This is a genomic window from Pseudomonas sp. Xaverov 259 (genome assembly GCF_019352915.1).
GTDB lineage: Bacteria > Pseudomonadota > Gammaproteobacteria > Pseudomonadales > Pseudomonadaceae > Aquipseudomonas.
Genome location: NZ_JAAAFV010000002.1, coordinates 1 through 57671, shown reverse-complemented (window position 1 = coordinate 57671; position 57671 = coordinate 1). Strand labels below are relative to the sequence as shown.

Annotated in this window: 31 protein-coding genes (1 of these 31 running past the window's edge); 23 read left to right on the top strand and 8 right to left on the bottom strand. The window is 62.8% G+C overall.

Annotated features, from left to right (window positions below):
• A protein-coding gene (locus tag K0H48_RS00370) for an ABC transporter permease (RefSeq protein WP_219265632.1) crosses the window boundary here: on the bottom strand, positions 1 to 3026 show its 5' portion. It extends 37 nt beyond the left edge of the window; 3026 of the gene's 3063 nt are visible here — the first part of the coding sequence; it begins with the start codon at positions 3024 to 3026; its stop codon lies beyond the left edge, outside the window.
• A complete protein-coding gene (locus tag K0H48_RS00365) occupies positions 3023 to 3907 on the bottom strand; it encodes an ABC transporter ATP-binding protein (RefSeq protein ID WP_219265630.1) in 885 nt (294 codons plus the stop codon). The genes K0H48_RS00370 and K0H48_RS00365 overlap by 4 nt, the downstream gene beginning before the upstream one ends.
• A gap of 298 nt (positions 3908 to 4205) precedes the next feature.
• Here K0H48_RS00365 and K0H48_RS00360 point away from each other — a divergent pair, with 298 nt between their 5' ends.
• The 13 genes from K0H48_RS00360 to K0H48_RS00300 are packed head-to-tail and all read left to right on the top strand — an operon-like array spanning position 4206 to position 30151.
• Positions 4206 to 10625, top strand: a complete 6420-nt coding sequence (locus tag K0H48_RS00360) for a non-ribosomal peptide synthetase (RefSeq protein ID WP_219265628.1) — start codon at positions 4206 to 4208, stop codon at positions 10623 to 10625.
• Between the two features lie 38 nt (positions 10626 to 10663).
• Positions 10664 to 16120, top strand: coding sequence for a non-ribosomal peptide synthetase (locus tag K0H48_RS00355; protein WP_219265622.1), 5457 nt, complete (start codon positions 10664 to 10666; stop codon positions 16118 to 16120).
• Complete coding sequence (locus K0H48_RS00350; protein WP_219265620.1) at positions 16117 to 17856, top strand: ABC transporter ATP-binding protein; 1740 nt, start codon at positions 16117 to 16119, stop codon at positions 17854 to 17856. Before K0H48_RS00355 ends, K0H48_RS00350 begins: the two co-directional genes overlap by 4 nt.
• Positions 17853 to 19598, top strand: a complete 1746-nt coding sequence (locus K0H48_RS00345) for an ABC transporter ATP-binding protein (RefSeq protein ID WP_219265615.1) — start codon at positions 17853 to 17855, stop codon at positions 19596 to 19598. The genes K0H48_RS00350 and K0H48_RS00345 overlap by 4 nt, the downstream gene beginning before the upstream one ends.
• Positions 19592 to 20695, top strand: a complete 1104-nt coding sequence (locus tag K0H48_RS00340) for a saccharopine dehydrogenase NADP-binding domain-containing protein (RefSeq protein ID WP_219265614.1) — start codon at positions 19592 to 19594, stop codon at positions 20693 to 20695. The genes K0H48_RS00345 and K0H48_RS00340 overlap by 7 nt, the downstream gene beginning before the upstream one ends.
• Positions 20692 to 21726 carry a class I SAM-dependent methyltransferase gene (locus tag K0H48_RS00335; protein ID WP_219265613.1) on the top strand — a complete coding sequence of 345 codons (1035 nt, stop codon included), beginning with the start codon at positions 20692 to 20694 and terminating at the stop codon, positions 21724 to 21726. Before K0H48_RS00340 ends, K0H48_RS00335 begins: the two co-directional genes overlap by 4 nt.
• On the top strand, positions 21723 to 23408 hold the full coding sequence (locus K0H48_RS00330) for a class I SAM-dependent methyltransferase (RefSeq protein ID WP_219265611.1): 1686 nt from the start codon (positions 21723 to 21725) through the stop codon (positions 23406 to 23408). Before K0H48_RS00335 ends, K0H48_RS00330 begins: the two co-directional genes overlap by 4 nt.
• Positions 23405 to 24583 (top strand): cytochrome P450, encoded by a 1179-nt coding sequence (locus tag K0H48_RS00325; RefSeq protein ID WP_219265606.1) that lies wholly within the window; start codon positions 23405 to 23407, stop codon positions 24581 to 24583. The genes K0H48_RS00330 and K0H48_RS00325 overlap by 4 nt, the downstream gene beginning before the upstream one ends.
• Positions 24580 to 25725 carry a Gfo/Idh/MocA family oxidoreductase gene (locus tag K0H48_RS00320; RefSeq protein ID WP_219265604.1) on the top strand — a complete coding sequence of 382 codons (1146 nt, stop codon included), beginning with the start codon at positions 24580 to 24582 and terminating at the stop codon, positions 25723 to 25725. Before K0H48_RS00325 ends, K0H48_RS00320 begins: the two co-directional genes overlap by 4 nt.
• Entirely contained in the window at positions 25722 to 26441 is a 720-nt protein-coding gene (locus tag K0H48_RS00315) for a VOC family protein (protein WP_219265603.1), read from the top strand. Before K0H48_RS00320 ends, K0H48_RS00315 begins: the two co-directional genes overlap by 4 nt.
• Complete coding sequence (locus tag K0H48_RS00310) at positions 26434 to 28032, top strand: (2,3-dihydroxybenzoyl)adenylate synthase (RefSeq protein WP_219265602.1); 1599 nt, start codon at positions 26434 to 26436, stop codon at positions 28030 to 28032. Before K0H48_RS00315 ends, K0H48_RS00310 begins: the two co-directional genes overlap by 8 nt.
• Entirely contained in the window at positions 28029 to 28799 is a 771-nt protein-coding gene (locus K0H48_RS00305; protein WP_219265599.1) for a thioesterase II family protein, read from the top strand. The genes K0H48_RS00310 and K0H48_RS00305 overlap by 4 nt, the downstream gene beginning before the upstream one ends.
• Positions 28784 to 30151 (top strand): isochorismate synthase, encoded by a 1368-nt coding sequence (locus K0H48_RS00300; protein ID WP_257626792.1) that lies wholly within the window; start codon positions 28784 to 28786, stop codon positions 30149 to 30151. Before K0H48_RS00305 ends, K0H48_RS00300 begins: the two co-directional genes overlap by 16 nt.
• A 27-nt stretch (positions 30152 to 30178) precedes the next feature.
• On the opposite strand, the gene K0H48_RS00295 is transcribed toward K0H48_RS00300, so the two are convergent.
• Both K0H48_RS00295 and K0H48_RS00290 read right to left on the bottom strand, forming a co-directional pair.
• Complete coding sequence (locus K0H48_RS00295) at positions 30179 to 32233, bottom strand: prolyl oligopeptidase family protein (RefSeq protein ID WP_219265598.1); 2055 nt, start codon at positions 32231 to 32233, stop codon at positions 30179 to 30181.
• Between the two features lie 42 nt (positions 32234 to 32275).
• Positions 32276 to 33187: a LysR family transcriptional regulator gene (locus K0H48_RS00290; protein WP_219265596.1), complete on the bottom strand. Its 912-nt coding sequence runs from the start codon at positions 33185 to 33187 to the stop codon at positions 32276 to 32278.
• Between the two features lie 114 nt (positions 33188 to 33301).
• On the opposite strand from K0H48_RS00290, the gene K0H48_RS00285 reads away from it, so the two are divergent.
• The 4 genes from K0H48_RS00285 to K0H48_RS00270 all read left to right on the top strand — a co-directional run bounded on the left by K0H48_RS00285 (position 33302) and on the right by K0H48_RS00270 (position 40596).
• Positions 33302 to 34516, top strand: coding sequence for an MFS transporter (locus tag K0H48_RS00285; protein WP_219265594.1), 1215 nt, complete (start codon positions 33302 to 33304; stop codon positions 34514 to 34516).
• A 231-nt stretch (positions 34517 to 34747) separates the two neighbouring features.
• Complete coding sequence (gene mexE, locus K0H48_RS00280) at positions 34748 to 35989, top strand: multidrug efflux RND transporter periplasmic adaptor subunit MexE (protein ID WP_176992254.1); 1242 nt, start codon at positions 34748 to 34750, stop codon at positions 35987 to 35989.
• Between the two features lie 15 nt (positions 35990 to 36004).
• Entirely contained in the window at positions 36005 to 39184 is a 3180-nt protein-coding gene (locus K0H48_RS00275; protein ID WP_219265592.1) for an efflux RND transporter permease subunit, read from the top strand.
• The gene (locus K0H48_RS00270) at positions 39181 to 40596 is read left to right on the top strand and encodes an efflux transporter outer membrane subunit (protein WP_219265590.1); all 1416 of its coding nucleotides are present in this window, start codon (positions 39181 to 39183) and stop codon (positions 40594 to 40596) included. Before K0H48_RS00275 ends, K0H48_RS00270 begins: the two co-directional genes overlap by 4 nt.
• 198 nt (positions 40597 to 40794) lie before the next feature.
• Here the strand turns inward: K0H48_RS00270 and K0H48_RS00265 are convergent, their stop codons facing one another.
• Both K0H48_RS00265 and K0H48_RS00260 read right to left on the bottom strand, forming a co-directional pair.
• A complete protein-coding gene (locus tag K0H48_RS00265; protein WP_219265589.1) occupies positions 40795 to 44247 on the bottom strand; it encodes a hypothetical protein in 3453 nt (1150 codons plus the stop codon).
• Positions 44248 to 44378: 131 nt separating this feature from the next.
• Positions 44379 to 45398 carry an AraC family transcriptional regulator gene (locus tag K0H48_RS00260; RefSeq protein ID WP_219265587.1) on the bottom strand — a complete coding sequence of 340 codons (1020 nt, stop codon included), beginning with the start codon at positions 45396 to 45398 and terminating at the stop codon, positions 44379 to 44381.
• A 167-nt stretch (positions 45399 to 45565) separates the two neighbouring features.
• Between K0H48_RS00260 and efeU the strand changes: the two genes are divergently transcribed.
• From efeU to efeO (K0H48_RS00240), 4 genes are read left to right on the top strand one after another with little or no spacing between them, the layout of a single operon-like run.
• Positions 45566 to 46411, top strand: a complete 846-nt coding sequence (efeU, locus tag K0H48_RS00255) for an iron uptake transporter permease EfeU (protein WP_219265585.1) — start codon at positions 45566 to 45568, stop codon at positions 46409 to 46411.
• Positions 46412 to 46421: 10 nt separating this feature from the next.
• A complete protein-coding gene (gene efeO, locus K0H48_RS00250) occupies positions 46422 to 47624 on the top strand; it encodes an iron uptake system protein EfeO (RefSeq protein WP_219265583.1) in 1203 nt (400 codons plus the stop codon).
• A 14-nt stretch (positions 47625 to 47638) separates the two neighbouring features.
• A complete protein-coding gene (efeB, locus tag K0H48_RS00245; protein WP_219265577.1) occupies positions 47639 to 48955 on the top strand; it encodes an iron uptake transporter deferrochelatase/peroxidase subunit in 1317 nt (438 codons plus the stop codon).
• Positions 48956 to 48980: 25 nt separating this feature from the next.
• Positions 48981 to 49799, top strand: a complete 819-nt coding sequence (gene efeO, locus K0H48_RS00240; RefSeq protein WP_219265575.1) for an iron uptake system protein EfeO — start codon at positions 48981 to 48983, stop codon at positions 49797 to 49799.
• 71 nt (positions 49800 to 49870) lie between these two features.
• Here efeO (K0H48_RS00240) and K0H48_RS00235 read toward each other — a convergent pair whose 3' ends face one another.
• Both K0H48_RS00235 and pssA read right to left on the bottom strand, forming a co-directional pair.
• Entirely contained in the window at positions 49871 to 54805 is a 4935-nt protein-coding gene (locus tag K0H48_RS00235; RefSeq protein ID WP_219265573.1) for a hypothetical protein, read from the bottom strand.
• A 159-nt stretch (positions 54806 to 54964) separates the two neighbouring features.
• Positions 54965 to 56308, bottom strand: coding sequence for a CDP-diacylglycerol--serine O-phosphatidyltransferase (pssA, locus tag K0H48_RS00230; RefSeq protein ID WP_219265571.1), 1344 nt, complete (start codon positions 56306 to 56308; stop codon positions 54965 to 54967).
• Positions 56309 to 56433: 125 nt separating this feature from the next.
• On the opposite strand from pssA, the gene K0H48_RS00225 reads away from it, so the two are divergent.
• Both K0H48_RS00225 and K0H48_RS00220 read left to right on the top strand, forming a co-directional pair.
• Positions 56434 to 56997, top strand: coding sequence for a TetR/AcrR family transcriptional regulator (locus K0H48_RS00225; protein WP_219265569.1), 564 nt, complete (start codon positions 56434 to 56436; stop codon positions 56995 to 56997).
• Between the two features lie 54 nt (positions 56998 to 57051).
• Entirely contained in the window at positions 57052 to 57531 is a 480-nt protein-coding gene (locus K0H48_RS00220; RefSeq protein ID WP_219265567.1) for a nuclear transport factor 2 family protein, read from the top strand.
• The last annotated feature ends 140 nt before the right edge of the window (positions 57532 to 57671 follow it).

The window sequence follows — 57671 nt, the reverse complement described above, 5'->3', positions numbered from 1 at the left end:
ATCACCTGATCGCTGGGCTCGCCCAGCAATGGCTGGATTGCGGCGGGCCATCCCTGGCCGTTGCGGACAGCGGCGGTCATCGCCGTCAGTTGTGCAGGAGTTTGCGCAGCCACCCAATCCAGACTGGCCAGCGGTGCGTAGGCCGCAGCCCAGCCGTTTGCGCGGGCATCGGCCAGGGTGGCGATGGGTTCGCCGTCGTTACCCAAGGCGCGGGTCAGGTCCTCGGCCAGCAGTTTCACCAGGGTTGCGCGGGCTTCAGCGCCGTCGGTATCGCCCACACACAACAGCCCCACCGCAGTGGCCACGCCCTCGCTCAACCACAGGTAACCGGGGGCTTGGCGCAGGTTGCTGGCGTCGATAAGCTGCCGGCGTGCGAGCAGTTCGGCGATATGCGCACGCCGCGTCCAGCGCCCAACGCCCACCGGCGCCACATCCCAGTTCGGCGACTGGCTGAGCAATAAATGGCCGTGGCTCAAACGGCTCGCGCCCATACCCGTGGGCCACTGGCGCAGTTGCACAGCGCTCGGGGGATTACCCAGGCGCCGCGCCACACAGGCACTCATCAGGTCGAGGTCTTGGTGTATCTGCGCGGCAGTCTGTTGGCGGCTGGCATCAGCAGCCAACGGCCCGCCATAGGCAAAGTCCAGCGGCCCGGTGCTGCTGCCGGTGAAGGCTTGGCCATCCATCTCGACCTGCCAATGCCAATCTCCCGCCGGTGCCACGGCCTCTAAGGACACCGCCGAACCTGCCGGCAACTGCGGCGGCTCGGGCGTCAGGCCCGCTTCGGCACGTTGCACCGGCGCACGCAGCAAGCGCTCACTGTCCAGCCCCAGGCGCGGCACCACGCGGCGCGCTTCCAGCCACACACCCTGCGGGCCCAACCAGAATGCTTCGCCTTCGGACGGCCAGCCGTTGGCGCTGACACGCCAGTTCAATTGCACACTGCAACCGCGCGCCGCGCAGTCACCCAGCGGCACGCGCAGATGCTCTCCGGCCTGCTCGAAGGCTGCGGGGCGATCCATCACGCTGACCGCCGTCACTTGCAGGCCGGGCGGCAGTTCAGCGTCCAAATGGCTGGCGACCACTGCCTCCAGCGCCCACTGGCCTTGCACTTGCCGTGCTGCTGAATCGACATGAATCTGCAAGCGTCCACCCGCCACCTGCCAGGCGCTGGCCCCAGGCAACCAGCGTCGCTCCCAGTCAGCGCGCTCGGCACGCTCCTGGGCCACCGAGCGATAATCGCCCTGCTCCACCAGCTGCCGATGCAGCAATACGCCGCTGCCCAGCAAGCCGACGCCGCCCAAAGCCAACAGCGCACCGGGCAAACCGAACAAGCCTTGACGCGCCTCAACCAGACGCCGGCGCTGCGGGCCGCGCGGCAACGCCAACGCTGCCAGGCCGACCATCACCACACAGCCCGCCAGTTTCCACAGGGCCAAGGTGCCGATATACGGCAACCACGGCGCCCAGCCCGTGAGCAGTGACGCCGCCACGTGCGCAGGAATCGCCATGGCGTACGGCGGATAGGTGACCAGCCCCAACTCATGGTTGAGCACCAGAAAAAACGTCAGCAGCATCGACGCTGCATACGCCAGCCCCGAACGCCGCACGCAGGCGTGTACCAGCACCGTCAGCATCGCCAGTTCCAGCAGCGGCGGTGCGAACACCAGCGCCTGGTAGATCAACACAAAACCCGGCGCCAGGCTGTCAGGTGCGGCCATCGCACTGATCAGCAAGCTGGCGATACCCGGCACCAGCGCCAGCGCCAGTGTGGCCATCAGCACACAGGCGACCCGCCCCAGCAAGCGCAACCACGCCGGTGCCGCTGTGGCCTGCAACATCGCGCCCAAGCCTTCGACGTCATCGCGCCGACACACCAAGCCCACCAGGGCCGCGACGATAAACGCGATCACCAGAAACAACGCGCTCGAGAGCAACGGCAACGTCAGGTCGGCACGCGGCACCATCGGCCCGCGCGCATGCCACACGCCATGCACAAAACCACTGAGCACGCCCATCGCCAGCAGCAAGCCCAACGCCACCCAGCAAATACGCCGCGCAAACAATTGCCGCACCTGCCAGCGCGCCTCGCACCACAGCGCGAGCGGCCACTGGCTGGCGGTCAGCGGGCCAGGCAAGCGCAGGTTGCTCGCCAGCGCCATCGGCGGCTCCGCCAGCACTGCGCCGCTGCGCCGGCCCATTAAACCTTGACGATCCGTGCGTGCAAGGACCACCGCCAATACCAGCAAAGGCAGCCCGCACCACAACGCCCGGTTCAACCAGAACCCCGGGGTCAGCGCCAACAGCGCTTGGGATTTTTGCGCCGCACTCCAGGTTTCCACTTGGGCCTGGGCAAAGGTAAACAGCGACGGGTCCAGGCTGGCGGCCAGCAGTGGGTTGATGTGCCCGCTCTTGAGCACCACCACGGCGAACATCCACAGCAGCATCAACACCGTGGCCAGGCCAAACGGCGCGGCCAGGCCACGGCTGCGCAAGGCCAGCAGGTAATACAGCGCGCCGATGCCGGTACTCACCGGCAGCAACAAGGCCACCCAGGCAAACCCCAGCGCCGACCACATCGGCGCACCGATGCTGGCCGGCGGCACCCAGCCGAGCCAGCCCAACACCGGGCTGACCAGGAACCCGACGATCAACGAACTGGCGAGCACACCGCCCACCAGCGCCGCGCCAATAAAACGCCCCCACAACAGCGCCGGCAGTGACACCGGCAAGGCCAGCAGGACTTCTTCCAACTGCGCCTTGCGATCCCTCAGCGCGGGCTGGGCGAACACCCAGGCCCAGGCAAAAAACAGAAAAAACATGCAGCCGCACGACATCAGGTAAATCAGGCTCGGCGCATTGCGCGCGATATCGCTGGCGCCCATTTTCTGCACGTAATCGGCATTGGTCAGGGACATCAGCAAATAGCCGGTAAGCCCCAGGAACACCAACACCGGAATGCCGCTGCGCAACCCGGCGCGTGCCTCTACCCAGGCTTCACGCATCACTACCGCAAGGCTATTCATGGTGCGATGGCCTCACCGGCCTGGGCCAGCGCCAGGTAATAGATGTCTTCCAGGCGCGGCGCATGAGCGGTGAAGCGCGGGTCTGCGGGGCGCTCGCCATGCACGATCACGCGGCTGCCCTCGGGGCTTGCCGCCACATGCAAGGCGGCCGGCAACGGCTCGCCGCGGCCGAACGAGGCTTCCCATAACCGGCCCTGTTCGGCGCCGAGCAGATCGCCCGGGCGCCCTTCAACCAGAATCTGCCCGCCGGCCAGCACCGCCAGGCGGCTGCACAGGTTCTCGACGTCTTCGACGATATGGGTCGAGAGCAGCACAATCGACTCAGCGGCCACATCGGCCAGCACCCGATGAAAGCGGTTGCGTTCGGCCGGGTCGAGGCCCGCCGTGGGTTCATCGACAATCAACAGGCGTGGCGAGCCGACCAGCGCCATGGCAATGCCGAACCGGCGCAGCATGCCGCCCGAATAGGTCGCCAGCGCGCGGTGGGCCGCCTCCTGCAAGTTGACTTTTTGCAGCAACGCTTCGATTTCCTCGCGGCGCTGGCGGGTGTCGGTGCGGCCCTTGAGCCAGGCAAAACGGTCGAGTAAATCCCGCGCGCTCACCCCCGGATACGCGCCCAGTTGCTGTGGCAGGTAACCCAGGCGGCGCCGCAGGTGATCGCCATCGGCCAATACATCCACGCCATCCAAAGTAATGCTGCCCGCATCCGGTTGCTGCAAGGTCGCCAGGGTGCGCATCAGGCTGCTTTTGCCTGCGCCATTGGGGCCGAGCAAGCCATACATGCCCGGCCCCACGCTCAAGTCCACGCCACGCAAGGCTTCGACGCCGTTGTTGTAGCGCTTGCGCAGGCCGCGCACTTGTAAACCCGAATCGACTGACATCCGTTGCTCCATAAAGGACGTGCCCTGCAAGAGGGCGGCGAGCGACGGTAGTCAAGGCCGCAGACGCGGCTCTACCCGATTCAAGTCATTTTCCAACCGCATCCCGCGCCGCAAACAGCTTTTGGCCCCATCTCAGCATCGCCATCCTCCCATCACGGCAAACGGATACGGGGCTAAAACGATTCGATCCGGGTAGTCGCCAAAATGAGAATGACTAGCATCCTCTCCCATGCAATTGCCTGCCCCAGCGCCTGGGCCAACCCCGGCCCGGGCCCTAGCGATGAGAAGACGTTGAGCCATGGCCACTCCCAGCACCTCAACCGCAACACTGCTGCGCCAGTCCCTGTCCGAAGCACTCGGCCTGCCCGCCGAGCAGATTCCCCTGGACGCCAACCTGATCGAATGGGGGTTGGATTCCGTCACCCTGATTCGCCTCGCCGGCCAATGGCGCCGCCAAGGCCTGGCCGCGCGTTTTGCCGAGCTGGTGGCCGACCCGCGCCTGTCAGCCTGGCTGGTGCTGCTGGATGTGGCGCCACCCATGCCTGCCCCACTCAGCGCAAGCGTCGAAGACGCGCAACCCTTTGAGCTGGCGCCGATGCAACACGCCTATTGGGTCGGCCGCGCCCCCGGCCAACAGTTGGGTGGCGTGGCTGCGCACTTCTATAACGAGTTCGATGGCCGCGATGTTGACCCGATCCGGTTGGAAGCCGCCGTGCGCGCTTTGCTGGCGCGCCACCCGATGCTACGGGCGCAATTCCTGGAGGATGGCCGCCAGCAGATCCTCGCCCACAGCCCCTGGCCAGGGCTCAAGGTGCATGACCTACGCCAGGCCAGCGCCGAACAATCGCAGTTACGCCTGGAAGCCTTGCGGGCCGAACTGTCGCACCGTCAATTGGCGGTAGACCAGGGCCAGGTGCTGGATATCCAGCTGTCGCTGCTGCCCGACGGCACCCGCCTGCACCTGAACCTCGACATGCTCGCCGCCGATGCCTTGAGCCTGCGCACCTTGCTCGGTGACCTGGTGCAGCTGTATCGCCAGCAGCCCCTGCCGGCGCTGGGCTACAGCTTTGCCCGTTACCTGGCCCAAGCGCGCCTGGAACAGGCAGGTCCCGAGCAGCGTGCGCGTCATCAACAAGCGCGTGAATATTGGTTGCAGCGCCTCGACCAACTGCCCACGGCCCCACGCTTGCCGATCAAGGCTAACGGCGGCGAGCATCAGGTGCGGCGCCGTCACCACTGGTTGCCGCCGTCGCAGCGCCAAGCCTTTGACCGCCACGCCCGCGAGCATGCGCTTACGCCGGCCATGGCCCTGGCAGCGGTGTTTTGCGAAGCGCTGGGTGCCTGGAGCGAAACGCCCGAGCTGTTGCTCAACTTGCCACTGTTCAACCGCATGCCGTTGCATGCCGATGTGGAGCGCCTGGTCGGCGACTTCACCTCGTCGATCCTGCTGGCCTGGGACGGTCAGGTAACCGGCAGCTTTGCTACACGTGCCAAGGCCCTGCAACGGCGCTTCCATACGGATGCGGCGCACAGTGCGTTTTCCGGCCTTGAGGTGTTGCGCGAGCTGTCCCGGCAACGCGGTGAGCAAGTGCTGGCGCCAGTGGTGTACACCAGCGCCCTGGGCTTGGGTGAGTTGTTCGCCGAGGGCGTACAGGACAGTTTCGGCCAACCGGCGTGGATCATTTCCCAAGGCCCGCAAGTGTGGCTCGACGCACAGGTCACCGAGCTGGACGGCGGCATTCTGGTCAACCTGGATGCCCGCGAAGGTTTGTTTGCCGACGGCGTGCTGGATGGTTTGTTCGAGGCCTACACCGGCTTGCTCGAGCGCCTGTGTTTTGAGTCCGCCGCCTGGCAGCAGGCGACTCCGGCACTGATCCCGGCCCGCCAGCTTGCGCTGCGCAATGCCAGCCAAGGCACGCCTGCGCCGTTGCCGGTCAAACGCCTGCACGAAGCATTTTTTGCCCAGGCACGGCGCACGCCCGAACTGCCGGCGCTGCTGCACGGCGAGCAGGCTGTGATCACTTACGCCGAACTGGCCGAGCATGCCCTGCGCGTAGCGGCTTACCTGGAAGGCCAAGGCGTGCAACGCGGTGATGTGGTCGCGCTGCAATTGCCCAAAGGCCCGGAACAGGTGATCGCGGTACTGGGTATCCTCGCGTGCAGTGCCACTTATTTGCCGATTGGTGTCGACCAGCCTGAAGCGCGCTGTCAGAAAATCTACACGTCGTCCGGCGCACGCTTGCTGCTCAACTCATTGCCTACCTCTGATAGCGCACTGGCCGAACCCCGGCCTGGCAGCATCAACGACTTGGCTTACATCCTCTACACCTCCGGCTCCACCGGCGAACCCAAAGGCGTGGAGATCAGCCACCTGGCGGCCGCCAACACGCTGGAAGACCTGCAACGGCGCCTGCAGCTGAACCACCAGGACCGCATCCTCGCGCTGTCGGCGCTGGAGTTCGACCTGTCGGTGTTCGACCTGTTTGCCGCACTGTCCACGGGCGCCGCGGTGATCGTCATTGAACCGCACGCGCAACGTGACGCCGCGCGCTGGCGTGAGCTGGCCTTGCAGCACCGTGCCACGCTGCTCAATTGCGTGCCGGCGCTGCTCGACATGCTGCTCGGCAGCGCCCCGGCGAACGCCCATCTGCCCTTGCGCGCGGTGTTGCTGGGCGGTGACAAAGTCGCGCCGGACCTGGCACCCCGCCTGTGGGCCCAGGCGCCCGGCTGCCGCTTTATGGCGCTGGGTGGCGCCACCGAAACCGCGATCCACTCGACCCTGTTCGAGGTGCTGCCCGGCCAGTCGCTGGATTGGCATTGCCTGCCTTACGGCACACCGCTGGATAACGTGCAGCTGCGCATTGTCGATCAGCACGGCCATGACTGCCCGGACTGGGTTGCGGGTGAACTGTGGATCGGCGGCAACGGCGTAGCCCAAGGCTATCGCGCTGACCCTGTGCGCAGCGCCGAACGTTTTGTCGATTACCAAGGCCTGCGCTGGTACCGCACCGGCGACAGTGCGCGCTACCACCCTGACGCGAATGTCGAGTTCCTGGGGCGCAGCGACTTCCAGCTCAAGCTGCGAGGCTATCGCATTGAAGCCGGCGAAGTCGAAAACGCCTTGTTGGCCTGCCCAGGGGTTGAACAGGCGGTGGCGCTGCTGGCCGGTCAGCAATTGGCCGCCGTGGTGCGCCTGGCTGACGGCCCTGCGCAACCCTCGCCGGTTGAACTGCCGGGCCTGGCCGAAAGCCTGCCGGCCTACATGATCCCGGCGCTGATCCTCGGCTGCGCGCAGTTGCCCTTGACCGCCAACGGCAAGGTCGATCGCCACACACTCAAGGCTTGGCTGAGCACTCACGGCACGCCTGCACTGCGCGAACTGTCACCACCCTGCGGCGCCATCGAGCAGCACGTGGCGCACGCCTGGCAGCAAGTGCTCGGCTGTGGTGAGGTCAGCCGTGAACACAGCTTCTTTGCCCTCGGCGGCGACTCCCTGAGCGCCACGCGCCTGGTGCGCCTGCTGGCCGAACAAGGCATCAGCGGTGCGCGCATCGCCCAGGTATTCGCCAAGCCGGTGCTCGCGCACTTTTGCGCAGGCTTGCAGCAACAGGCCCAGGCCGAACCCCTCCAGGCCATCGTGCCGGACCCGGCCCAGCGTCACGCGCCCTTTCCCATGACCGAGGTGCAGCAGGCCTACTGGCTGGGCCGCGACCCGAGCCTGGTGCTGGGCGGTGTGAGCTGCCACTTCTATCGTGAATACGACGTCGAAGACCTCGACCTGCCACGCCTGCAACAGGCATTGACGCGCCTGATCGAGCGCCACGACATGCTGCGTGCGGTGTTCGACCAATCGGGCCAGACGCGCATCCTGCAACAGGTGCCGGCGTTTGCCATTGGCCAAGGCCACGCCAGCCTCGAAGACCTGCGCGAACACTGCGCCCATCGGGTGTTCGATCCCGGCCAGTGGCCGCTGTTCGACGTGCAGGTGATGACCCACGGCCGCCACTCGCGGCTGGCCATCAGCCTGGACAACCTGATTGTGGACGCGCTGAGTATCCTGCGTTTCTACGCCGAACTCGACGCGCTATACCGCTCACCGGAGCTGACACTGGCGCCCCTGACGCTGTCGTTTCGCGACTATCAGCTGCAAGCCGCGCCTGCACCCGAGGAGCTGCAGGCCGCTCAAGACTTCTGGCAGCAACGCCTGCCCCAGTTGCCGCCGCACCCGCAACTGCCTCTCGCCGCCGACCCCGCCAGCCTGGGCCGGCCACGCTTCGAGCGTCTGGCCGGAAAGATTGACGCCCAGGCCTGGCAGGCGATCCTGGCCAAGGCCCAACAACACGGGCTGACCGCCTCAGCGGTGCTGCTCTGTGCCTTCGCCGAAACCCTTGGGCGCTGGAGCGCGCGGCCCGACCTGAGCCTCAACCTGACCTTGTTCGACCGCCGCCCGTTGCACCCACAGATCGATCAGGTGATGGGCGACTTCACCTCACTGACCTTGCTCGGCTATGCACCACTGCCAGGTGAACGCTGGCTTGAGCGTGCGCGGCGCACCCAGCACAGCCTGGGCGAAGCGTTGGACCATCGCTGCATCGGCTCGGTCAGCCTGCTGCGCCAATTGGCACGCAGCACTGGCGCGCAACAGGTGAGCATGCCCGTGGTGTTCACCAGTGCGCTGGGGGTGCCCGATGGCACTGCCGCGCCGGCCGATGGGCCGTTCGCGCATCAGGTCTTCGGCCTCACGCAGACGCCGCAAGTCTGGCTCGACCACCAGGTTGTGGAAGCCGAAGGCGGTATCGCCCTGAACTGGGACCGGGTGGTCGGGTTGTTTCCTGAAGGCCTCATCGAAGCCATGTTCGAGGCCTACCTGCACAGCCTCAATTGGCTGGCCGAACACACTTGGGACAGCGCCCCACCCGACTTGCTGCCGGTGGCCCAGGCGCAACAGCGTGCCCGGCTCAACGCGCCAGGCCATAGCGTGGCGGGCGATCCGAGCCTGCATCAGGGCTTTTTCCAGCACGCACGCCAGGCCCCGCAACGCCCGGCGCTGTTGTGGGGCGAACACGCCACACTGAGCTATGGCGAACTGGCCGAGCGGGCGTTGCGCATTGCCCGCAGCCTGGTGGACGCGGGGGTCATGCCCGGCGACCTGGTGGCGGTGTCGCTGGCCAAGGGGCCGCAACAGATTGCCAGTGTGCTGGGGGTTCTGGCCGCAGGCGCGGCGTACCTGCCGGTGGGTGTCGACCAGCCGTTACAGCGTTGCCAGCGCATCCTGCAACAGGCCGGCGTGACGCTGATGCTGGCCGAGCACGACCCGCAACTGCCCGGCGTGCAACATCTCTCGCCGTCTAGCGCCCTGCAAGCCGCGCCACTGCCCGCGCCCCGTGCGGTTGACGCCGGAGCGCTCGCTTACGTGATCTACACCTCCGGTTCCACCGGCCAGCCCAAGGGCGTGGAAACGACCCACCGTGCGGCGATGAATACCGTGGCCGAGATCAACCGTTGCTACGCCGTTGACGCGACGGACCGCCTGCTGGCCTTGTCGGCGCTGGACTTCGACCTGTCGGTGTACGACCTGTTCGGCTTGCTCTCTGCCGGTGGCGCGCTGGTGCTGATCGAGGAAGACCAGCGCCGCGATGCGCGGGCCTGGCTCAAGGCGCTGCAACAGCATCGCGTAACCCTGTGGAACAGCGTGCCGGCGCTGCTCGACATGCTACTGGCCGCCAACGCCCATGACCGCCAGCCGCTGGCGCTGAAGGTCGCATTGTTGTCGGGCGACTGGATTGGCCTCGACTTGCCGCAGCGCCTGCAACAGCAGGCGCCGGGGTGTCGCTTTATCGCCCTGGGTGGCGCCACCGAAGCGGCGATCTGGTCAAACCACTTCGAGGTGCAAAAGCCGCTGCCGGGCTGGCGTTCGATTCCCTATGGCGTGCCGCTGGCCAACCAGGCGTATCGGGTGGTGGATGCCCTGGGCCGTGACTGCCCGGACTGGGTCACCGGGGAACTGTGGATCGGCGGCGCCGGTGTCGCACGCGGCTACCGGCATGCGCCGCAGTTGAATGCCGAGCGCTTTGTGAATGGCTGGTACCGCACCGGCGACCTTGGCCGTTATCGACCCGGCGGCCTGCTGGAGTTTCTCGGCCGCGCGGACAGCCAGGTCAAAGTCCATGGCCATCGTATCGAGCTGGGCGAAATCGAAGCCGCCCTCGCCCGCCATCCTTGCGTAAACCAAGCCGTAGCGCTGGTCGCGGATAACCGCCTGATGGCCGCCGTGACCGCCAGCACCTGCGCCGACGTGCTCGCGCAGCACTTGGAAGACTGCCTACCGGCGTATATGCGCCCGGAACAGATCCTGGTGCTGGCGCAATTGCCGCTGAGCAGCAACGGCAAGGTCGACCGCCGTGCGTTGCTGGCGCCCCTGGCCGCCGCCGCCCAGTCACGCCCCGCCGTGGACGAGCAACCCCTGAGCCACAGCGAACAGTTGATTGCCGAGCTTTGGCAGCAACTGCTCAACGTGCCGAACGTAGCGCGCCACGACAATTTTTTCCGCCTCGGCGGCGACAGCCTGCTGGCCACGCGTTTTCTCGAACTGCTGCGCACCCGCCTGGGCCTGGACCTGCCCATGGGCCAACTGTTCGGCGCCGCCAGCTTGATGGAAGTGGCCCAGACCCTCGAGCGCCAGCCCAGCCCACATGCCGTTGAAGAGGGTGTCGTGTGATGCCCGCGCAAACCGATTTTTTTCCAGGAGCCCTGCCCATGCCCGCCGCTAAACTGTTAAGCGAACTCCAGTCCCTGGGCGTCGAACTCTGGCCCCAGGACGGTCAATTGAAATTCCGCGCGCCTCAGGGCCTGCTGGATGCCGAGCGCCTGGCGCAACTGCGCGAACACAAGCAGCAGATCCTGCAATTACTGCAGGCGCAGGAGCGGCCATTGGTGGTGGCCGACCCGGCCCAGCGGCACGCGCCCTTCCCGCTGACCGATGTACAGAATGCCTATCTGCTGGGCCGCCAATCCTCCTTCGGCTACGGCAATGTCGCCTGCCATGGCTACCTCGAACTGAGCTGGCCGACACTCGACCCGCAGCAGGTGGAACAGGCCTGGAACCAACTGATCGCCCGCCACGACATGCTCCGTGCCGTGATCGCCAGCGAAGGCTCACAGCGCGTACTCGCCGAGGTCGGCCACTACAAGGTGGCCGTCGCCGATCTGCGCGGCGCCAACCGCGAACAGCTGCAACAAGGCGTACAACAGATCCGCCAGGTCATGGAGCAGAAGCTCTACCCCACCGAGCAATGGCCGCTGTTCGAACTGCGCCTGAGCCGCAGCGACAGCGGCGATACCCTGCACTTTTCCATGGACTCACTGATCGCCGATTGGGCCAGCGCGCAGTTGCTGTTCAATGAGCTGGAACAATTACTCCACGCCCCGCACACCGAGTTGCCGCCCCTGACGATCAGCTTCCGTGACTACCTGCTGGCCGAACGCGGGTTGCTTGAGGGCAGCCGCTACCAACGCGACCGCGACTACTGGCTGGCACGGGTGGACGAACTGCCCGCCGCCCCGCAATTACCTGCGCCCTTGAGCGGCGAAGACACCCAGGTGCCACGTTTTCAGCGGCACTCGGCCCGGCTCGACCCATCGCAATGGGCCGCGCTGAAAACCGCCGCCAGCACACGCGGCCTGACGCCCTCCATCGTCGTGCTCGGCGCCTATGTCGGTGTGCTGCAACGCTGGAGCCAGCAACCGGCCTTCAGCCTCAACCTGACGCTGCTCAACCGTCTGCCGCTGCACCCGCAGGTGGACCAACTGGTGGGTGACTTTACCTCGGTCAGCCTGCTGCACGTCACTGACCCACAAGGCCAGGACTTCACCACCCAGGCCAAGCAATTGGGCAGCCAGCTGTTCAGCGACCTGGAGCATCGGTTGTTTTCCGGTATTCAGGTGATGCGTGAAATCGGTCGCCGTCGCGGGCGTGAAGCCGCCGCCATGCCGGTGGTGTTCACCAGCGCCATCGGCCTGGCGCTGGCGCCCTCGGCGGCCAGCGAGCGCCGGGTTGGCCACGGCATCACCCAAACCCCGCAAGTGACCCTCGACTGCCAGGTAATGGATGACCTGCACGGCTTGCATATTCATTGGGACGTGCGCCAAGGCGTTTTCCCCGAGGGCTTGGTTGAAGACATGCAACGCGCCTTCCTGGCCGAGCTGCATGTGCTCGCCCACGACCCGGCGGCGTGGGACCAGCCGATGCAGGTGCCGTTGCCCGCCTGGCAGCAACGTGAACGCCTGGCGGCGAATGCCACCGCCGCGCCGCTGCCCACCGGCCGCTTGCACGACCACCTGCTGGCCATGGCCTGGGAGCGCCCGCAAGCCCTGGCGGTGATCGACGCCCACGCCAGCCTGACCTATGCCGCCCTGGCCGAACGTGCCCTGGCGGTGGCCTCGGCCCTGCGCGCGGCAGGTTGCCGTGCCCAGGAACCGGTGGCGATCCTGATGCCCAAGGGCCTCGACCAAGTGGTGGCGGCCTACGGCGTGTTGCTCGCCGGCGCCGCCTACCTGCCGCTCGACAGCCACGCGCCGGCGGTGCGCCGCGACCGCGTGCTGCACAGCGCCAAGGTGCGGTATGTGCTGGGCCAGTCCCAAGGCCTGCCTCACACGCCCCTGCCGGATGGGTTGCAATGGCATGCCGTGGATCAACTGGCGCCCGCCTCGCCCGACTTCCAGGCCGTGGACGGCAGCGCCGACGACCTCGCTTACGTGATCTACACCTCCGGTTCCACCGGTGAGCCCAAAGGCGTGATGATCAGCCATCGCGCAGCCCTCAACACCGTGCAAGACATCAACCGGCGTTTTGCGCTGACTGCCGACGATCGCGTATTAGGCCTGGCGCAGCTCAGTTTCGATTTGTCGGTGTATGACCTGTTCGGCCCGCTCGCCGTCGGCGCCACCCTGGTATTGCCCGACCCGGCGCGTGGCGCCGACCCATCGCACTGGGCCGAACTGATACAACGCCATCAAGTCAGCGTGTGGAACTCAGTCCCCGCGCAACTGCACATGCTGGCCCATTACCTGCACGCCGAGCCACGCCCGCTGCACAGCTTGCGCCTGGCGTTGTTGTCGGGTGACTGGATCGCGCTGAACCTGCCGCCACAGCTCAAAGCGCTGTTGCCCGACCTGGCCCTGGTGGCGCTCGGCGGCGCCACCGAAGCCTCGATCTGGTCCAACCTGCACACCATCGGCACGATTGACCCGGCGTGGCGCAGCATTCCCTATGGCCTGCCCTTGGCCAACCAGGGTTTTCGCGTGCTCGACAGCCACTGGCGCGATGCACCGACCTGGGTGCCGGGTGACCTCTACATCACCGGCGTCGGCCTGGCCCAGGGTTACCTCGGCGACTCGGCGCTCAGCCAGGCACGGTTCTTTGCCCACCCGCACGACGGCCAGCGCCTGTACCGCACCGGCGACCGTGGCCGCTACCTGCCCGGCGGCGAGCTGGAGTTTCTGGGCCGTGAAGACGGCCAGGTCAAGATCCGTGGGCACCGCGTGGAACTGGGCGAAGTCGAGGCCGCGCTGCTCGATACGCCGGGCGTGGACAGTGCCGTGAGCCTGCTCAGCGGTGACCTGCTGGCTTTCGTCACCGCCGCCCCCGTCGCGCCGGAGCCCTTGCCCGGCGCGCCGTTGCTGACGGCGGTCAACCGTTACGCCGACAGCCAGGTTGGCAGCTTTGACGCCCAACAGGTACGCGATTACCAGGCCGATCTCAGTGCCGCTGCGCTCAGTTCGATGCTTGACGTGATGCGCAAGGCCAAGCTGTTCAGCACTGAATCAGCCGAGCCGGATGCCGCCACTGTCCTGCAAGCCTTGCAGGTTGAACCGCGCCACCATTGGCTGGTGCGTCGCTGGTTGGGCGCGTTGTGCGAAGCCGGCTTGCTGGCGCACCAGCACGGCGGTTATCGCCTGTTGCACGACGCCCCCGACCCGGCGCTGGCCTGGGGCCGGGTGGAGCAAGCCGTGGCCGCTGGGCTGTGCAGCCAGGCCCTGTTCGACTACCAACTCAACCATGTATGGCAATTGCCTCAACTGCTGCGTGGCGAGGTCAACCCCTTCGACCTGCTGTTCCCCCAGGGCCAGCAGGACCTGGCCTTGCAGCTCTACGGCGGCGACGCCGTTTCGCGCTACAACAACCACAGCGTCGCCGCGCTGATTAACCGCCTGGCCACCCACCATAACGGTGAGGGCCCGTTGCGCATCCTCGAAATCGGCGCGGGCACCGGTGCCACCAGCGCACCGGTGATCAGCTTGCTCGATGGCCTGGAAGTCGACTACCTGTTCACCGACATGACCGCGTTTTTCCTGCCGGCGGCCAAGCAGCGCTTTGCCGACCACGCCTGGGTGCGCTACGGCGTGCTGGACATTGACCAGGACATCCGGCCCCAAGGCCTGGCCAGCAACAGCGTCGATATTGTGCTGTGCGCAGGCATGCTCAACAGCGTCAAGGACATCGACACCGCCCTCAGCCAGATCAGCGAATTGCTCAGCCCCGGCGGCTGGCTGGTGTTCAGCGAACCCACCGGCGAGTGGCCGCCGATCCTGCTGACCCAGGGTTTCATGATGACGCCCAGCCACGGCGACCACGATCACGGCCGCAGCGGCTTGCGCAGCGCCGACACCTGGCTGGCGCGGATCAAGGCGTTTGGCGCTGAAAGCCTGCCGACCCTGCCGCCTGCCGATCACCCACTGGCCGCCTTGGGCATGCAGGTGTTTGCCGCACGCTTCAAGGCCGGCTTGCAACGCCTGAGTGTCGACAACCTGCGCCGCGCCCTGGCACAGCGCCTGCCGGACTACATGCTGCCGGCGCACCTGCAAGTGCTGGACCGTTTACCACTGACCGCCAATGGCAAGGTCGACCGCAAGACCCTCGCCAACTGGCGCCCTGCCGCCGATGCCCAGGCTGCCAGCGAGCAACACGCGCCCAGCGACCCGCTGACTGCCGAACTCTGCCGGGTATGGGCCGAGGCCCTGGGCTTGGCGCAGATCGGCGTCGATGACAGCTTCTACGAAAAAGGCGCCGACTCGCTGATCCTTGCGCGCGTGGCTGGCCTGTTGCGTGAGCAACTGCCCCAGGCCCAGCGCTTGAGTTACGACACGCTGCTGCGCCAGATGCTTAACGAGCCGAATGTCGCCGCCCTGGCGCGCTTGCTTAACCACGGCGAAACCGCGCAGGCCACCGCTGCCACTCCCGGTGAGGCGCAGCGCTCATCCACCAGCAATGCGCTGGTGGTGCCATTCGGCGGTGGTGAAGACGGCCCGGTGCGAGTGATGTTCCATGCCGCCCTCGGCACCCTCGACTACTTCCAGCACCTGGGCCGTTCACTGGCGGCGCAACAGGCCGGGCCGGTGATCGGTTTTGCGGTGGCCGACACCGCACAGTACCTGGCGCTGGAACCCAAGCGCCTGATCGAAAGCGTGGCCCAGGACTACGCCGAACGCTTGATCGCCGACGGCCATCAACGCTTCCAACTGATCGGCTATTGCCTCGGCGGGTTGCTCGCCACCGAAGTCGCCCGGCGCTTGCTCGAGCGCGGCATGGAGGTGGTGGACCTGAGCCTGATCGACAGCATCCCGATGTTTATCGACACCGACGAAGAGCTGGCCTACGAGGCGATCTTCGTGCCCAACCTGAACCTGGACCCGGTCAAAACCGTGTTCGGCGCGCACATCGAAGACTACGACGTGTACCGCGCCATCGACCTGCTGATGGCCCGTGACAACCGCCGAGTGCCGGCCGGCGCCATGGCTGCCCTCAGCGGCGATCCGGGCCTGGAAGCCTTGGCGCTGGCCGTGCAGCAGCAGACGGCGCGCAGCCAGGAGGAACGCCTGGCCGAGTACGCGCGCCTGGCGTCGGGCCAGGCCGGGGTGCCAATCGGCCCCGAACTGGTGCCGACGTTGTTCCGGGTGTGTCGCCACAGCATGCGCGCCGCCCGGTTCGACCCACCGCCGTTCCTCGGCAACATGACCTACCTGCGTTGCCTGGAGCAGCAGTCGTTCGGCATCACCGGCGGTGTCGGCCACCTGGCGGCGCCGTTCTGGGAAGACGCGTGCCTGGGCAAGTTCGACTTGATCGACGTGCCGGGCAACCACTTCAGCGTGATCGAACCACCCCACGTGCACACCGTCACCGCGCACCTGCTTGAGGCCCTACGGAAAAACTCATGACCACCGCCCTGGATACCCTTAAACGCCCGGTCAACCGCTTGATTCGCCTCGGCGTGGTGTTTGCCGCCGTCGGCGCGCTGGTCAACCTGGTGCCCTTTATCGGCCTCACCGAACTGGGCCGCCTGCTGCTCGCCGGCAACGCCCACAGCCACACCTTGTGGCTGTGGGCGGCGCTGGTGGTGGTCGCCCTGAGCCTGGGCTGGATGGCCAGCGGCGCCGCCTTGTGGCTCACCCACCTGGCCGACCATCGCCTGCAATCGAGTTTGCGTGAAGCCATGGTGCGCAAACTGGGGCGCGTGCCACTGGGCTGGTACACCGACACCACCTCGGGTGCGGTGCGCAAAGTGGTGCAGGACGACCTCGAAGACCTGCATCACCTGATCGCCCACCATGCGGTGGAACTCACCGCCGCCATCGTCACGCCCCTCGCCGGGCTGGTGTGGCTGGCCACGTTGAACTGGCGCCTGGCGCTGCTGGCGGTGCTGACCCTGCCGATTTACGCCGTGGCCTACAGCCTGATGATGCGCGGCTTCGGCGCCAAAATGCAGTTGCTGGACAAGAGCATGACTCGGGTGAGCGCGGCGATTGTCGAGTTTGTGCATGGCATTGCCGTGGTCAAGGCGTTCGGGCAAGTGGGCCAGGCCCATCGCAGCTATCAGCAGGCGGTCAACCAGTTCAGCCAGCAATACGCCGGATGGGTGCGGCCGCTGCTGCGCCTGGAAGCGTTTTCGTCGATGGCCTTAAGTGTGCCGGTGATCCTGCTGGTGAGCCTGGGCGTTGGCAGTTGGTTACTGGCGCAGGGCTGGATCACGCCTTTGCAATTGTTCGCCGAAACCCTGGTGGCCGTGGTGATTCCGCAGTCGTTGCTGGTGATCAACCAGAGCCTCACCGCACAGCGCACCGCCCTGGCGGCCGCCGCTCGTATCGAGGCGCTGCTCGACGTCGAGGAACTGCCCACGCCCAAGGTGTGCGTGCAGCCCCAAGGCAGTGATATCCGCTTTGAACGGGTGTGCTTCGGCTACGACGCCGAGCACCTCATTCTCGATGGCGTCGACCTGTATTGCCCGGCCGGCAGCGTCACGGCGTTGGTCGGTGCTTCCGGCGCAGGTAAATCGACCCTGGCCAAACTGGTGCCGCGCTTTCACGACGTGAAGGCGGGCCGGGTCTGCGTGGGCGGTGCCGATGTGCGCGAGATCGACCCGCGCCAGCTGTACCAGCAGGTCGGCTTTGTGTTGCAGGACGCCCAACTGGTGCATGGCACTGTCGCCGCCAACCTGCGTTTGGGCCGCCCCGATGCCAGCGATGCGGACGTCGAAGCGGCGGCACGCGCCGCGCAGATCCACGCGCGTATCCAGGCGCTGCCGCGTGGCTATGCGTCGGTGATTGGCGAGGACGCCATGTTCTCCGGCGGCGAAGCGCAACGCCTGTCCATCGCCCGCACGTTGCTGGCCGACACGCCGGTGCTGATCCTCGATGAAGCCACCTCCCACGCCGACCCCGAATCCGAAGCATTGATCCAGGACGCCCTGTCCGCCCTGGCCCGCGGCCGCACGGTGCTGGTGATTGCGCACCGCCTGGCGAGCATCAGCGGCGCCGACCAGATCGTCGTGCTCGACCAGGGCCGCGTGCTCGAGAGCGGCAGCCACGCACAACTGCTGCAGGCCAACGGCGCCTATGCCCGGCTGTGGCGCGCGAGTACCGAGACCACCACCCCCGACCTGGAGATGTCCCTGTGATCCGCAGCCTTGTCACCCTGCTGGGCCCGGCGCACGCCGCGCGCCTGTACCGTTACCTCGCGTGGCTGGTCACCAGTGCCGTGCTGCAAGGCCTGGCCGTGGCCTTGCTGGTGCCGATCCTGCAGGCGCTGTTTGCCGGTGACCTGCACCGGGCCATTACCTGGCTTGGCGCGCTGGCCGCCATGGTGGTGCTGACCTGCATCGCCCACTACCAACAGGCCATGCAGGGTTTTGCCCTGGCACTGCGGGTGCTCACCACCTTGCACGACCGCCTCGGCCAACACCTGGTCAGCCTGCCCTTGGGCTGGTTCAACTCGGAAAAGGTCGGGCGCCTGTCGCGCAGCGCCACCAGCGGCACCTTAATGGTTACCGGGCTGTTTGCGCATTACCTTGGCCCGGTGGTGTCCGGCGTGGTGGTGCCCGCCACGGTCGCGCTGACGCTGTTCGTGTTCGACTGGCGCCTGGGCCTGACGGCTGTGCTGTGCGCGCCGCTGATCTACTTCACCCATCACTGGTCGGCCAACGCCATCGGCGCCAATGACGCACGCGTCGAAGCCGCCGCCACATTGGCGGGTAACCGCGTGGTCGAGTTCGCTCGCTACCAGCAGGTGCTGCGCGCCTTTGGTCGCACCCAGGACGGCTACGCGCCGTTACAGGCCGCCAACCTGGCGCAGAAACACGCGGGCGGCTCGATGCTGGCGCAAACCTTCCCCAAGTTGCTGGCCGGTGGCTTGACCGTACAGCTGGCGTTCGCATTGCTGGTGGGCGTGGGCATTGCCCTGGCTGCCCACGGCGAGATCGACGCAATCCAGTTGGTCGCCCTGCTCGCCCTGGCGGCACGTTTTGTCGGGCCGCTGGCGGAAGCCGCAGCGCGCAGCGGCTTGTTGCGCATGGCCGGCAACGACCTCGATCAGTTGGTGAGCATCCTGCGCGAGCCACCGTTACCGGAACCGGCTGTGAGCCAACCGTTGTCCGCGCCGGGCAGCCTCGCCTTTGAACACGTGAGCTTCGCCTACGCCAGCGGGCCGACGGTACTGCGCGACGTGTCGTTCAAGGCGCCGGCCCACTCAATGACGGCGATTGTCGGCGCCTCGGGCTCGGGCAAAACCACGGTGACGCGCCTGCTGATGCGTTTTTTCGATGCCAGCGAAGGGCGTGTCAAGGTCGGCGGCGTGGATGTGCGCGAGCTGTCCAACGCGGCGCTGATGGCGCAGCTGTCGCTGGTGATGCAGGACGTGTACCTGTTCGATGACAGCCTGCAAGCCAACATCCGCGTGGGCAGCCCGGACGCCAGTGAGCGTGAGGTGGCCGAAGCGGCGCGCCTGGCGGGTGTCGATGAAATTGTCGCGCGCCTGCCCCAAGGCTGGAACACGCCCGTGGGCGAAGGCGGCGCGGCGTTGTCCGGGGGCGAACGCCAGCGCGTATCGCTGGCCAGGGCCTTGCTCAAGCGTGCGCCCATCGTACTGCTGGATGAAGCCACCGCCGCGCTCGACCCACAGAACGAAGCCTTTGTGCAGGCCGCGATTCACCGCCTGATGCAAAGCTCGACGGTGCTGGTGATCGCCCATCGCTTGCCCACCATCATGGCCGCCGACCAGATCCTGGTGCTGGATGAAGGCCGCCTGGTGGAGTCGGGCACCCACACCGAGCTGCTCGCCCGCCAGGGACGCTACGCCGGGTTCTGGCATGACCGCCAGCGCGCCGGTGGCTGGCGCTTGAACGCGCAGGTGCAAGCATGCTGATCGCGATTTTGGGCGCCAGTGGCGACGTCGGCCTGGCCAGCGCCCAGGCCCTCTTGAGCCTTGGCATGGACACGCTGCGCCTGGGTGGGCGCAACCCGAATAACGGCGCACGTTGCCTGGCGTTGCTGCAACAGCAATGGCCGCAGGCGCGCTTGCAGTGGGCACCGGTGGACGTTACCGACGCCGCCTCCCTGGCCGCGTTCGTGCGGGGTTGCGACGTCGTGCTCAACTGCGCCGGGCCTGCCTGGCGCTTGAAAGACCTGGCGGCCCAAGCCGCCTTGCGCGCCGACAGCCATTACGTCGATTCCGCTGGCGACCGGCGCCTCGACCCGACGCAGTGGCGCGGCCGTTGTGCGGTGCTTGGCGCCGGACTGCAACCGGGCCTCACTGGCCTGCTGCCACGCTGGCTGGCCGCGCATGCGTTTACCCAGGTGCACGAGCTGACCAGCTACTTCGGCCTGCGCGACCAATTTACCGACGTGGCCGCCGATGACTTCCTGCAAGGCGCAATGGACGGCAGCAGCGAGCCCCTTGCGGCCTGGCGCAATGGCCGTTGCAGCAAGGCGCTGCGCCGGCGCCGGGAGGTGCTGCTGCCGTGTTTCCCAGGCCAGGTCCACCTGCTGCCCTATCTGAATCTGGAAGGCGAAGCCCTGGCCATGGATCTGCAGCTGGAGCGCGGGCAATGGTTCAACGTGATCACCGACGGCCACGTGCTCAAAGCCCTCGACCAGGCCCACGCCCTGCCCCGCGCCGAAGCGGTACAGCGGCTCTGCGCCGCCAGCCTGCTGGACCTCAGCGGCCAGGCCCCGTTCGTGACACTACTGCTGCAACTCGACGGCCTGTACCAAGACCAGCCCCGAACCCGCAGCCTGGTGGTCAGCGGCGTCGGCAATGCGGCACTCACCGGCGCGATGGCGGCGGCCACGGTGGCCAGCGTGGTGGAAGGCGAGATCCGCGCCGGTTGCCATGATGCCGCCCAGGTATTGCCGCCAGCCGCCAGCCTTGAACGCTTGCAACGCACCGGAGCGATCCGTGCACTGAACCTGCTGCATGACCCACTCGAGCACTTGCTCGTTGCCCAAGAAGGTTGCCTATGAATACCGCCCTCAAGGCACTGGAACATTTGAGCCTGGGCGTGATGGCCCAATTGCTGCTGCACACCGACGCCTTGCCATTGCAAGCCGCGCGCAACGCCGCGCAGGTCAATCAGGCACTGGGCACGGCGCCACGTCATGCCTGGATCGTGCGGCGCTGGCTGGCCGCATTGACGCGTGCCGGGCTGGTGAGCGACGACAACGCAACCTTCGCCTGGCAAGCCACGCCACCACAGGCGCCACTGGAGGATCTGCCGCCGCTCTACGCCGCACTGGGTTTCCCGGCCAGCATGGCGCGTCTGCATACCCAGGTCATCGAATGCCTGCCGGAATTGCTGCGCGACCACATCAACCTCACGCACCTGCTGGTGTTGGGTGGCGATCCGGTCAGCGTGCTCGGCGCCTACCAGCACAACCACTTCACCACAGCCATCAACCGGGCCTTGGCCGACCGTGCACGCGAGGTGGTGGCCGGCGGCGATGGGCTGCACGTGCTGGAGCTGGGCGGCGGCGCCGGTTGCACCACGCGCGCGGTGCTTGAAGCCCTGCACGCGCGGGAAAAGACCTACCGCTTTACCGACATCAGCGCCCTGTTTACCGGCGCAGCACACCGTCAGTTTCGCCTGGAGCCGGGCATGCAGTGTGCGCAGCTCGACCTGGACCGTGGGTTCAGCGCCCAAGGCATCGAGCCTGTCAGCCTCGACCTGGTGGTGGCCGGTAACGTGCTGCACAACGCCCGCAATGTGCCCTACAGCCTCGGGCAAATCCGCGCCAGCCTGCGCGACGGCGGCACCTTGTTGTTCAGTGAATCCATCGCCGACAACCCGGCGATGCTGACCTTTATGCACTTGCTGCTGTCGCCACCCGCCTCAGCACCCGAGCGCAGCACCGATGAAGCCTTTATGTCGCCCGAGAGTTGGCGCCTGGCCCTGCAGGCGCAGGGGTTGCAGTTGCTCGAGGTCTGGCCCGCCGAAAACGACCCGCTGGCCGCTGCCGGCCAACGCCTGTTCCACGCCACAGGAGTGACACGATGAACGTCGACACCCTGTTGATCGACCTGCCCGCCGCACCAGCGCCGTGGCAGTTGCCGGCGTTCACCGACCTCGGTGCCCAGCAGTTGGCCCCCGCGCGCCTGCTGGCCGTACTCGAACGCCAGCGCCCCGCCGTGGTGCTGATGAGCAGCGAGCAGTTGGCGCGTCTGCTGGATTTCCCCGGGCTGGGCTTGAGTGACCTCAGCCACCTGCAACAGCTGCTGTTGGTCAGCGCCGAGCCTGGCGACTGGCAGTTGGTGGAGCGTGCAGCCGCCCAACTGAACTGCAGCGTTCAGGGCTTTACCCAGGTGCAGGGCCAATGGCGCGACCTCGCCAGCCTCAAGCTTGATCAGCAACGCTGGCGCGAGCGCGTCCTCGCTCATCCACAGGTAACTGCCGTGGCGCTGCACGGGCGCACGTTATTTGCCGTGCCGCAGCCGTGTGACACCACACCGGTCGACGATCATCTGGATGCAACCGAAGCCGCACTCAACGAGGTCTTTTGCGCCGAGCAACTGGCCGAAGCCGTGCGCCTCAATCAGCAACTCGGGCATGCCGCCCTGTTGTCGATGCTCAACGGCCTGGCACAGTGCGGTCTGTTGCCCGTGCCGCTCAAGGATCTCGCCCACAGCCTGGCCAATGCCGGTATCGCACCCGGCCATCGGCCCTTGATCACGCGCTGGCTGGAGGTGTTGCAAGCCCAAGGCTTGCTGCGCCGTGACGCTGACCGCTTGCAACCCACGCTTGACGCCAGCGCGTGGAGCGACGCCGCCCTGGAGGCCCTATGGAATTCATTGAGCCTGGCATGGGCGCGCAACACGGGAGGCAGCGCCACCCTGGATTACGCCCGCGACAATGCCAGCCAGCTGCTGGCGCTGATGCGCGGTGAGTGCGCGGCCGTGCATGTGCTGTTCCCCGAGGGGCGCACCGAACGCGCGGCGGCGTTGTACCGCGAAAGTCTGGCGGCGCAGTACCAGCACCGCGCCGTGGCCGACTGGATCGGCGCCTGGGCGGCACGCCAGGCCACGGATGCGCCGCTGCGCGTGCTTGAAGTGGGGGCCGGCACCGGCTCCACCACCCAGGCGGTGTTACCGGCGCTCAAGCCTTTCGCAGTGGACTACCTGTGTACCGACGTCTCGCGTTATTTCAGCGCACAGGCCGCTGAGCGCCTGCACGCCTGGCCCTGGGTGCGCCACGGCGTGTTCGACATCGATTTGCCGGGCCTGCCACAGGGTTATCCAAGCCAATGCTGGGACTTGATTGTGGCCGGCGGCGTGCTGAATGCCGCCCGCGACACCGAGCGCTCCCTGGCCAACCTGCTCGCCTTGCTTAAACCGGGTGGCTGGCTGGTCTTCAGCGAGCCGACCCGCGAAGAGTTCTGGGTGATGGCGTCCCAGGCTTTCATGCTTAACCAGGCCAGCGACGAACGCCAACTGAGCAGCGCCACTTTCCTGGACCTTGACCAGTGGCAAGCCGCGCTGGCCCGCGCCGGGTTCCAGGGCAACCGCAGCCTGCCGGCTGCCAACCACCCGTTGGCGAGCCTGGGCCACCGCGTATTTGTCGCCCAGGTACCCACACAACGCCTGAGCCGTGCGGCATTGGCCGCCCACCTGGAACACCCCGATCTGCAGCTTGAACTGCTCGACCGTTTGCCCGACCCGCTGACTGCCAAGGACTTGCCATGACCCCGCTGGCCTACCCTTTTAATGCCTTCACCGACCTGGAACTGGCCGAACCGTATCGCCATGCCCAACAAGCGCCGGGGCTGTTGCGCATTCAGATGCCCATCGGCGCACCCGCCTGGCTCGCCACGCGTTACGACGATGTGCGGCTGGTGCTCGGTGATCGGCGTTTCAGTCGCAGTGAGGCGTTTCGCCGCGACGACGCGCCGCGCGCCTTCCCGCGCCTGGCCGGTGGCATCGTGATGATGGACCCGCCGCAACTCACGCGAATTCGCTCGCGCGCCGCCCAGGCCTTTACCCGCCGTCGCGTGGAAGCGCTGCGCCCGCATGCACGTGAATACGCCCACCAGTTGATCGACCGCATGCTAGCCGCCGGGCCGCCCGCCGACCTGGTCAATGACTATGCATTGCCGCTGCCCCTGGCGTTGATCTGCGAACTGCTCGGCGTGCCGCTGCAAGACCGCGAGCGCTTCAAGCTGTGGAACGATTCGCTGCTCTCCACCCGCGCCGAAGACGCCGCCCTGACCCAACGTCACTTGGGCGAGCTGGCCGCGTATATCAAGGGTTTGGTCGCCGAGCGCCGCCGCGAACCGCGCGACGATTTCATGACCGCGCTGACCGCAGCCGATGACCAGGGCGAGTACCTGAGCGAAGAACAACTGTTGCTGTTGTGCATTGCGATTCTGGTGGCTGGCTACGAGGGCAGCGCCTCGCAGATCCCCAACTTCATCCAGGTGCTGCTCGACAACCCTGCGCAGTGGCAACAGCTCAAAGCGCACCCCGAACAGGTGCCGCAGGCGGTGGAAGAACTGCTGCGCTATATCCCGCTGGCGTCGGCGGCGATGTTCGTGCACTACGCGCTGGAAGATATTCAGGTCGGCGACACCCTGGTGCGCCAGGGCGAGGCGGTATTCGCCTCGATTGGTGCCGCCAACCACGACCCGGCGCGGTTTGCCCAGCCGCAGACCCTCGACCTGCAACGCGATGCCAGCGGGCATTTCGGTTTCGGCCATGGCTTGCATCACTGCATCGGCTCGGCCCTGGCGCGCGTGGAGTTGCAAGAGGCGTTGCAGGCGCTGGTGGAGCGCCTGCCGGGACTTGAACGCTGTGGCGAGGTGCAGTGGAAGACCGCGACGTTCTTTCGCGGCGCCCACTGCCTGCCGGTGACCTGGTCATGAGCCGCGCCTCGACGCGCAAGCGCGTGATCGTCGCCGGCACCGCGTTTGGCCGCATCTACCTGCAAGCGTTGGCGCGCGCGGCTGATCGTTATGAACTGGTGGGCATCCTGGCGCGCGGCAATGCCTACTCCCAGGCCTGCGCCGATCACTATGGCGTGCCGTTGTACGCGGCGGTCGAGCAGGTGCCCGATAACGTCGATATCGCCTGCGTGGTGGTACGCTCCGGCGCCACCGGTGGCGCGGGCAGCGAGCTGGCCCAGCAACTGTTGCGCCGTGGTATTCACGTGCTGCAGGAACACCCGGTACACCACCGCGAAATCGCCGCGTGCATGCAGGCGGCACGTCAGGGCAACAGCGCCTATGCGGTGAATACCCTGTACCCGAATATCCTCGCGATCCGGCGCTTCCTGGCGGTGGCCGCCTACCTGCGTGAGCAACAGGGGCTGGCGTATATCGAAGCCACCTGCAACAGCCAAGTCGCCTACCCGCTGCTGGACATCCTCGGGCGCCTGGCCGGCGGCTTGCGGCCGTGGGCGTTTGCGGCGCCGGCCGCCAACCTTGGCGCGCAACCGTTCACGCGGCTCAGCGCCAGCTTCAATGGCGTGCCCATCAGCTTGCGCGTGCAAAACCAGGTGCACCCACAGGACCCGGACAACCACTCATTTTTGCTGCATCGCCTTGAAGTCGGCTGTGAAGCCGGCGTGCTGAGCCTGTGCGACACCCATGGCCCGGTGCTCTGGAACCCGCGCCTGCACGCGCCCCGCGACAGCAGCGACCGACTGATCATGGCCGGCCCCGGCAGTGAACGGCTGGCCACGCCGACCATGGTGGTGCTCGACCCGCAGATACCCGGGAGCTATCACCAGGTGTTCAACCAGGTCTGGCCCGATGCGGTGAGTGTCGCGCTGGATGCCCTGTGCCGCGACATCGAGGAACCGGCGCGGCGCCTGCACAGCGGCGTATGGGCCACCGAAGTGTCGATGGCGTGGCGTGAGATGAACAGCCTGATCGGCATGCCCGAGTTGATCGAACCGCCGATTCCGCGTGCGTTGTCACTTAAAGCCCTGCACGCCTGCGCCGACGCCGTACAACCGCCGGGCGGGGATGACACCGCCCAATTGCTGGGAGCCTTGCCGTTTTGAACACTGCCCAACCGACGTCCAGTTGCAGCCATGTGCTGCTGTGGGTCCGCGACCTGCACCAGGCGGTAGCGAACTTTCGCGCTGCCGGTTTCGAGGTCACCTACGCTACCGCCGAAGCCCGCGCCCAGCATGCGCATATTTGGTTCAGCCACGGGCCGATCATCGAACTGCTCACAACCCCGCGCCACGCCTGGCTGTTCAAGTGGCCCATCGACTGCCTGGCCGGCCGTGGCGCCGGGCGCCGCATGTTGCGCTGGGCCGCCCAGGGGGAAGGCTTTTGCGACCTGGCGCTGCTCTGCGACGACGCCATCCTGGCGCCGCGCCTGAAGGGCCTGGCGGCCTGTGGCGTGGCCATGGGCCGTGCGGTGAATTGGCGGCGCACTTGCGCGGACGGCAGCCATACACGCTTTCGCTTCGTCTACCCGCGCCATGACCGCCTGCCCTTTCTGGTCACGCCCTATACGCCTGCCCAGCACCCGGCCCAGCAGGTTCACCCCAACGGCGCCACAGGGTTGGCGGCGATTGTGCTGGGGGTAAACCCGGCCGATCAAACTGCCCTCAACCTGCTGGCCGGCGATGACCCGCTGCTGCGCCTGCAACCGGCCACGCACACCGGCGTTCAGGCGGTGCACATCACCGGCCTGGCGCACCCGCTGAACCTGCACGGCGCCCAGTTGCTGGGCGGCCCGACTGCAAAAGGAGATCGCCATGCTTGATGGATGCACTGACTGGCCTGCGGACTTTATCCGTCGCTACCGCGAACAAGGCTATTGGCAAGGCATACCGCTGGGTGAAGTGCTGCGCCAGCAGGCGCAACGCACGCCCGACCGCGAAGCGCTGGTAGATGGCCAGCGGCGCTGGAGTTACGCCGAACTCGACCAGCATGCCGACTGCCTGGCCGCCGGGCTCGCCGAGCGCGGGCTGGTCGCCGGCCAGCGCGTACTGGTGCAGTTGCCGAATATCGCCGAATTCTTCAGCCTGACCTTCGCGTTGCTGCGCCTTGGGGTTATCCCGGTGTTCGCGCTGCCGGCCCACCGTGAACATGAACTGGCGCACCTGGCACACCTGAGCGAGGCCGTGGCTTACGTGACGGTCGACCAGCACCTGGGCTTCGATTACCGGCCACTGGCGCGCACCCTGCGCTTGCAAGTGCCAAGCCTGCAACAGGTGTGGGTGGTGGGCGCTGCCGAAGAGTTCGTAGCGTTGGCGGAATGCAACGCCGCGCCCCGTGAACTGCCGGCGCCGGATTCGCGCGAAGTTGCCGTGCTGCTGTTGTCCGGCGGCACCACCGGCCTGCCCAAGTTGATCCCGCGCACCCACGACGACTATGCCTGCAATGCGCGCCTGGCGGCCCGTGCCTGCGGTTTTGATCGCCACACCCGTTACCTTGCGGCGCTGCCGGTGGCGCATAACTTCCCGCTGGCCTCGCCCGGCGCACTCGGCGTATTCAGCGTCGGCGCGACCCTGGTGCTCGCTCCGGAACCGAGCCCGGATACCGCCTTCGCGTTGATCGAGGGTGAACGCATCACCCACACCGCCCTGATCCCGCCGCTGGTGATGCTGTGGCTGGAAGTCGCGCAGTGGTCCGACAATAACTTGAGCAGCCTGCAATGGCTGCAAGTCGGTGGCGCGCGGCTCAAGGCCGAGATTGCTGCACGCATCCGCCCGACCTTGGGCTGCGGGCTGCAACAGGTGTACGGCATGGCGGAAGGGTTGCTGTGTTTTACCGCACAGGAGGATTCGCAGGCACATATCTTTGAAACCCAGGGCCTGCCGCTGACCGCCGCTGACGAGATCCGCATCGTCGACGCCGATGATGTGCCGGTGGCGCCCGGCGCCGTCGGTGAATTACTGGTGCGCGGCCCCTATACCATTCGCGGCTACTACAACGCCGCCGAACACAACCAGCGCGCGTTTACCGCCGACGGTTTTTATCGCAGCGGCGACCTGGTGCGGCGCCTGCCCGAGGGCCATCTGATTGTCGAGGGGCGCAGCAAGGATGTGATCAACCGGGGCGGCGAAAAGATTCCGGTGGAAGAAATCGAGAACCTGTTGCTCGGCCATCCGCTGATCCGCGATGTGGCATTGGTGGCGTTGCCGGATGAGCTGTTGGGTGAGCGCAGTTGCGCCTGCGTGCTGGCCCAGGGTGAACGTGTCGACCTGGGTTCAATCAACGCCTGGCTGCGCGAGCGCGGGCTGGCCGCCTACAAGTTGCCGGACCGCTTGCAGGTGTTGTCGGCGTTTCCGCTGACGCGCCTGGGCAAAGTCAACCGCAAGGCCCTGGCCGAACAGGTACTGGCGCTATGAACGCGGCCAACTCTGCGTGGCTGCGTGTACTGCGTGAAGGCGAGCAGCCACGCGCGCGCCTGGTGTGCCTGCCCCATGCCGGCGGCAGTGCGAGCTTTTTTCGCCCGTGGCTGGCCCATCTGCCGGGGGATATCGACCTGCTGGCGGTGCAATACCCGGGGCGTGAAGAGCGCTTCAACGAGGCGGCTATCACCTGCCTGGACACGCTGGCCGAGCACATCAGCCAGGCATTGCTGGCGCTGCCCGCCCAGCCCTTACTGCTGTTCGGCCATAGCCTGGGCGCGGCGCTCGCCTATGCGGTTGGCGCACGCTTGCAAAACGTGGGGGCAGGCGCCGCCCACGTGTTTGTCTCCGCCCACCCGCCGCCGCACCGGCAACCGCCGAGTGCGTTGCACCGCGAGGATGATGCGACGCTGATCGCCGACATCCTGCGCCAGGACGCCGAAGCGGCGGGCCTGTGGGCCAACCCGCAGTTGCGTGCGCTGTTCCTGCCGACCTTGCGCAGCGACTACCAGGCCATCGAAACCTGGCGCCCCACACACCTCGAACGCCTGGCGGCGCCGATTGATGTGCTGTTGGGCAGCGATGACCGCGAGGTCAGCCTTGACCAGGCCTGCGCCTGGACCGACCTGACCCACCACTGCCCGGATATCCGCGTGTTCCAGGGCGATCACTTTTACCTCAAGCAACAGCCGCGCGCGGTCATCGAGCAGTTGCTGCAACGCTACGCCTGCCCCAAGGAGGCCCTGCCATGCACAGCGCCATAAACGCCGCGCAGTTGCTGAAGGTGTTCCAGACAGCCCAGCAGCGCGCGCAGCAGTATCAGCGGCCGGTGGTCGCGGTTACAGCGTTTGCCACGCCCACACTCGACCCCTTTGCGTTGTACGAAACCCACCGGCAGGGTTTCTTCTGGTGTGCCCATTCACCGCACCTGATGCTGTTCGGACTCGGCAGTGCCTGGCAAATCGAGGTCACAGGCCCGCAGCGTATGGCCGAAGTCGACCGTCAATGGTCGGCACTGTGCGCCGATGCGGTGATCGACGGCCCCCATTCGCCCTTGCTGATGGGCGGGATGCGTTTCGATACGCAGCAGCCTGGCGCGCCGCATTGGGCCGCGTTTGCCGACGCCAGTTTCCACCTTGCGCACTGGTTGGCCAGCGAGGACCGCCACGGTCGCTGGCTACGTTGCCAGCGCGTGGTAGGGCCCGACAGCGACCCACTCGCATTGGTGCAGGCCAGCCTTGCCGACTATGCACGGCTGCTCGACACTCCACGCTCAGCGGTCGCCACGCCCAGCGTGATCGAACGTACGGCGCTGCCGGCCGTGGAGTGGCAAGCCAAGGTCGACAACGCCCTGCACGCCATCCACCACGACGACCTGAGCAAAGTGGTGCTCGCCCGCCATATCGAGTATCAACTCGACAGCGCGCTCGACAGCGGTGCAGTGATGCGCCGGCTGCTTGAGCGGCGCAGTCAATCGCACTTGTTTGCGCTGCACCGTGGCAGCGCGTGCTTTATGGGCGCCACACCGGAGCGGCTGCTCAGTTGCCAGGCCGGCCAATTGACCACCCACGCTCTGGCGGGCACGGCACGTCGCGGGTGCAGCGCCGAGGAAGACCAGGCATTGGGTGACGGCTTAGCAGCAGCAGCCAAGGAGCAACACGAGCACCAGTTGGTGGTGCACAGCATTGTTGAGGGACTGGACGGCCTGGTCAGCGAATTGCACGCGCAACCTCGGCCGCAACTGCTGAAACTGCCGACCGTGCAACATTTGAGCACGCCAATCAGCGCCCGCCTTAAAGACGGCTGCAGCCTGCTCGATGGCGCCCAGGCGTTGCACCCTACCCCGGCTGTTGCAGGCTTGCCAAAAGCCAGCGCCCTGAGTTTTATCCGTTGCCAGGAAGGCTTCGATCGAGGCTGGTACGCGGCACCCGTAGGCTGGCTGGACGCACAGGGCAATGGCGATTTCCTGGTTGCCCTGCGCTCGGCGTTGCTGACCGCACACCATTGTCATTTGTTCGCCGGCTGCGGGATCGTGGCGGGCTCCTGCCCCGCCGATGAGTATGAGGAAACCCAGATCAAGCTGGCGAACATGGAGCAGGCGTTGTTTGCACCCTGAGCGGCCGCGCAAACCCGCGAGCGCCGGTCAGCCGCGACCGGCGCTCAAGCGCTCCCACAAAAAGCCGTAGACCAGCGCTTTCATGTACGCACTCTGGGCATTGTCCGCCGCGCCGCCGTGGCCACCTTCGATGTTTTCGTAGTAGGTCACGTCCTGGCCGGCATCGATCATCTTGGCCGCAAGCTTGCGGGCATGGGCCGGGTGTACGCGGTCATCGCGGGTCGAGGTGGTGAACAGCACCGGCGGGTAGGTCTTGGCCGGGTCGAACAGGTGGTAGGGTGAAAACGTCTGGATGTAGGCCCATTCTTCAGGCACGTCCGGGTTGCCGTACTCTTCCATCCATGAGGCGCCTGCCAGCAAATGGTGATAGCGCTGCATGTCGAGCAACGGCACCTGGACGACCACGGCCCCGAACAGCTCGGGGAATTGGGTGAGCATATTGCCGGTCAACAGGCCGCCATTGCTGCCACCTTGCACGGCCAAGTGCCGGGGCGCGGTGATGTTGCGGCTGATCAGGTCTTGCGCCACTGCGGCGAAATCCTCATAGGCGCGTGAGCGATTGTGCTTGAGCGCCGCCTGATGCCAACGCGGGCCGTATTCGCCGCCGCCGCGAATATTCGCCACGGCATACACGCCGCCTTTGGACAGCCAGGCGCGGCCCAGGCCGCCGGAATACTCCGGGCACAGCGACACTTCAAAGCCGCCGTAACCGTAGAGCAAGGTCGGCGCGTTGGCGGTGTACGGCAAGCCCTGTTCGTGCACCAGGAAATACGGCACGCGGGTGCCATCTTTGGACACGGCAAAATGCTGTTCAACCACATGCCGGCTCGCATCGAAGAACGCCGGCATGGCTTTGAGCACTTCGGGTTGGGCGCCAAGCTCAACCAGCGACAGCGTGACCGGCGTGAGGAAGCCGCGCGTGACCATCCACACGGCGTCGCTGTCATCGCTGTCGACGGCACTCACGTCCACGGTCGCCATCGCCGGTGCGCCGATAAATGCGCTGCGTGCCCAGCCTTGTGCGCCGGGCGTCAGCACGCTGAGGCGGTTTCTGACGTCCTCCAGCACATTGAGTACCAAGTGGTTGCGGGTCCAGTCCATGCCTGCCAGCGAAGTAGTCTGCGATGGCTCGAACAGCACGTCAAAATCCCGCGCACCAGCCATGAACCGTGCAAAGTCGATGGCCAGCAACGAGCCGGCCGCATAGCCGTCACCTACCGTCCAATCATCCCGCAATTGCAGGAGCAACCAGTCTTTGTGTACCGACTTGTCGGCCGAGTTCGGCGCGTCGATTTTGCTCAGCGTGCCATCCTGGGCGCGCAGGTACAGTTCATTGTTGTAGAACGCCAGGGTGCGGCTGACAAAATCACGCTCATAGCCCGGCGTGCTGTCGTGCATCGCGGCGATATACATATCGTCGTGCGCGCCTTCGTAGACAACGCTGGCAGCACTCAACGGCGTCCCGCGCAGCCATTGCTTGACGATGCGCGGGTACCCCGAGCGGGTCATGCTGTCTGCACCGAAGTCGGTAAACACGTACACGTTGTCGTGGTCGATCCAACCCAGCCCGCCCTTGGATTCGGGCAGCTCGAAGCCACCCTTGACCCAGGCTTTTTCGACCAGGTCGAATTCGCGCGTGACACTCGCGTCTGCGCCGCCACGGGAGAGTGCGACCAAGGCGCGTTGATAGCCTGGGTACAAGCAGTCGGCGCCATGCCAGACCCAATTTTCGTCTTCCAGTGCATTCAACGCGTCGATATCCAGCACGGTTTCCCAGGCCGGTTGCGCCTTGCGATATTCCGCCAGCGTGGTGCGCCGCCATAGGCCGCGAGGGTGGGCGGCGTCGACCCAGAAGTTGTAATAGTGGGCGCCGATCTTTTCCACGTAGGGGATATTGCTGTCCGAATCGAGCACTGCCAGCAGGTCAGCTTGCAATGCTTTGAAGGGCGTGGATTCGGCGAGCCGTGCGTGGGTCTTGAGGTTCTGCGCGCGCACCCAGTCCAGCGCTTGTGGGCTATCGACTTGTTCAAGCCAAAGGTAAGGATCGTCGCCCGTGGAAGGCGGTGTAGGTAGGTCTGGCATGGTCGAATCCTGTCAAAAATCGGTGCGGAAAATCGATGAGTGTCACTCAGCCGCGCCCAACCCTGCAACCAGCACCTCCACTAGCGCGCGCACCTTGGGCAGCGCGTAGCGGTTTTTGACCCAGGCCACGCTGATGCCCATGCCGACACTGGCCAAGTGCGGCAAGACTTGCACCAGCGAACCGTCCTGCAAGTGTTGCTCAACCAGCCAGGACGGCATTTGTGCGATACCACAGCCGGCCAGCGCGGCCAACTTGAGCCCGTCGCCATGGCCGATCACCAGTTGCGGTTGCCTGTGGCTGTGCAGTGTCGCGCCGTGTTCGCCAACGTGCCGCCAGGGGCTGACGCGGCCATCGCCCCAGCCGTAGGCAATGCACTGATGCCGTTCAAGGTCACCCTCGGACTGCGGCATACCGTGGCGGGCGAGATACGCAGGGGATGCACACAGCACATGCCACTCGCGCGAGAGTAACCGGTGCTCTACCGTCTCCGGCCAGGCCGGGGCGTCGCCGATGCGCACGACGATATCCACGCCTTCCTTAAGCGGATCGACAGAGCCATCGGAGAAGGAAATGTGCGGGGTCAGCAATGGATGCGTGTGCAGCCACGGCAGCAGGATCGGTAGCACCTGCGCCTGGCCAAAGGCACCGGGCAGGTCAATGCGCACACGCCCACGCAGTTCCGTGTTTTCAGCCTGCAGTGCCCATTCGGCTTCTTCCAGGTCGGCTAATACGCCGGTGCAGGTGCGCAGATACCCAACACCTGCATCCGTCAGCGCTAACCTGCGGGTGGTGCGCTGGAACAGTCGAGCTCCCAGGCGAGTCTCCAGGCGCGCAATGCTTTTGCTCACGGCCGAAGCGGTCAGGTTCATTTTCTCGGCGGTCGCCGTAAAGCTGCCGTACTGCGCGACACAGACAAATACATCGATGCCCTTGAGGCGCTCTGAGGAAAACATGCACAGTCCTTATTCATGAATTGAGTTCCTGTATCTCAATAAAAACCATCCTAAATCAGAACTCAGTTCAAACGTAAGCTGCTTCCACGCTTATAAATGCACGATGAGGCTCGAATGCTGGCCACGCTGAAACACTACCCCGCCACCCTTAACCTACTCTTGAGTGCCACACTGATACTGACACTCGCCCGCGCTATCACCCTGCCCTACCTGGTCATTTACTTATCAGGCCACTTTGGCTTGAGAATCGCCGATATCGGCCTGGTGATCGGCAGCACACTGATCATCGGCTCGCTGCTGAGCCTGTATGGCGGTTTCCTGGTGGACCGGATGAGCAGTTATCGGCTTATCCTGCTGTTCTGCGGCGTCTTCACCCTGGGCTTTCTCGGTGCGTCTATCGCGCCCGCGCTCTGGTTGTTCTACCTGTGCCTGGTGGCGGTGAACCTGGCGTATGCGGTGATCGATATCGCGGTAAAAGCCGGGTTTGGCAGCCTGCTTCCCATTGAACAGCGCAGTGAAGCGTTTTCGATCAAATACACGCTGACCAATATCGGTTATGCCGTCGGGCCGTTCCTTGGCGCGGGCTTGGCCGCTGTGGATTCCAGCCTGCCGTTTCTTATCTCAGCCGGGCTTGGCGCCGGGTTCTGGTTGGCCTACTGCGTATGGGGCGATAAGTGTTTGCAGACTTCCCAAGCAAACCAGCCACCCGTGGCGTTCCTGGCCGTGGGCACACTGCTGCTGCGCGACTACCGCCTGGTGTGCTTTACCCTCGGCGGACTGCTGAGTGCCGTGGTGTTCGGCCAGTTCACGGCCTACCTCTCGCAGTACTTGATCGTCACGACCACGCCTCAGGAGACTTATCGGATCATCAGCACGATTGTGGCCACCAATGCCCTGACGGTGATCAGCTTGCAATACAGCCTCGGCAAACGGATTTCCCCGCGTTGCCTGAACCGATGGCTGGCCGTAGGGCTCAGCCTGTTTGTCGTCGGCCTGGGCGGGTTTGCGCTGTCGACCACGCTGCTGATGTGGGTGCTGTCCATGGTGATTTTCACCCTTGGCGAAATCATCGTGTTCCCGGCCGAATACATGTTCATCGACAACATCGCGCCCAATCATCTGCGCGGCATGTATTACGCCGCGCAGAACCTGAGCAATGTCGGCGCGGCGTTGGGACCGGCGTTGTGTGGGTGGGTGTTGGCGACGCAGCCGGCGTACAGCATGTTTTATATGTTGGTGGTTTTTGTTGTGGCGGGCGGGTTGATGTACGTTTTGGGCGGGCTGATTGGCAGGCCGCGTGGCAACCTGGCGCCACCGGCAGACGGTTGAGCCTGCTGCAGGGCACCGACAGTGGCCTGTGAGCGTGGTTCCTTGCAGGCTACGCAATACACTTTTGCCATCAAGCCCATTGATAGCTCCCTAACGAAACCGCCATTCTAGGGGGCTCGTCTCTCGCTTATATCATTCCGAATGATAGTTACCTTTGTTTCATTCGATTCGTGACATAGCACCTCGCCGCGCATGATCCGCCCATCTCAAATACATTGGCGGATGCACCTCATGGAACAGTCACTCAAACACTTGCGCTTCCCCTTGGCGATTTTGGCCGTGGTGGTGATGAGCGCCTGCGGCAAGACCCCGGATCAAGCGGCCGCCATGCCCCCGGCGAAAATCAGTGTGGCCAAGGTGCTGGAACAACCGGTCAACGAGTGGGACGAATTCACCGGACGCCTGGAAGCCCCGGAAACCGTGCAGATTCGTCCGCGCGTGTCCGGCCAGATCGATCAGGTGGCTTTCACCGAAGGCGCCTTGGTGAAGAAAGGCGACCTGCTGTTCCAGATCGACCCGCGTCCGTTCCAGGCTGAGGTGCGCCGCCTCGAAGCCCAGCTCGCACAAACCAAAGCCGCCGCCAGCCGCAGCGATAACGAAGCGCAACGTGGCGAACGCCTGCGCCAGAGCAATGCGATCTCCGCCGAACTGGCTGACTCGCGCACCACCGCCGCCCAGGAAGCCCGCGCCGCTGTCGCCGGGATCCAGGCGCAGTTGGACCTGGCCAAGCTGAACCTGAGTTTCACCCGCGTGACCTCGCCGATCAGTGGCCGCGTCAGCCGTGCCGAAATCACCGCCGGCAACCTGGTGACCGCCGACACCACGCCGCTGACCAGCGTGGTCTCCACCGACAAGGTCTACGCCTACTTCGACGCCGATGAGCGCGTGTACCTCAAGTACACCGAACTGGCCCGTGAAGGCCGCCGTGGCGCAACGACGCCTGTGTACCTGGGCCTGTCGAATGAAACCGGCAACCCGCATCTGGGCCAGATGAACTTTGTCGATAACCAGGTCAACCCGGCCACCGGCACCATTCGCGGCCGCGCCGTATTCGATAACAGCAAGGGCGAATACACCCCTGGCCTGTATGCCCGCTTGAAGCTGGTCGGCAGCGGCACTTACTCCGCCGTGTTGATTAACGACGAAGCGGTCGGTACCGACCTTGGCAAGAAGTTCGTGCTGGTGATGGACGGCGACAAGCCGGCTTATCGCTCGGTGGAACTGGGGCCGAAAATCGAAGGCCTGCGCATTGTGCGCAGCGGTTTGAACAAGGACGACACCATTGTCGTGAAGGGCTTGCAGCGCATTCGCCCGGGTTCGCCGGTTGCTCCGGAAACGATCCCGATGGCCAGCAAGGAAACCCTCGCCGCCTTGGCACAACAACGACAAGCGCTTGAAGCCAGCAACCTGGAGCAAGTGGCGCCGGATAAAGCCGCGCCCAAGCTCGCAGCCGTCGCGACTCCACGCGGTTAAGGGATACAACTCAAGATGAATTTTTCCAAGTTCTTCATTTCGCGACCGATCTTCGCAGCGGTGCTGTCGCTGTTGATCTTGATCGCCGGTGCGATCTCGCTGTTCCAACTGCCGATCAGCGAATACCCGGAAGTGGTGCCGCCGACTGTCGTGGTACGTGCCAACTTCCCGGGCGCCAACCCTAAAGTCATCGGTGAAACCGTGGCCGCTCCCTTGGAGCAAGCCATCACCGGCGTCGAGAACATGCTGTATATGTCCTCGCAGTCAACCGCCGACGGCAAGCTGACCCTGACCATCACCTTCGCCCTGGGCACCGACCTGGACAATGCGCAGGTACAGGTGCAAAACCGCGTGACGCGGACTCAGCCAAAGCTGCCTGAGGAAGTGACGCGCATCGGTATCACCGTGGACAAGGCTTCCCCTGACCTGACCATGGTGGTGCACATCACCTCCCCGGACCAGCGCTACAACATGCTCTACCTGTCCAACTACGCGATCCTCAATATCAAGGATGAGTTGGCACGGCTGGGCGGCGTGGGCGATGTGCAGTTGTTCGGCATGGGCGATTACTCCCTGCGTGTATGGCTGGACCCGAACAAGACCGCCTCGCGCAACCTGACCGCCACCGATGTGGTCACGGCGATTCGTGAACAGAACCGTCAGGTGGCGGCCGGTGCGCTGGGCGCGCAGCCTGCGCCTAACGACACCAGCTTCCAGCTTTCGGTCAATACTCAGGGCCGTCTGGTCACTGAAGAAGAGTTCGAAAACATCGTGATTCGGGCCGGCGACAACGGCGAAATCACGCGTCTCAAAGACATCGCGCGGGTGGAGCTGGGCTCCAGCCAATACGCTCTGCGGTCGCTGATTGATAACCAGCCTGCCGTCGCGATCCCGATCTTCCAGCGCCCTGGCTCCAACGCCATCGACATTTCCAATGAAGTGCGCGCCAAGATGGCGGAGCTGAAAAAGAGCTTCCCGGAAGGCATGGATTACCGCATTGCCTATGACCCGACAGTCTTCGTGCGCGGCTCCATCGAGGCGGTGGTTCACACCTTGTTCGAAGCACTGATTCTGGTAGTGCTGGTGGTGATCCTGTTCCTGCAAACCTGGCGTGCCTCGATCATTCCATTGGTGGCGGTGCCGGTATCGTTGATCGGTACCTTTGCGGTGATGCACTTGTTTGGCTTCTCGCTCAACGCGCTGTCACTGTTCGGATTGGTGTTGGCCATTGGTATCGTGGTGGACGATGCCATCGTGGTGGTGGAGAACGTCGAGCGGAATATCGAATTGGGACTGGAACCGTTCCCGGCCACTGAAAAGGCCATGAGCGAAGTGACTGGCCCGATCATCGCGACCGCATTGGTACTCTGTGCGGTGTTCATTCCGGCGGCCTTTATCAGCGGCTTGACCGGGCAGTTCTATAAGCAGTTCGCCTTGACCATTGCGATTTCCACGGTGATTTCGGCGTTCAACTCGCTGACCTTGTCGCCCGCACTGGCTGCGGTACTGCTTAAAAGTCATAACGCACCGAAGGACGGTTTCTCCAAGTTCCTCGACAAGATGCTGGGTGGCTGGTTGTTCAAACCGTTCAACCGCTTCTTTGACAAAGCCAGCCATGGTTATGTCGGCACCGTGCGCCGGGTGATTCGCGGCAGTGGTATCGCGCTGTTCCTGTACACCGGCCTGATGGTGCTGACCTGGCTGGGCTTTGCCCACACGCCGACCGGTTTCGTACCGGCCCAGGACAAGCAGTACCTGGTGGCCTTCGCGCAATTGCCGGACGCCGCCAGCCTGGACCGCACCGAAGACGTGATCAAACGCATGTCCGACATCGCCATGAAACAGCCCGGTGTGGAGAGCGCTATTGCCTTCCCCGGCTTGTCAATCAACGGGTTTACCAACAGCCCGAACAACGGCATCGTGTTCGTTACCTTGAAGCCGTTCGATGAGCGTAAAGACCCGAGCATGTCCGCCGGCGCAATTGCCGGGGCACTGAACGGTAAATACAGCAGCATCGAAGAAGCCTACATGGCGATCTTCCCACCGCCGCCGGTACAGGGCCTGGGTACGATCGGTGGGTTCCGCCTGCAAGTCGAAGACCGTGGCAACCTGGGTTATGACGAGCTGTACAAAGAAGTGCAGAACATCATCACCAAAAGCCGTGGCGTGCCTGAGTTGTTCGGCCTGTTCACCAGCTACACGGTCAACGTGCCACAGGTCGATGCCGCCATTGACCGCGAAAAGGCCAAGACCCACGGCGTAGCGATCAGCGACATCTTCGACACCCTGCAGATCTACCTGGGTTCGTTGTATGCCAACGACTTCAACCGCTTCGGGCGTACCTATCAGGTCAACGTGCAGGCCGAGCAAAAGTTCCGCCAGGATGAAGACCAGATCGGCCAGCTGAAAGTGCGCAACAACAAAGGCGAGATGATCCCGCTGGCGACCTTTATCAAGGTCAGCGACACCTCGGGGCCGGACCGTGTGATGCACTACAACGGCTTTATCACCGCCGAAATCAACGGCAACGCCGCACCGGGCTACAGCTCCGGCCAGGCACAGGCGGCGATTGAAAAGTTGCTGAAAGACGAACTGCCGAACGGCATGACCTACGAGTGGACCGACCTGACCTATCAGCAAATCCTCTCGGGTAACACCGCACTGTTCGTGTTCCCGCTCTGCGTACTGCTGGCGTTCCTGGTACTGGCCGCCCAATACGAAAGCTGGAGCCTGCCATTGGCGGTGATCCTGATCGTACCGATGACGCTGCTGTCGGCCATCACCGGGGTGATTATCTCCGGCGGCGACAACAACATCTTCACTCAGATCGGCCTGATTGTACTGGTGGGCCTGGCGTGTAAGAACGCGATTCTGATCGTCGAGTTTGCCAAGGATAAACAGCAGGAAGGTCTCGATCCGCTGGCTGCGGTACTCGAAGCTTGCCGCCTGCGTCTGCGGCCGATCCTGATGACCTCGTTCGCCTTCATCATGGGTGTGGTGCCCCTGGTGATGTCCAGCGGTGCCGGTGCCGAGATGCGTCATGCCATGGGCGTGGCGGTGTTCTCCGGGATGATCGGGGTGACCTTCTTCGGTCTGTTGCTGACGCCCGTGTTCTACGTCCTGATCCGTCGTTATGTGGAGCGCGGCGAAGCACGCAAAGCGGCCAAGGCCTTGAAGCTGGAGACACAGCAATGAGCGTGAAAGTATTTTTGCCGAGCTTGCTGGTACTGGCGCTGAGCGCCTGTGCCGTGGGCCCGGATTACAAAACCGAAAAATTGGAGGCGGCCAATATCACGGCCGCCGCCGACACCAAGAGCTATGACCACGCCCAGTACGAAGGCATCTGGTGGCAGCAGTTCGAGGACCCGACCCTCAACCAATTGGTTACCCAGTCGTTGAGCGGTAACCGCGACCTGCGTGTGGCGTTCGCCCGTCTGCGGGCGGCACGTGCCATCCGGGATGACGCCGCCAACGACATCATGCCGGTGGTCACCAGCCGCGTCAGCAGTGATGTGGGCAAAGGCCAGATCCCGGGCCAGACCACCCAGCGTGTCAACAGCGAGCGCTACGACCTGGGCCTGGACATGGCCTGGGAAGTCGACTTGTTCGGGCGTATCCGCCGCAACCTGGAGGCCAGCGACGCTGACCAACAGGTCGCCGAGGCCGACCTGTACCAACTGCAAGTCAGCATGATTGCCGAATTGGTCGACGCCTACGGCCAATTGCGCGGTGCGCAGCTGCGTGAACGTATCGCCCTGGACAACCTGAAGAACCAGCAGGAATCACGTACCATCACCGTCAGCCTGCGTGATGCGGGTGTTGGCGATCAGCTCGATGTGGAACGTGCCGACGCACGCCTGGCCGCCGTTGAAGCCAGCGTGCCGCAACTGCAAGCCGAGCAAGTGCGCGAGCGTAACCGCATCGCCACCCTCCTCGGCCAGCGCCCCGACAAGCTGAGCGTAGACCTGAGTCCCAAAGACCTGCCGGCCATTGCCAAGGCCTTGCCGATTGGCGACCCAGGCCAGTTATTGCAACGTCGCCCGGACATCCTCAGCGCCGAACGCAAATTGGCCGCCGCCACCGCGCGTATCGGCGTGGCCAAGGCCGACCTGTTCCCACGGGTCAGCCTCAGCGGCTTCCTCGGCTTTACCGCCGGGCGCGGTTCGCAAATTGGCTCGGCTGCCGCGAATGCCTGGTCCCTTGGCCCAAGCATCACCTGGGCCGCCTTTGACCTGGGCAGCGTACGCGCACGGTTGCGCGGTGCAAATGCCGAGGCCGATGGCGCCCTGGCAACCTACGAGCAGCAGGTATTGCTGGCACTGGAGGAATCGGAAAACGCCTTCAGTGATTACGGCAAGCGCCAGCAGCGCCTGGTGTCGCTAATCCGTCAAAGTGAGTCCAGCCGCGCCGCTGCCGATCTTGCCGCGATTCGTTACCGCGAAGGCACCGTCGACTTTCTGGTGCTGCTGGATGCGCAACGTGAGCGCTTGGCGGCTGAAGACTCCCAGGCCCAGGCTGAAGTGGACCTGTATCGCGGCATTGTTGCGATCTACAAGGCCTTGGGTGGTGGCTGGCAGCCGGACACGGTCGTAGCCAGCAGCAAGTGATGTAAAGAGCTCCTTTGGTTGGTCGCATCCAGCCAATTTTTAGCCCTGCGGCTCATTCGGTCGTGGGGCTTTTTTTTGCTGATGATTTGAGGTGAGGCTTTTCAGCTCGGTCGTGCAGGAGGGCGACAGGTGTCGGGGGGGCGGAGTATCGGGGTTAAGCCAGCAAGCGATGAGCATCCCTGCTCAAAACAACAGTCGTTACGTATTAGTAACGATTCTGCCTTCAGACGTATTGGGCGGTGTTTGCTGGGCAAAATCTACCGTGCCGTTAACCGTATTTATCAATCCGGTGTTTGCCACTAAGTTAGTGACCTCTTTGCCCGCACGCTCGCGTGGCGATAGCCTGATTAATTTCTCGGTTTTTTTGCTACCACACGCCAGCTTTTTGAAATGAGAGAGTCCCTTCCCTATTGATTTAGGGACGTTGCCTCCCACGCTTCTGACGCCCATTGCGGTGAGACGAAACAAGGATTTCGTCGTGCCGGCCACCGCCCCCGGTAGATTAAACATCGAGAGCACTGCTTTGCCCACAACGGCTAACTTGGCAGCTATCGACCCTGCCTTTGCGACCGCGCTGACGGCACTGGCGGCCACAAACAGAGCCCCTACAATTTCCAAGCCCAGCCCAATAGCGCCCACAGCAACACGACGGCGGTCTCCTGAGGCGAGCTCTTCGATATTGCCTTTGAACGGAATCAAGGTATTGATGATGAAATTATCGATGGCATCCAAACGCTGCTGAACGGCTTCGTTGTAAGTCGTGCCCGCAGCTTGCTTCAGCAGCAACAGGGGGGCGACGAGCAAGTTTTCCCGTTGCAGCGCACTAAGAACTTCAGCTGTGCGTGTCGACGAATAAGTATTGGGCAAACCCGCTGATGCGTCCTGACGCTTTGGCGGCGCGGGAAAGTGCGCGGCGACCTCAATGTCAACCGGCAACGTCGGGGTAAGACGCCGGCGCATGATTCTCCCGAAGGAATCGGTACCGGTATTACTCATAAACGTCATGGCGTCGACCAGTTCCGGGCGTTCTGCGTAGCGGTTAGTGCCGGGGAGAAGCTCATAACACTTGGCGCCCAACGCATCTCTGAGAAATAGAATAGGCCCGATTTTCTGCTGAGCCTCTTCTTGACTGAGGTCACCCTCCTGATTCGAAGCGCCATAGACCGTGACCTCTCCAAACTCCAACCTTCGCCTGTCTTCAACAGGCAATTCGCTCATCAGCATTTTCGTGGCAATAACCTGATAGGTTGCCAAGCTTGTAATTCCCAGCAGGACGGGGAACAGAAACACGCTTTCGATCGGCTTCAACTTTACAAGTTGACTCTTCAATGCCTCAAATGCTGTTTTATCTGACGGGTTGATGAAACTCCATTCTTTCGTGTTTATATTTTCAGCCGTCAACTCGCCTGACAAGTATAAATCCTTGATTGAGCAAGGCCCCGCTGCAAGCCCTAAGAAAGTGGCTTTGGGCTCATTCCGTATATGGGTGACTGCTTCAACCATTGCGTCCAGTGGCCCAAGGCCCAGAATTGATGAGCTAGGGTTGAACAATACGGTTCTTTTATTGAAAAACTCACTCTGGCCAGGGCAAACACGCTCCAACTCCTGTTCACCCGCTTGCGCGCGGGTTTTAAGTAATGAGTTGGCGTTAGCAAGGCTGTCGGCCATTAGCGCACTTTCGTTCACACGCCCATTGTAAGCAACTAACGCGGCATTCAGCGCCGCGGGTGAGTAATCATCCTCATAGATCATTTCACCTTGGGCCACGGCCCAATCGTATATCGGCCCGGCACTGTGCATTGCTTCCAATTGTTCGTGCTCAGGCGAAATCGGCTTCAGTAAGGCACGAGAGCCAAGTTGTTCTGCACTCATCAGGCGCGAACTGCCTTGGGACACCATTTCCACCAGTGCCGTTTGAACACGCAGGCTGACAAGTGGCAACGTCCCCACACGTACCGTGTCGGCGCCCTTCACCAGAAACTCGGGGGCGACGGTCGACAACAACGCATGCGTAACCAGTATGGCTTGCTCGAGGGGCAGTTTTTTTTCTCTGGCGAGGTGTCGTTCAAGCTCAGTACGCACCTCGAACAGGGTTTTCCCTGTGTTCGATGCCGAGTACAGATCGTAGCCGCCAATATGATTACGCTGCGTACCCAGGGTGGGGTCAATGATCAGCAGATCACGCGTCAGGATCAGCTGTTTGCGATAGCTCGGCGAAGATTTTCCGGGTGCCTCTGACGGGTCGTCTTTGAGTGCAGCGAGAATGGGCTCGCAGCGCCGCAAGCCTGCGCCCTGAGTCAATGCCTGGCTGACGAGTTCGTCGGCATTCTGGCGGATGTATTCCGGGCTCTTGCCTGCCCAGGGTTTCGGTGAACAATCAAGCAGTGTCAACGGTGGCGGTGTACTGGTGCCGGGTGCTGACCGGCGGACCCTGATACGTTGCTCCTCGGTCAGGCAGTCAGGTGATTGCTTATCTTCCAAAAAATTGCGGGCATAGCTGCCCAGTTCGGGTTCTGGTGGTAGCGGGTTAAGTTTCCAGTTCAAAATGTCGCGCAACTCGCCGGCAGTATTGACAGCCTGTAACTCGATCGACGTCGCAAACCGAAGTAATTGCCATAGATCGCCGACTGATTGTAATCTGATTATGTTTCCGGTTGCTTCCGATTGCTGAGTGGCACGGTCGAGCAGTTTCGCAAGCGTTGGATGGGCCAAAACTTGGTCCGTCACGTCATGCCAAGGTCTGGATTTGCCGTTGGCGCATAGCATAAACAGCCCATTCTCCAGCCGAACCTGGGCATTCACACCTAGGTTTTTCGCGCTCAAGATGGGCGCCATCAGGGGATTACGCATCAGGCGCCTCAATATTTTGAGCCCCGAGCGATTGGCAATGTCAAGTGACGACCCCGGTGCAATGTCCTGGGCAATCGCTCTGAGGTCGATGTCCTCGTCGTCCGGCTTGTCCTTGAGCTCATTAAGCAGATTCTTTATCAACGCGCTTTCGTTTTCTACATCCAAGAACTCGCGCTCTGCCAGCTCGCGCATTTCAGGTGAGCGCAGGGGGTCATCCTCTACACGAATTACCGGAAAACCGTTGGCTTTGAGTGCTTCTTCATCACCTTTGTTGATCGGCCAGCGAACGCCGTAGAACGCCGCGATCTCAGCGGGCAAACTCGCGGGTTCGGGCCAGCTCAGGTGCTTCCCTTGTGGACCAAGCATGGCAGCACTGGCTATCACCTGCCGTGCGATCGGCCACCAACCGCTGCCATCTGAAGGGGTAAACGTAGTGATTTTGCCCGTGTCTAGCGCTTGTACAGTCAGGGTGGTCCCTACTATGTTGAACGTATGCGTACCCAACCAGAAATTTTGCGCTCTTAGCCACGCCTGTATAGCCGGCGAGTTCCACGCTTTATCAAAATGGCCCATCCACTTACCAAATGACGTCTCTGGCGACGCACGGTCAAAACGCCAATCGCCTTGGTGATGATCTGCCAGAATGGTGGCCAGTTCAGTGTCAGCTTCAGCGGTTGTTTTAACGACAACAACCGGCTTATCCGATTGAGCGGTTGACGTCGCCAGGTTCAGCTCACCGGGTGGCGGATTGGATGAGTGCAGGCGCGGACTGTTGCCTGAATCGACACGGGATAAGTTCATTAAAAGTACTCCAGAGAAAGGAGCCTAATAATCTGAATATTGCTCATTGCAACGGGATAGGCTTATTCCGAAGCCGAGTAGAGCAAGTGTATGTACGCATTTCCTCCTGCGGGTCTTCGCATGAGCCTGCGTCACAACGGCGGCAACGCGTCACTCAGGATCAAACTGCGGTAGTGCCCCGGGTTTGAACCGGACCATTTGCGAAAGGCTTTGTAGAACGAGCTGACATCAGCAAATCCAAGGCGCACAGCAATTTCAACAAAACTGATGTCGGCCTCGGCGAGCCAGACAATCGCCAACTCCTTGCGCACGCTATCCTTGAGCCCTTGATAAGTCTGGCCTTCATCCGCCAGCCGGCGACGCAGGGTCGACGCCGAAATACACAGGTTGGCGGCCAAACCTTCGGTTTCCGGCCAGGTATTGGCAGGCATATGGCGCAGATCATTTTTGATCCGAGCAGCCAGGCTCGCAGGGTCGCGGTACTTGACCAGTATGTTGGCCGGTGCATGCGCCAGAAACCGTTTGAGTTCTTCCGGGCTGCGCTTGATTGGCAGGTCCAGGCAGTCGGCAGCAAAGATCATGCGCGTGCGCGGCCGGTCGAAGCGCAGGTTGTCAGAGAACATCACGCGATAGTCGTCACAGAAATCCGGCTGCGGGCAGCGCAACTCAATGGCGAGGATCGGGATACGCCGACCCGCCAGCCAACAGGCGACGCCGTGGACGATCATCCAATAGGTGAAATAGGTAAACGCGCGTTTAGGTTCAGGTTCGAGCAAGACAATTTCTGCCAGGCTCTGTTGGCGCATCAGTTGTGCAGGCATCTGCTCGAGCATCAACGACAAAAACCCCAGGCCAGTTTGCAGGCTGGCGTCCAGGCTCGGTTGTGCCATCGCGGCGCGGCACAGGAACGCCAGGCTACCGGACTTGAGTTTGCGCGGGTCCATGCCAAAAAACTCGTCGTCCATGCGCCGCGCCAGCAAGCGCCACAGGCGTGCGTAGGCCGTGGCGGGCACGCGGGCGTCGGGCTGCTCGAGCAACGCCGGGGCTATCCCGACCTTGCTCAAGGCTTCAACCGTGGCCGCGCCGGGCGCGCAGCTTTGCAGCAAGGCTTCGCGCACAAGATGGATAGAGATGGTGTCTTTTTCCGCCATGGGAATCGGGCTATTCAATGCTGCAAAAGATGGGGTGCATCATAAGGGCGGTTGCGATTCGCCACCACCGTTCAGCCGCAGTTCAGTAAAGGTCAACATTGGCTGTTTAGTAATGAGTATCATTATGTTACAAATTAGCATCCTAACCAGTCTTGATGCGGTGCCGAATGCTCGTTCCCTTTCTAATCATGCTGCGCGAAGGCATTGAAGCCGCATTGATCGTTGGCATCATCGCCAGTTACCTGCAACAGACCGGCCGTGGCCAGTGGATGCCCGCCGTGTGGATCGGCGTGTTCCTCGCCGCTGCGCTGGCCCTGCTGGTAGGCGGTGGCCTGGAACTGGTCAGCGCCGAATTCCCGCAAAAACAACAGGAACTGTTTGAAGGTGTGGTCGGCCTGGTAGCCGTCGGCATCCTCAGCTCCATGGTGTTCTGGATGCGCAAGGTGGCGCGCTCCATCAAGCATTCCCTGCACCAATCCCTGGACCATGCACTGGCCGGTTCCAAGCACCAAGTTATCGCATTGATCGCCATGGTGTTCTTTGCCGTGGCCCGTGAAGGCCTGGAAACCGTGTTCTTCCTGCTTGCAGTATTCCAGCAGAGCGAAGGCCCGGGCGCACCGATTGGCGCCCTCCTCGGCTTGATCCTGGCGATTATCGTCGGCTTCCTGATCTACACCGGCAGCATGCGCCTGAACCTCGGCGCGTTTTTCCGCTGGACCGGCCTGTTCATCCTGGTGGTGGCCGCCGGCATTCTTGCCAACTCGGTGCAGGCCCTGCATGAGGCCGGCGTGTGGAACCACCTGCAAACCGTGCTGTTCGACTTCAGCGCCGTGCTGCCGATGGACAGCCCGCTGGGTTCGGTGCTCGCCGGGATGTTCGGCTACCAGGAAGCGCCGACCGTGAGCACCCTGGGTGCCTATCTGATTTATCTGGTAGTGGCGCTGGTGATGTTCTTCCTGCCCTCGGCCCCTGCCAAGCCTGTCGCCAAACCTTCTTCCGTTTCCAGCCATTAAGGACCGTCTCTTGTCCAACCCAACCCTTCAACCGGCACCGCCGTCGCGCGCCCTGCGCTGGGCAGTGGCCGGCTCGGTGGTGGTGATGATCGCCGCCGGTGCGCTGTTCTACTACGCCTCCCAACTGGCTGCCGCCAAGCGCCAGACCAACCACAATGAAATCGCGGTGACGATTCATGCTCACGCCTGCGAGCCGAATGAAATTAGCGTGCCCGCCGGGCGCGCGAGTTTTCGCATCATCAACCGCTCCGACCGCGCGGTGGAATGGGAAATCCTAGACGGCGTGCTGGTGATTGAAGAACGCGAAAATATCGCGCCGGGATTGAGCCAGGTGATCAACGCCAACCTGTTGCCCGGCGACTATGCGATCACCTGCGGCTTGCTGAGCAACCCGCGCGGCACGCTGCATGTCACGCCCACCGCTGAGTCCGATGCCCAGGCCAAAGCCAAACCGTCGATGGTGGCCTTTATCGGCCCGCTGTCGGAGTTCCGTGTGTACCTGAGCGGCCAAGGCAGTGCGCTGGTCAAGACCGTGACCGCCCTGCAGCAAGCCATTGCAGCCGGTGACCTGGCCCAGGCGCAAGCGCTGTATGTACCGGCCCGTGAGGCGTATCAGCGCCTTGCTCCTGCCGCGCAACGCCTGGCCGAGCTGGACAACGCGATCAATGCCCGCGCCGATTACTTCGAAAAGCGCGAGCAAGACCCGGCGTTCAGTGGCTTCCACCGCCTCGAATACAGCCTGTTCCAGCAGCGCAGTTTGGAGGGCCTCAGCCCGATCGCCGAGCGTCTGGTCACTGACGTCACCAGCCTCAAGCAACAGCTGCTTGCGCAGTCGCTGCCGCCGGAGCAACTGGTCAGCATTGTGGTGCGCAACCTCAACAGCCTGGCGGATGTGCGGGCCGCCAGTGGCGAAGAGGAACGCTACAGCCATATCGACTTGAACGGTTTTGCCGCCAACCTGGAGGCTGCCCGCAAGGTGGTCGACCTGATGCGTCCGTTGCTGAGCAAATCGGCGGCGGACCTGCTGCCGACAATCGACAGCGCGCTCGATGCCTTCGATACCCAACTCAACAGTTTTAAAGTCGACGGCCAGTACAGCCGCTACGACAGCGTCAAGGCCGATCAGCGCAAGCAGATCGCCGACAAGGCCAAGGCTCTGGCCGTTGCACTCGATGGAATCGACCCCGCCCTTGGCCTTTCCGGCCTGCAGTGAAGACGACCTAACAGATGAGTGATTCAGAACAGTTTTCCTCGCCCTTTTCTGCACAGCGCCGCCGTGTCCTGCTGGGCATGGCCGCCACCGGTGCGGCGATTGCCGGCAGCACCCTGACCTGCCCGGCCATGGCCGCTGCAGCCGAGCAAGTCACCACCGCACCGCGCAGTGACAAGACCCAGGACCACCACGACTTTTTCGGCCAGCACCAGACCGGCATCGTCACCCCGCGCCCGGCCTGCGGCATGCTCGTCGCCTTCGACGTGCTGGCGAGCGATCGCGAAGACCTGGAGCGCCTGTTCCGCACCTTGAATGAGCGCATCGCGTTCTTGATGACTGGCGGCACCGTGCCGCAAGTCGACCCGAAACTACCGCCCACCGACTCCGGGATCCTCGGCCCGGTAGTCACCCCGGATAACCTGACCATCACCGTCTCGGTCGGCGAGTCGTTGTTTGATGAGCGCTTCGGCCTCGCGGCAGCCAAACCCAAGCGCCTGAGCCGCATGGTCGGCTTCCCCAACGACGCGCTGGAACCTGCCCAGTGTCACGGCGACCTGAGCCTGCAGTTCAGCTCGAACACCCCGGACACCAATATCCACGCCCTGCGCGACATCGTAAAGAACCTGCCCGACCTGCTGCTGGTGCGCTGGAAACAGGAAGGCAGCGTACCGCCCCAGGCACCGGCCAAACCCGGCGAGCCGGCGCAGAGCGCACGTAACTTTCTGGGCTTTCGTGACGGCTCAGCCAACCCGAATTCCAATGACGCCAAGGCCATGGACCAGATCGTCTGGGTACAGCCCGGCAGCGACGAGCCGGCGTGGGCCGCCAACGGCAGCTACCAGGCCGTGCGCATCATCCGCAACTTCGTCGAGCGCTGGGACCGTACACCGTTGCAGGAACAGGAAAGCATCATCGGCCGTATCAAACCGACCGGCGCGCCCATGGATGGCGAGAAAGAAACCCAGGTGCCCGACTACAGCAAGGACCCGGAAGGCAAGTTGACCAAGCTCGATGCACACATCCGCCTGGCCAACCCGCGTACCCCGCAGACTCAGGCCAACCTGATCCTGCGCCGGCCGTTCAACTACTCCAACGGCGTCAACAAAAACGGTCAGCTGGACATGGGGCTGTTGTTCATCTGCTACCAGGCTGACCTGGAGAAAGGCTTCATCAGTGTGCAAACCCGGCTCAACGGCGAGCCTCTGGAGGAATACCTCAAGCCGGTTGGCGGCGGGTACTTCTTCACCTTGCCGGGGGTGACGGGGCCCAAGGACTTCCTTGGCCGCACGCTGCTCGCTGCAACGCACTCACAAACCACTGCCAACACCTAAAACAAACCAGAGCGGAAAACGTCCCATGAAGAAGTCGACTATCGCGTTGTCGTTGCTGATGACCCTTTCACCGCTGGCAGCCTTCGCCGCCACCGCGCCCCTGGACCTGGTAGGCCCGGTGTCGGACTACAAGATCTACGTCACCGAAGAAATCGGCGAGCTGGTCATCCAGACCAAGGCCTTCACCGATGCCATCAACAAGGGCGACCTGGCCACCGCGCAGAAGCTCTACGCACCGACCCGCGTGCACTATGAGTCGATCGAACCGATCGCCGAGCTGTTCAGCGACCTCGACGCCTCGATCGACTCGCGTGTCGACGACCACGAGAAAGGCGTAACCGCTGAAGACTTCACCGGCTTCCACCGCATCGAGTACGTGCTGTTCTCCGAGAAGACCACCAAAGGTCTGGAAGCGCTGACCGCCAAGCTCAACACCGACGTCAATGACCTGAAAACCCGTGTGGACGGCCTGACCTTCCCGCCGGAAAAAGTCGTCGGCGGCGCAGCAGCATTGTTGGAAGAAGTGGCTGCCACCAAGATCTCCGGTGAAGAAGACCGTTACAGCCACACTGACCTGTATGACTTCCAGGGCAATATCGACGGCGCGAAGAAAATCGTCGACCTGTTCCGTGGCCAGATCGAGAAGCAGGACAAAGTCTTCCTGGCCAAGGTCGACAAGAACTTTGCCACCGTGGACAAGATCCTGGCCAAGTACAAAACCAAGGATGGCGGCTATGAAACCTACGACAAGGTCAAGGAAACCGACCGTAAGGCCCTGGTGGGCCCGGTCAACACCTTGGCTGAGGACCTGTCGATGCTGCGCGGCAAGTTGGGCCTGAACTAAACCAACCCCGGCCATGCACTCAAACAGAGTGCCTAGTGCATGGCCGGGACCAGCAGACACATCAATCACAATTACGTCGGGCTCACACTCCCGGATGGCAAGATCGTCTCTTTAAAATCTAGCAGTGGCGTACCGTCCGCTTTGCCCGTCTTGGGGTTAAGCGCATACCAGATACCGTTCATTTTAGCCGCCACTACATCGATCCCCTGACTGGTTCCGGGCACGCCTCCTGTCGTGAGTTTTGGCTTGGGATCCAATCCCCCAGCTAACCAATAAGCCCTCAACTTCTCCTCCATGGTAAGGAGGTGAGGCGCGGCAGCCTTACCCAACCTCGACGTATTTTTGGCTAAATCCGATAGCTTGAGCAGCCCCTTGAGCCCAGCCTTAAACAGTTGGCCATAACCGTCTGCTGGATTCATGATCGCACTGCCTGTTAACGCCGCCTCCCTGATGAAGTTAAACGCCCTGTCGCTAAAACTCGCCACAGGCTTTGCCCATGCAGTTTTGGGAGTAAGGGGCACGACTTTAGTTCCTAACCTACGGACGACGCCACTTACTGGGTTAGGCAAAAGTGCCTTGCCTGCGCGCAATAGCGATCGGAGCTGACCGCCTGCGCCAAGGAGCACCCCGCCAATGTCCACCGACAGGGCCACCACTCCCGCGCCAATATTCCCGTTCGAGAACTCCTGATAAGCACCCAGGAATGGCACAAGCCCCTTCAATATTGCCTTGTCACGTGCTAGGTTTTTTCGTTTTTCCTCCAAGGGCAATGTGCCCTGGGCCCTTTGCAGCAGGGCCTCATCGCTTTCATATAAATTGTGCTCTGCAATAAGCGTCACTATGCTTTCGGTCTTCGCCGAGGCAAACGTGTTAGTCAGGCCAGTGTTCGGCGCGCTGCTGACCGTTGCCGTGGTACCGCCAATCGGCTCGCCGATGCTTTCAATGATAACTTTTGAGGAGGCATCCGGCCTTGGCGGAGTGCCATTCCTGTAGGCGTCCAAGTCCAACTTGACTCTGAACCCACCCGAAGCAAATCTCTGGTAATGGTGATTCCAATGGTCGGTATTGGGTCTGCCAGTAAGGACGTCGCCCAATTTCAGCTGTTTCGGAAGATCTGTGCGTTTGATGATTTTTCCATTCGCAAACACTTCGAAATAACACACCTGCGTGCCCAGCTCGACCCTCATCAAAGTGCCTTGCCGTCCTCTGGCCGCCTGCACATCGGCACTGGTCTGATCGACCGGAGACAACCCGGTCTCCCCGCGCACGCTGAACAAACTGACAACGCTCTCAGGATTGTTCAAAAGCTCACGATCAGCCAGTGGAAGGTTGGCAAACATGAGCTTGAGCTGGGTGGCGTAGGCTTTCTTCAGCGTAGCGGTGTGCGCGTCGACCGCTTTTTTCAGCTCAGTCTCAATATCGGGCAGTTGACGAATCCGCTCATCGAGTTCTGCGCGCTTATCGGCGGGTGCCTCTACTTCCAGGTTTCTTTGAAAGGGACTAGTTCGGGGGCGTATCAGGTTTTGCGGCATATCGCTCCTGAGTACCCACTTGCCAGGCGTCAGATCGCCCGTCATATAGGTTTGTATCAGCGAACGTGTACGCGGTTCGGAAATAGACATATTGCGTCGAGCATCGGGATCGGCAATCAATACAGTCATGCCTTCCAGCTGGGCGCGTGTGGTTCCTGGAAACACCTTGAGCAACTCCCTGATCGCCAGGGCCTCTCGTGACGGTATCTCGGCCACGGCATTCAATGCGTCGCTAATCTCTTTACGCTGTTTGAAGAACGCTTCGCTGGCGATCTTGACCGACTCAGCGTTATGTTCGCCTTTCTCTGCATCGGGAAGAACATCGTTGAGTACCGCCCAATCGAGCAAGAACTTGATGGACCCAAGCTGCATCAAGCTTGCCTGCCCTTCACTGGTGGGGGCCAGTGTAGTCAGATCGCTGATCTGCTTTTCGTTCATCATTTGACTTGTGCCCGGCGCCTTTAGGTTCGCCATCTCACACCCTAGGCGCAGCTCCATCCAGGCCGGCGTGCCGATCAGTATTTCTTCAGGCACTTCCTTTACCAGAAACTCGGGCGCCGCCTCTGCAAGAAGAATCTGGGCCGTCAGCACCGCGAGCTTAGGCTCAAGCCCCCGATTAGCAACCAAGTGTTTCACCAGGTCCTCACGGACAGCGTTGAAGGTACGCCCCATGTTGGAGTGTTGGTAAAGGCTATAGCCTGCCACGTAGCCTGGTTTTGCAGGTTCCCCCTGCTCTGCATACAAGGTGAGCGCGGCGGTGACAAGCTGTTGGCTAACCACCTTGGGCGCTGGCGAATCTTTCCATTTCAGTGTTCGCGCCAGTTCTTGACCATAGTCAAGAGCATCGGTGCTGTTTAGGTAGTTTTCCAGGTGCTCTGCCGGGTTTTGCTCCAGCGCTTCTTGCGTTGCATTTTCGAGGTATTCAGAACGTTCAGGTTGTGCGCCAGCCCAGCGCATGTCGGCCTCAGCCTTGAGGGTGACTTTATCGCCGGAGGTCAATTTACCGGGGACCCACGGTTCTTCAAGCAGGCCGGCGTAATTTCCCAGGGCGGGCGCGAGTGGCAAGGCAGTGCGCAGCCATCGCACCACGTTGCGCGTCTCGCCAACAGTGCGTGGCGAACCCAGCCCTTTATAATCCAAGAGCTGGCGGACGTCGTAAGTAGGCACCGAATACAAGGCGTTTCCCCGCTCCTGGCTCAGCGTGATCAGCTGGCCAAGCTCAACGTTCAGGCTCGCAACTTCGGCAACATGTTTCGTAAGATCCAGCCAGTTCCCCTCCGGGGTCTGGTGCTCGAATTTACCCTCGGACACCCGGAAAGGCCTCCCAGGCCAGAACGAGCCGGTTTTTTCCAATACCGTAGTCAGCGCAGGCGACTCGGTAAACCGCCGGAGTTTTTCTCGATCCGCATCATCGCCCACGACCAGCGGTGAACTGACTGACGGTTGCACCTGATGCCCTGACCAGTCCATGGCCGTATCCTCAGGCAGGTCCTGGACCTGACTCTCCAGATAGTTGGCGAGGTAGGCGCGTTCATCCAAGTCACCGATATTTTGCCGTATTGCCGCCAAACCGCTGGTGATTCGCCGATACTCTTCGGCGGGCATCGTCAGCCCGGTGGTCTCCAGCTGCGCTATCAGCCGTGGTCGGTCTTCGGCATAAGTCAGCTTCGGCAAACCATAAGCCTGCAAAACCACCGACGTATCCATCCATAACTCTCCCTCTGACACGTATTGCATACCCTTATCCTCAGGGTCCAGCAAATCCATGATCATGCGCAACTTGGCGCTCACCTGCTGCCACCCGGAATCATCAGCAGTGGTGAAGGTCACTTCCTCACGCACACCGTTACGGTAAGCAGTGCCGCTGATGCTGTCCTTGTGCAGCACCAGCCCATCTGTTTTCAACCCTTTGCTTTTGATCCACGCCTGTAGCTCCGGCTGGGCCAGGATCTCCTGAAAAGCGTCATAAGCAAGCGACAACGACGTTCCCTGCGGAGCTATTAAACTGTAGAAGCCCGATCTCAACCCCCTGACCAAGGCGTTACCGAGCACGGTATCGGCAGACGCACGGTCCGAGTTCTCCGGCCAAGAAGAAGAGAGGGTCCAACGAGCTGGCGACGGCGGCAGGTTGTTGGTCAGCGCGCCAATGGCCGCGGTGACTTGCGCAAGCGTGCCAGGGTTCCCCAGGCCGTAAAACGCCAGGAGCTGACGCGCATCGTACATAGGCTGTGAGTACAGCGTGTTCCCAACTGATCGACTCTGCTCTACGAGTTGCTTGAATTGGGAATCGAGGGCTCTGATCGCGAGTTTTTCCTCAGGGCTGCCACCTACTCCGACTTTGCTGATTTCATCCTCTAGATAAACCCCTATAGAAAGCCACTGATGATCGGCCTTGCGTATCTCAAGGACCCCGTCATGCATCCTGTAGATTTGATCTGCGTTGCCATAGCCAAGCTTTTCAATGAAGGCCTTGAACACCGGCATCGCCAACGATGCGGCAAAGCGCTCACGTAACACCTGGCTTTTTTGTGCCAATGTCGATTCTGGCGACACCGTGGCAAGTTGGTCACCCAGGTTCAGTGTTTCATTCTCTGGCGCGTTATCAATCAACTGTTGCAGTTGAGACGACAGGCTAGACCGGGTATCAATGTCACTGGTTTTCTGCTGAAGTTGTCCAAACTGCTGCCTCCAGGAAAAGTATTTTTCATCAGTCAGCGCCGGCCAGCCTGTCGTCTGAAGCAATTGGCCTAGCGGCAATTGTTCGCTTTCCTCACGAGGGGGGCGCACACCGTAAAAATTAAACACCACGTCTAAATCATGCAATCGCTGAGTGTCTTTGTCGGGCAGCAACACCCCGCGAGACTGAGGCGACAGCCTGTTCGCCGCTTCTGTCAATTTAGCTCCGACCTCGTTCCAACCTGACGTGTCGATACCGGTGAATCTTTGCGTGACCTTTTCACCGTTAACCAACACCGTGCCTTCTACCCCGTCACTGAAAACACGTACTGTCGATACATCCAAACCTTTGGCCTCGAACCACGCCTGCACCTGTGGTTCTCGAGCAGCATTGATAAATGCATCAATGAACGGCTTGATAGAAGCATTTTGAGGAACCGGATCGTCTTTAGTCTCGCCAGTGATCAGCCCGTAAGTAAGTATTTTTTGCAGTTCTATATCAGCTTTCCTGGCGTCTGCAGTCTGTGGAAAAGCCAGGCTGATACGACCGACTTCGGTCAGGGGCCTGGACTTATTCGACAAGTTTTCGCGTTTGTGGCGAACCGGGGCTTGCTCAAACCTGGCTTGAGTCAACTGCCCTTCGAGTCGGCGCGGGAATGCTGCATCGGATGTGTGCTGAGTTTCGCCGGAACTGTCTTGGGACAGTGGCGCAATCGGGGAACGAGGTTCAGATTCAGCTGCGTGCTTTGTTGGAACATGTAAAGGCGTGGACGAGGGAAGCAAATTGTATGTCGACATTTCAAGCTCTCTGTACGTTTGACCGCAAGAGTTCTTTTCCTTAAGAACCGTCTCCCAAACCTACGAGTAAACCCGAAGACAAGGTGTAGGAGTGTTCCCAGGGCATCGATGAATGTTGCTCAAAGTACAATATCTACGGTGGTGGCGGACGTCTACCACCTACAAGATGCGGTAAAGCAACCGCTCAATCCGCACCCGGCTGACCCTTCGCAGGAACTTGCTTACCCCTGGCGGGTAATCCACCAGCGCTTGCAACTGCTGGTACCGCTCGATGCGCGTGGTGTGCTGAAAGATCTGCGCCAACTCAGTACGCCGCGGTGCCAGCCATTGGCCTTGGGGGTCATCGATCAGCAGGGCATTTTCCAGATCCAAACGGAACGCCCGTGGGTTGAGGTTGTTACCGGTCAGCAAGGTGTAACGCTGGTCGACCCACATACCCTTAAGGTGATAGGTATTGTCACCGTCACGCCACAGATGCAGGTTCAACTGGCCGCTGTCGATCATCGGCTGATGGCGTTTGGCAAAGCGGCGCAGGCTGATTTCATACAGGTAAGGCAACGCCGAGATCACCTTGAACGGCTCGCTGGGCGGGATGTAGAAATCGTTGGCGGTCTTGTCGCCGACAATGATGTCGACCTTCACCCCGCGCGCCAGGGCACGATTTATTTCGCGGGTCACCGACAGCGGCAGGTTGAAATACGGCGTGCAGATGGTCAGCTGATGCTGGGCACTGGCGACGAGTTCGAGGATCACCCGGTTCAACGGGTTGTTCTTGCCCACCCCCAGCAACGGGCTTACCAACAAGTGCCCATTGGGCAGCAAACCTGTGGTGGTGTCGTAGGTCGCGTGCTTCAAGCGGCTGCGCAAGTCACCGATGTCATTGCGCAGGCTGCGGGTGGTCGGCAGGTTTGGCAAGTCCAGGCGATGCACGGCCTTGGACGCGACCAGGCCGTGTTCCACCAGGTGTTGCATCGAGTCAGCCAAGGGCTTGCTGTGGATCAGGTGATAGCGATCAAAGCGGTATTTGTCGAACTTGTGCAGGTACACATTGTTCAGGCTGGCGCCGCTGTACAGCACGCTGTCATCGATCACGAAGCCCTTGAGGTGCAACACGCCGAACAGTTCACGGGTTTGCACCGGCACGCCATACACCGGCACTTCGCTGGCGTGGGAGTGGGTCATGGCCTGGTACCAGGCACTGTTACCCGGCTGCTTGCCGGCGCCGATCAGGCCGCGCTGGGCGCGCAACCAGTCAACCACCACCACGATATCCAACTCGGGCCGTGCCGCCTTGGCGGCGTGCAAGGCGGCGTATATTTCCTGCCCCGCTTCGTCCTGCTGCAAGTACAGCGCAACGATGTAGATGCGCTGTGTCGCCTGGGCGATTTTTTCCAGCAGGCACTGGCGGTACGCAGCGGCACCGGACAGCACGTCGATGGCATCGGGAGACAGCGGGAAACCACGCAGTTTGGGCAACAGGGAGCGTTTGAAGAACGACGGCATAAGGCTCGCAATGGGTCGAATCCGAAGAGGCACAGAGCTTACACCATGGGGCTGCTCAGGTCTCGTCGCGGCCAGCGGAAAAAATTTAATTGACCAAGAAGAACGATCGTTCTACTGTTCAGCCCATGAACGATATCGACAGCAACGAAACCCGCGACATTATTCTCGACGTCACCGAGAAATTGATCTATCGCCACGGCATTGCCGCCACCGGCATGGAGTTATTGGTGAAAACCGCCGGCGTCTCGCGCAAAAGTATTTACCGTTACTTTGCCAACAAAGACGAACTGGTCATCGCCGCCCTGCAACGCCGCGACGCTCGCTGGATGCAGTGGCTACGAACGGAAGTGGAGCGCAGCGAAGGCAGCGGCGAGCGCCTGCTGGCGCTGTTCAGCGCACTCAAGACATGGTTTGGCTCGGCAGACTTTCGCGGTTGCGCCTTTATCAACACCAGTGGCGAAACCGGCGACGCGCAAGACCCGGTGCGCCTGTTGGCCAAAGCGCATAAACAAAAACTGTTCGAGTACGCACTTGAACTGTGTAAAGCACATGGCACCCCCGACCCCGAACGGCAGGCCGCGCACCTGCTGATCCTGATCGATGGCGCCATTACCGTTGCCCTGGTCATGGGCGATTCAACAGCGGCCGATAATGCGCAATGCATGGCGCGAACCTTATTGGGACTTTGAACGTACAGGCTGAGCAACTTTCGAAACCATCTTGGTATTAACAGGAGCTGCCCCATGTCATCGACAGCAGAACAACGCCCGCCACTGCCACCGTTTACCCGTGATTCGGCCATTCAAAAAGTGCGCCTGGCCGAAGACGGCTGGAACTCCCGCGACCCAGAGCGCGTGTCCCTGGCGTATACCCTGGACACGCAATGGCGAAACCGCGCCGAATTTGCGCATAACCGCGAAGAGGCCAAGGGTTTTCTCACGCGTAAATGGGCCAAGGAACTGGACTATCGACTGATCAAGGAACTGTGGGCATTCACCGACAACCGTATCGCCGTGCGCTACGCCTATGAGTGGCACGACGACTCCGGCAACTGGTTCCGTTCCTATGGCAACGAGAACTGGGAATTCGACGAAAACGGCCTGATGGCCAATCGTTTTGCCTGCATCAACGATCTGCCAATCAAAGCAACCGAACGCAAGTTCCACTGGCCACTGGGCCGGCGCCCGGATGATCATCCGGGGTTGTCTGACCTAGGCCTGTAAGCTTTACGCAAACAAAATGTGGGAGCTGGCTTGCCTGCGATACACATAGGGATCTACACAACCGGTTATTGTGGCGAGCAGGCTTGTCCTGCGTTGGGCTGCGAAGCGGCCCCAGTAAAGGCACTGCAATTTTCCTGAAA

What these genes read in the sequence shown, in the direction of transcription:
- K0H48_RS00235 (WP_219265573.1), bottom strand. Translation starts at nt 54,805, where the DNA reads ATGTCGACATACAATTTGCTTCCCTCGTCCACGCCTTTACATGTTCCA.
- K0H48_RS00320 (WP_219265604.1), top strand. Translation starts at nt 24,580, where the DNA reads ATGAGCCGCGCCTCGACGCGCAAGCGCGTGATCGTCGCCGGCACCGCG.
- efeB (WP_219265577.1), top strand. Translation starts at nt 47,639, where the DNA reads ATGAGTGATTCAGAACAGTTTTCCTCGCCCTTTTCTGCACAGCGCCGC.
- K0H48_RS00330 (WP_219265611.1), top strand. Translation starts at nt 21,723, where the DNA reads ATGAACGTCGACACCCTGTTGATCGACCTGCCCGCCGCACCAGCGCCG.
- K0H48_RS00295 (WP_219265598.1), bottom strand. Translation starts at nt 32,233, where the DNA reads ATGCCAGACCTACCTACACCGCCTTCCACGGGCGACGATCCTTACCTT.
- K0H48_RS00325 (WP_219265606.1), top strand. Translation starts at nt 23,405, where the DNA reads ATGACCCCGCTGGCCTACCCTTTTAATGCCTTCACCGACCTGGAACTG.
- K0H48_RS00300 (WP_257626792.1), top strand. Translation starts at nt 28,784, where the DNA reads ATGCACAGCGCCATAAACGCCGCGCAGTTGCTGAAGGTGTTCCAGACA.
- K0H48_RS00285 (WP_219265594.1), top strand. Translation starts at nt 33,302, where the DNA reads ATGCTGGCCACGCTGAAACACTACCCCGCCACCCTTAACCTACTCTTG.
- mexE (WP_176992254.1), top strand. Translation starts at nt 34,748, where the DNA reads ATGGAACAGTCACTCAAACACTTGCGCTTCCCCTTGGCGATTTTGGCC.
- K0H48_RS00340 (WP_219265614.1), top strand. Translation starts at nt 19,592, where the DNA reads ATGCTGATCGCGATTTTGGGCGCCAGTGGCGACGTCGGCCTGGCCAGC.
- K0H48_RS00355 (WP_219265622.1), top strand. Translation starts at nt 10,664, where the DNA reads ATGCCCGCCGCTAAACTGTTAAGCGAACTCCAGTCCCTGGGCGTCGAA.
- K0H48_RS00310 (WP_219265602.1), top strand. Translation starts at nt 26,434, where the DNA reads ATGCTTGATGGATGCACTGACTGGCCTGCGGACTTTATCCGTCGCTAC.
- K0H48_RS00365 (WP_219265630.1), bottom strand. Translation starts at nt 3,907, where the DNA reads ATGTCAGTCGATTCGGGTTTACAAGTGCGCGGCCTGCGCAAGCGCTAC.
- pssA (WP_219265571.1), bottom strand. Translation starts at nt 56,308, where the DNA reads ATGCCGTCGTTCTTCAAACGCTCCCTGTTGCCCAAACTGCGTGGTTTC.
- K0H48_RS00305 (WP_219265599.1), top strand. Translation starts at nt 28,029, where the DNA reads ATGAACGCGGCCAACTCTGCGTGGCTGCGTGTACTGCGTGAAGGCGAG.
- K0H48_RS00350 (WP_219265620.1), top strand. Translation starts at nt 16,117, where the DNA reads ATGACCACCGCCCTGGATACCCTTAAACGCCCGGTCAACCGCTTGATT.
- K0H48_RS00335 (WP_219265613.1), top strand. Translation starts at nt 20,692, where the DNA reads ATGAATACCGCCCTCAAGGCACTGGAACATTTGAGCCTGGGCGTGATG.
- K0H48_RS00225 (WP_219265569.1), top strand. Translation starts at nt 56,434, where the DNA reads ATGAACGATATCGACAGCAACGAAACCCGCGACATTATTCTCGACGTC.
- efeU (WP_219265585.1), top strand. Translation starts at nt 45,566, where the DNA reads ATGCTCGTTCCCTTTCTAATCATGCTGCGCGAAGGCATTGAAGCCGCA.
- K0H48_RS00265 (WP_219265589.1), bottom strand. Translation starts at nt 44,247, where the DNA reads ATGAACTTATCCCGTGTCGATTCAGGCAACAGTCCGCGCCTGCACTCA.
- K0H48_RS00260 (WP_219265587.1), bottom strand. Translation starts at nt 45,398, where the DNA reads ATGGCGGAAAAAGACACCATCTCTATCCATCTTGTGCGCGAAGCCTTG.
- K0H48_RS00360 (WP_219265628.1), top strand. Translation starts at nt 4,206, where the DNA reads ATGGCCACTCCCAGCACCTCAACCGCAACACTGCTGCGCCAGTCCCTG.
- K0H48_RS00220 (WP_219265567.1), top strand. Translation starts at nt 57,052, where the DNA reads ATGTCATCGACAGCAGAACAACGCCCGCCACTGCCACCGTTTACCCGT.
- efeO (WP_219265575.1), top strand. Translation starts at nt 48,981, where the DNA reads ATGAAGAAGTCGACTATCGCGTTGTCGTTGCTGATGACCCTTTCACCG.
- K0H48_RS00275 (WP_219265592.1), top strand. Translation starts at nt 36,005, where the DNA reads ATGAATTTTTCCAAGTTCTTCATTTCGCGACCGATCTTCGCAGCGGTG.
- K0H48_RS00270 (WP_219265590.1), top strand. Translation starts at nt 39,181, where the DNA reads ATGAGCGTGAAAGTATTTTTGCCGAGCTTGCTGGTACTGGCGCTGAGC.
- K0H48_RS00290 (WP_219265596.1), bottom strand. Translation starts at nt 33,187, where the DNA reads ATGTTTTCCTCAGAGCGCCTCAAGGGCATCGATGTATTTGTCTGTGTC.